Below are 57,671 nucleotides of genomic sequence, written 5' to 3'. Positions count from 1 at the left end.
GGATGCTGCCGGGCCGCCGGCCTGTACGCCCGAGTCGTTGCAGGAATGACGCCACGGTCGAGGGGGCGTCGATCTGAATGACGCGATCAAGGTCACCGACGTCGATTCCCAGTTCGAGTGTGCTGGTCGAAACGATGACGCAGTCACGCGCCTCGGCGAACGCCTCTTCCGAGCGTCTTCTCTCGTCGGCAGACAGCGAGGCGTGTGACAGGAAGGTGGTGATGCCGCGCTCCCGCAGGAGACTCCCGAGCTGTTCTACGGCCTGGCGGGACTCGCAGAAGACCAGCCGTTTCTCACCGGAGTGCAGCCCGGCGAGCACGGTGGCAGCATTTTGCAGGGAGCCGACGAAGTCAAGTTCGATCTCGCCCGGCGGAGGTGTCGCCGCAGTCGCTGTCGCGGCGACCTGCAGGTCAGGAGCGATGACACGTCCGGTCCGAACACCCGCGCCGGAGCCCTGCAGCCAGGTCAGCAGGCGATCCGGATTGCCCACGGTTGCCGAGAGCCCGATCCGCTGAACGGGCCGGCCGATCAGGTGGGTCAGACGTTCCAGGACAGCGAGGAGATGCCAGCCACGGTCGTCGCCGGCAAAGGCGTGCACCTCGTCGACGACAACGGTCTTAAGGCCGGCGAAGAACGCACGATGGTCGACGTTGCGGCTGACCAGCATCGACTCCAGGGATTCCGGTGTGGTCAGAAGTACGTCCGGGCGGGCGGCCAGGATGGCCCGCCGTCGCGACGCGGTGACGTCGCCATGCCAGAGCGCGGCTCGCCGCCCTAGCCAGTCGGCGTAGCGTTCCCAGCGCGGCAGCAGATTGTTGAGTAGGGCTTTGAGCGGGCAGAGGTAGAGCACTGAGGTTCCGGACCAGCCCTCGGCTGCCATCCGGGACAACAGCGGAAACGCTGCCGCTTCGGTTTTGCCCCCAGCGGTCGGGGCGAGGAGGAGCGTGTCCTCGCCAGCCAGAAGCGGCTCCACAGCAGCTTCCTGCAGGGGTCGCAGACCCGGCCATTGCAGGGAATTGACGATGTGGTGCAGCAGGACGGGATGGAGCAGGTCGGCGGCAGTCACACGTCTAGTGTGATGTCGTCGGCGCTTGCGGCGTTGCGTTCCACGTCGGTCATCTCCGCTGCCGACATGGTCGGCGCGTAGTGCTGCCTGGGGTCGAAGTCCGGGAACTGGTCGACGCGGTCGAGGACATCGCCCACCAGCTTCTTCAGGTACAGGCGCGGCACAATGCCGACCTTTCCACCCAGGCCCCCGGCAACGGCACGAGCCAGCTGGTCAAGATACGCGTCGTCGACCAGAGTCCGTATCCGGTCGGGAGCAGTTGATCCGTCGGCGTAGAGGTCCCGAACGCGGGCGCCTAGCTCGACCAGGGACTCGATAGTGAAGCCCGGCAGGCGAATCTGCACGGCCCTGGGGTTGTCGAATCTCGGGTCCGTGGCGAAGTCGACGGCAAGCCGTTGCGCCAGCGGCGCGAGCCGCTGCACACCCTGCTGCCCGTCGTAGAACGCCGGTGTGCCGGTGATGACGAGATGCAGCCCGGGGAAGCGGCCGGAGTGAACCTCGTCGATCAGCTGTCGCAGGGCGTTGAGTGCCTTGTCCCGGACGTCGCCACGGACCCGTTGCAGCGTCTCGACCTCATCGAGAACAAGGACCAATCCCGGATGACCGGCGTCCCGCAGGACGGTGAGTAGCCCCTGAAGGAAGGCCATGGCGCCGAAATGGTCGAGCTCGCCGCGGATCCCGGCGGCTCGTTTCGCCGACGCCGAGACCTGTGGCTGTCCGGCCATCCATGCGGCCAGACCATCGGCGACGACGGTGTCGCCCGAGCTCAACGCCGCCCGGTAACCGCGCAACGCCAGTGCGAAGAGCGAAGAGTGCTTGCTGACCTGGGCGAGCCGCTGTTCGAGGAGCCGATCAACCGCCGCGCCCACGTCTGCCTCCGCAGCGGGATCAGCTTCGAGCGCATCGGCTTCCAGCGTGAACAGCCAGGAGTCAAGAACAGCGCGGAACGCGCTGGGTGGTATCGACGCCGTCCGCATGGACTCGGTGATGCGCCGGTACACGGTCTCCAGCCGGTGCAACGGCGTCTGGGTCTCAGAGATCTGCACCTCGGCCGCAGCAAACCCGCGGCGAAGAGCCCGCTCGGCCAGATGTCGGGTGAAGAATGTCTTGCCGGCGCCGTATTCGCCCCGCACCGCCTTGAACACGGCGCCACCAGACCTGACCGTATCGAGTTCACCGTCAAGAGCGGCAGAGAATCGGTCGAGGCCGACCGCGAGCAGGTCGAGTCCGCTCTCCGGGACGGTCCCACGGCGAAGCGCGTCGATCACCTCGCGTCGGCGCCGCTGGGAGACGTCCAGCGTCACGAGGGCACCTCGAACTGCTCGGTGAGGAGCGTGACGTCGAGCGTGACCGTGCCGGTGGCTGGGTCGGCGGCCAGAACGGCGTACCCCTCGATGTTGAGCAGTTGCTGGACCTGCGTCAGCGCACCCCGAAGCCGGGTCTGTGCCACTCCTAGGGCTTGAGCTGCGAGGGTGGGTGCCAGCCGGTTGGCAGCCGCCCCCACCAAGGCGTCGATGATGCTCGCGATCTGATCGTCGGTGACGATGAGCCGGCCGGTGATCTTCCGCTGTGCCTTGTAGACGGAGCTGGTCACGATGGCACGGCCGAGTGTCACCGCCGGTTGCTCGGTGGCCTGTGGGCCCAGGTCGAACAGGGTCGGGCTGTCCTGTCGGACTCCGCGGCTCTTGGTGGTCGCGGCCTTCTGGGCAGGCGGCTCGGCAGGCCGCCGCGGAGCGGGGACGGAGGTTAGCCACCAGGCGGGTTCCTGCGGCAGCAGCAGTTCCAGGCCGGCCCGGTTACGGGTCTCATCAGGTACGAGGACGACGACCGGGACGACGACCTCTGCTGCGCTCGCTCCCCCGTGGTAGCCGGCTTTCAGGGGTCCGTACCTGAGAGTCTCGTCGACGGCCAGGACGGCTCGGTGGCCGTCGGTGAGGACGCGAGGGCCGCTGACCTCAATCTCGTCGTCCTGGACGGGAGCAGTCGCCGGGCGAGACCGGGCACTGGAAATATCCGGGTACGAACGTTGCGAGCCTTGACGGCGCTCGACAATGTGACCGTGGTCGGAGGTTACGACGACCGTCCGCCCTGCTGCGGCAGCCCGCGCTAGCAGCGGTTCAAGGTGTTTGACAGCGTCAGCGGTCCAAACCGTTCCCGCGGGGTCGCTGCGGTCAAGTGCGTCGTCGATCGTGTTCAGGACAACGGTCACCAGCGACAGCTCGATGTCATCGATGGCACCGCCGACATCCGGGCTGACCGACCAGCCCGCTGCCGTCGTATCCACTGCCTTTTTGTGGAAGAGCCGTGCCGTGATCTTTCCGCCTTTGGCGGTGATCTCGGCGTACCCGTGCTGTTCTTCGGACTGCTGCCCGCGGGTGAGGCGGCCGGTGAGCAACGAGGCACGGCTCACCTCGGTGATTGACGGCAGCGCCGCAAGCGCTGCGGACCTTCGGCGGTTGCCGGCTCCTGGCAGGGCAGCCTCGAGCCAGCCGAGGCGTGTGGTCGCGTCGGACAGGATCTCCGTTGCGACGGCGGTGCTCATGCCGTCGAGGACGAGCAGCAACACGGGGGTCTTCCGGGCGAGCGGAATGACGCAGCCTGGCAGCAGTTGCTCCAGGTACCAGATGGTGCCCGGGTCGGCGGGCACGCCGCGGCCGGCAGGGATTGGCGCTGAGGCGAGCGCCCGGGCGAAGCGACGTTCCTGTGCGCGGCGTCGCTTCTGCGCGGCCGTGACGACGGCGTGGAGTGCGCTTGACAAGCTCGGATCGTCAACGCCGCCGAATGCGTCGTTAATCGCCGCGTCAGCCCACGCCGCGCTGTCGAGGTACTGGCGCACGAGAGCGCCGAGCGCAGCGGCATCCGAGGCGGCGCCGGACGGTGGATCAACGTCCGCGAGCCAGCGGACGAGTCGTACCGCGGCCTCGAAGGGAGCGCGCAGTGGCGTTGTCGCTTCGAGCCGGTGCGTCTGAACTGCTGCCCAGGCGGTCTCGACGGTGTTTGTGTTGTCGACATGGCCGGGTGAAACGATTGCCCGGCGCAGTGCGTCGGCAAGCGCGACAAATCGCGCTCGCAATCCGCTGGCGAGAAGTTCTGAGTAGCGGGCCAGCGGCTCGGCTTGGAGCTGCGTGAGAATTACGTCGGCCCGGTCGAGGGAGCGCGCGACATCGTCGTCGGCGCGCCGATCGTGAATCAGGTCGGACAACAGTGTGTCCGCTGCTTGTCCGAGAGCGGCCAACGCGACCGGCGAAGGGCGGGGATCGCCCCACCGCGGTTCGAGCCGGACCAGAGCAAGTTGGGCCTGATGCGCTGCCGGCGCGTCATATCGGTCAGCGATCAGCAAGCGGAGGACCAGACCGAGCGGTACGACGTCGGCGAGTTCGCCGCGAGACAGTAGTGCACGGATCGGGCCTGCCGCCGAGCCCGCCCGTTGGGCGATCCAGTCAAGCGTGGTGTCGGCGAGCAGGTCTCCGACGCTTCGTCGCAAGGCGCCGAGGGAGGCGACGCTCTGTGCAGAGATCGACCAGCGGAGGACGCCGAGGACGTCGGCGGTATCCGTATCGAAGCCGAGGTGGGTTGCGGCCACGGCGCCGAGCGCGTGGGTGCGGGTGAGTACTCCGGCCGGGGCTGCAGGCCAGCCCGCCTGCGGGGTTGCAGCGACCAACGCGGTGGCCAGCTCTCGGTTGTCCGGTCGGCTGGTCAGGGCAGGGTCGATCCCGGTGGCAGCGAATCGAGTCCGCACTGCCTCCCACGGGTCAGGGCTGCGTAAGCGCTGCCAGATGAAGTGGGCGAGGATACCGGCGCCGAGGTCGCCATCGTCACGGTCGGTGACGACGACGAGCCAGTCGCCGTCTCGGTGGTCACCGAGCAGCTCCCGGGCTGCCAGCGCCGACTCGGCCGCTCGAACCCGCACGGTCTGGCCCTGATGTTGGAGATCGGCGGTGATAGCTCGGTCAGGGACGCCACGGATGCCGATGACGCCGCTGCCGTAGTTCTTGGCGCGGGCCTCGTCAACGATGGCGAGCACCATCGATGCGCTCACCCGCGTTGTGGCCACGGCGACGGTCACGGCAGCACTCGCCACGTCACCTCGACGGTGACGTCGGAGTTGTCGTTCAGGAAGGTTTGCAGCCGGTCCATGATTTCTGTGTTCTCCGCTCCGCCTGCCCGGCTGGAACTCCCGGCCTTGAGGCCCGGCACCACCGGCGGCTTCGGCTTGGGCTCAGGACCCGGCGGGGGCGCGGCGCTTCCCGCCAACCACCTGAAGATCCCGTCCTCGCAGGAGGCAAGCGCCCGTCCGATCGGGACTGGCAACTCGTCCTGCTCCAGAGCGGCGCGCAGGCCGTTGACGACGGCAGCAGCATCCGCGGCGCGGCTTCCCTCGCCGTCCATAGCTGCGCGAAGCGGGTCGAGCCGGTGCCAAGAAAACGCAATGAGCGCCTTTTCAACAGCGTCCGCCGAAGCCAGCGATTTACCCGCGGCAACTGGAGTCGCTCCGCCGAGATCCGCCTTCGCCAACACCTGGACGAGCTTGACGCCGTCCAGATGACGCAGTTGCTGCATCAGCGCGGAACAGGCTTTGGCGGTCCTCAGCCGGCTACCGTCTGAAATCTCCGCACGTCGATACGCCGTCTCGATCGCTCCCACCAACCCTGGCGCTGTCTTCGACAGTTCCGCTGCCTTGGTGACGACCTGCCCGACGAAATCGGCCACAGCGGGCGCGGTGAGATACGCCCCGGCCGTGATGCCGAGCATCGCGCCGGCCACGGTTCGCGCCGCCTCCCAATCACCGGCGGCCGGCAGTTCCTGGGTACGCAGCTCCATCACCGGGTTGAGCGAGCCAGGCTCCGGTGCAACCGGTAGCGCCATCTCTTGTTGGAACCAAGCCCGCTGCCGCAGCGCCGCCCAAGCGATGACAACCAGGTCGGCGACCTCGTCCCGCAGGCCATGGGCGGGCGAGACGTCCCGGATCCAGCGCCGCAGCTCCGCCACGGTCACCGGACCGTCGGCGGGCTTGCCCTGTTCCTGCGCCCGTCGGCCGAGTGCTCGTTCGATCTCCTGACCCCACGGAGTGAACCGATCGTCGCCGAAGAGGTAGTGCATCTCCGTGGCCTTGCCGACGCCGAGCGGCTCCGCGATCCGTCGTACCACGGCGGCATCGGCCTGAAGCTCGACGCGCTTCTCGCTGTCCGCCGCGGTCTGTGCCACGTACCGAGCGACGACTTTGAGGTCGCGGACTTTGACCTCCACATCACCGGGCTCGAACAACGGATGCGCGGGGTAGAGGGCCTTGAATGCCTGGTCGAGCAGGTTGTTGAAGGCCTGACCGAGCGTGGCACCGACCGGATTTGCCGGGGCGAAGCGCCGTTCGAAGGAGAACAGCGTCCGCTCGTGCGACGCGTCTTCGAGGAGGACGCCTGGGCGCGGTGATGCGGCGCCGTATGCCTGCTGCACCGCGTCCTCAAGGCTGCGCCGCAGCGTGTTGCGCTGGGACTCCAGGATCGACCGGGCCAAGGCACGGTCAGCCTCGTTGAGGTGGTCGGCATGGCCTTGCCAGCGTTCGATGCTGCCGTCGAGCAGCCAGTTGAGGATGACCAGACGCCGCAGCTCGCGAACTTTATCATTCGACAGGAATCGCGGCAGCCACACAAGGGTGCGCTCCTGCACGCCCCGCGCCACCATCTCGTCCAGCCGCTGCAGGTCTTCGACGGTGGAGTGGCCCGGGTCGTCGAACGGATGGTCGATGACAATCCGCCAGGTATCAGGCGCAGCGCGGAAATGGTCGTCGGACAGCCAACTGCGGTCGCGGACGTTGCCGAAGAGCACATCGACCTTGCGCTGCGAGCCACGCCAGACGAAGTCGTACGGGTAGGCGCCCTGCAGGTCCTGGGACGCCAGAGTGACGCCGAGACTGTCGCTGACAAGGTCCTTCAACAACTCACGGCGTCGGCCCTCGTTGTCCTCAGCCTTGGCCCGCTCCACAATCGACTCGTAGTCGACGTCGGACAGCTGCACCCGAATCGTCGGGTTGCGGTCATCGCCGTCGAGGTGAATCTCCGGGATATCCCGGGCCCAGGTACGCACCTTGGACAACACCACCGCCGCCTCACCGCCCGGCAGCGGCGACACGATCGACCCGTGGTTGAGCGACGCGAGCCGGGCCGCGGTCAACGCCATCAGGGCCGGCACCCTTGGGGCGACGGCCGACAGCAAGAGAGTCTTGGCCAGACGGTCATCGGTACGGAAGCCGGGCGGAACCTTCTCCGGCTCCTCCCGCAGCGTCCGCTCGTCGATGCTGTGGATACCGAGCAGCAGCGGTCGCAACTTGTCCGTGTACAGCTTGTTGGCCGACCGGAAAAGCGCGGCCGCCTCAGCGTCCAACGCCTGCCCGGTCTGCCCCTGAACGACGAGGTCGAACGAGTCGCCGACCGGAATGATCTGGTCGATGGTCAGGGTCTCGCGCCGGTCGACGAGCATCTGCTGCATCACCTTGAGCGCGGTCCGCTCGCGCTGCATGACGCTGGCCAGGCTACGCAGCGTGGACACCAGGGCCGGCGAGAACGGGTAGGTGAGGCGGAATGCTTTCTCGTCGGACCCGCGATGCCGCTCGTCGGTATTCACGCCATCGAGAAGCACATCCCAGACGGCAGGGCGGCGGTCAATTGTCCCGAAAGCGCCTTCGAGGACCGCGGCAGCCTCAGCGTTCCGGGGCTGCAGGAGACGCCGATTCGCGACGTACGGAAGGTTGTCGTCGCCCAGCGGGATGACTCCGAACCGGCCCTCCTGGTGACGGAAAGCGCGATCCAGCGCGTCCTGCTCTGCACCGCTGGCGCCGGAGTCGGCGAACCAGCGCCGCAGGTCCATCTGCCGGGCCACGAACGAGATGAGCGGGATGGGCCGCCCGCCGATGGACGACTCGACCAGCTTGGTGAGCTTCTGTGACTCCCGGCGGAAAAACTCGCGGTCCTGCACCGAGAACGCCAGCCACAGGACCAGCTCGTCGAGGAACAGCACCACGGCGTCGTAGTTGAGGCTCTTGGCGTGCACCGAGATTGCCGCCAACCCGGTGTCCAGGTCGACGTACTCCGCTTGCTGCGTATACGAGCGGAAGTACGTGTCGACCAGGGCCGACACCAACTTCTGTCGGCTGGGACTCGCAGCCGAAGCCGCGCGCGCCTCGGCGTAACGAACCGCATCCCACTGCCCCTTACCCAGGACAGCAGCCCAGGGGTCGGCCGCGCCGCCGCTCTCGCCGTTTGCATCACCGTTGAGGCCGGCGAAGAACTGCTGGTCACCGAGTTGGGCTCGGTAACGCTCGGCGTCTTCGAGAAGAGCGTCGGACTTGTGTACCGCGGGCAGCGGCGCACCGGGATGGCGTTCGGCGATCTGGCGTATGTACCCCTGAAAGAGGGCTTCCTCCATCGTCCGCGCGCCGAGCAGGTGGAAGGCGAGCGGCAGGATCTTCCGGTCGCCCAGAACCGGATCGTGGCGCGCCACTACGGGCTGAAGCTCAGACTTGGAGCGGGCGGCGGGCTCGTGTTGGAGAAGGGCATGCAGCACCGCCATGAAGTGCGACTTACCCGAACCGAACGAGCCGGTAAGGAAGGAACCACGGCTCGTACCGGAAGTGATGCCCTCGGCCACTAGCCCCATCGCCGTGTCGAATGCCTCGACCAGCGCATCGGTGACGACGTATTCATCGAGCGTGCGCTCGACCGCGCTGTGCCCTACCGAGTCGGTCAGACGCAGAACGTAGTCCTCCGCGCCAGCGCGCTCAGGAATGCTGATGACGTCGCGCAGCGGGGTGTTCACGCCTTCTCCTCAATCTGCATCGTCATGGCTTTCACGACCTCGGTCGGCGTCCTCGACTGGTGGCCGGCGGCCTCCAGGCACCAAGCTGCTCGACGGTCATGCCCACCTGGTGAGCGCGACCGCGCAGCTGCTCTTCCAGGTAGTCCGCCAGGTTGAGCTGGTAGGTGGGGTCGGTCTCGTCGTGCCACTGCCGCACCCAGGGCTGAAGCTCCGCGAGGCCCGCGACCAGGGGAACAAGCTTGTCGTCAGCCCAACCTTCGGCCTCCCGCTCGGCGATGACCGCGTTCAGGGCCAGGGCCTGCTGAGCGTGATCCCAGCCGGCCCAGCCGAGCAACTGGGTTGGGTCGGTCTCGCGACCGGCGTCCGGGTAAAGGATGAATCGTTCCTTGGGAACGTCGAGCTTGCCCCGGTGCTGCCACCACGGCTGCTTGCGGAAGTCCGCGGTCGTGTACTTCGGCGGCACCGGTATCTGGCCGACCTTCTCACCCTTGTCCGCGCGGCGCTGCAGATCCCAGGTATGTTCCCACGCTTCACGCTTGCGAAGTCCAGATTCCTTGAGCCGGTGCGCGGCCAGGAATGGCACGCTTTCCGTTTCCAGCAGCGTGGAGAGTTGCTGGGTGACCGATCGGTCCTTACGACCGTCCCAGAGCTGCAGGACGGGGACGAAGTCGGAGTCGCGGGTCACGGCATCGGCGAGCTGAGCGACCGATCGTACGGTTGGCCGACCTTGCCGGTCGAACCAGTACGATTGTGCCTCCAAGCGGTCGAGCAGCCACCGCCGTAAGGTCCGCTCAACCCGCTTCCCCCACGGCTCGCTGGTCCACCTCCGCTTGTACTCAGGACGCTCAAGCAGGTTGATAAACCTGTTTGACTCAATCAGGTCGAGTCGCCGCTGCACCAGCTCTCGATACTCTTGCGACCAATGTGCGGGTAGCTCAATTAGCGGCTCGGCGGCGTGCCGGGTGAACCATTCAGCAGACTCCCCATCTCGCATCACCCTTCGGGCGAGCGCAATCTCGAATGCGCGTTCTCCGAAGCGGATTCCTGGACTGAGGCCCTCCGGAGACGTCAAATCATCCGCGACAAGCCCATACGAAAGATATACTCGCCAGTCCAACTCCTCCTGGTCAGAGATCATTCGCATGCGCAGCTCGTCGAACTCAGTCTCGGCATCGGATATTGCATCGAGCGATGGTGTGGAATCTTCGGCCGTTAGGGATTCGAAGAGGGTGGCCGCCTTCTGCGCAGCTCCGTCGAGCAAACGAGCCTCCGCCAAGGGCAGACTCGACGGGAGTGGAAAGTCCTTCAGGGTCGTCCCGGTGAACTCGTAGAATCGCTCCCAGTCCGACGAGGTAAATCCTCCGCCCTCACCCCGGATTCCTTTATCGTGGCTGTTCTGCTTTAGCCAGAAGCAGGCCGTCGAGGAGTTCAGCACTCCGAGTAGCGCAAGGTGATCGTCCTCCGTCGCCCCCTCCGGCAACTTGATCACCGGCGCCGACTGCTTGAAGACCTTCCCGCCCCGATCCAGCACGAAATGGTTATGCGTCGCCACAAAGGCAAAGGTGATGGTCAACGGGGTTGAATAACGTGAGGCCACCAATCGGTACCAACTCCACCACGGTGCGCCTGAGTCAGACTTTGTCTCACCGCCAAATCCAATAGTTGAACTCAACGTTGCCCGGAACGGCCACAAGCGGCGTGCCCATCCCTCATTTGGCGTGAGATCCAACAGATGGAAGCTTGAGTCATAGGGGAAGAGTGCATGGACCCCCTCTCGCACATCCCAGTCTCTGACTACGTCTCCCGTGACCACCTTGCGGACCAAGTTGGGGCCGCACGAACGAGTCAGCTCGGCTCGAGTGCTGAAAAAGCAATCATCAGAGCCCGGAAAACTGGCAAATCCGATCTTGCCGGACAATCGCGAGTCAAGCCTTCGTTGCGCTCTCTCAATGTTGAGAAGCAACGCCGAAGCGGCACCTCCGCTAAGACTCCATGGATGGCGCGCCAGCACTTGTCGTGGAAGGCTAGCAATTGAGATGTAGTCGTCTTCGTCGTACTCAAGACGCTCTAGGTTGTTGATAATTGATGTCCAGACCAGGCCTTTGGCTGGATCAGCGGGTTGCCCGGGCTCGCCACGAACACCCAAGACCGCTTTTACAGCGTCTCCGGTGGGCGCCTGGGGTCGTCCGACTAGGATGACCGTTGGGGTGCCATGTCCGGGGATGTAAGCGCCAGATGTGTCGACAACGAGCCTCAGATCATGCTTGACGAGAAATTCCTCGACCAGACGGGATCCGAACTCGCGTTTCATGAAAGAGTTCGACGTGATCTGACCAACCCATCCTGCAGGATGGTCACCAGCGGCCTCCTTGGCCAGTTGGAAAAACCGCTCCATGAAAGGGATCGTCAGCGCGTACGTTCCTTTGCAAGTCGGGTACCGCTCGCGATACGCTGCGCTGAGCTTCTTATCCTTGACCGTAACGTATGGCGGATTTCCAACCACGACATCGTACTTGCCTGGGTCGAGAATTGACCGGAGGACTGCGAGGTCCTCCGTCGCGTAAGCAAACCCATTCAAGCCCGAGTCGTAGTCCTCCATTCCCGGAAGGTCCAGGGCCAGCTGCGGTCGCCCATGCAGCAACGAGTCGCCGGCCGCAAGGTGGAACTCGAATGCGGGTGCCTCTTCGAGGGATGTCAGGCTGGCTGCTTGGACCGCTCCGACCATGAGCCTGAAGCGCGCGATTCCGACGGCGAAGGGATTGAGGTCGACGCCGTGGAGGGCGTCGAGGGCCTTCTGTACCCGCGCCTGCACCTCTAGTCCCGGCGCGGCCGCCGCCCAGCGATCGTTGAGCCGGGCGAAGGCGCCGAGGAGGAAGTGACCCGACCCGCAGGTGGGGTCGATGAGCTTGAAGCCTTCGAGTGGCCGTTCGGCAAGTGCCGGCCCCATCGTCTGGTCGAGGATGAACTCCTCCACGAAGTCCGGCGTCTGGAGCAGCGCGAACGTCTTCTTGGCGTAGTCGGAAAGATCCTGGTAGAGGTCACCGAGGAACCGAGTCGACAGGTCGGAATCGGTGAGGTCCCAGACGAGGTCGCCTTCGGCGGTGCGCTCACGCCAGAAGGCAATGAGCCGCTTGGCGGCCTGACCCGACGGAGAGACCGTCCACAGCGGCGAGTGCGACTCGACCAGATCCCGAGTTGCCTTCGCGTTTCGCAGGTATTCGACCGCCTGGAGCACCCACTCCCGGTCGGTGTCTTCAGGGTGGGCGCGGAAGTAGGCAAGTTCTGCATCCAACGCTTCCTGCCGGCGGTCGGCGGGTCCGGCGATCCAAACCGGCTTGAGCAGGCGATTGTCCTCGCAGAACCGCACAAAGACTGTGGTCAGCACCCAGGCTACGGCTGCCTGCGTCACTCGGTCATCGCGCCACTCCTGCCACGACATGGCCGTCCGCTCGCGGCCTACGGCGATACGCCATTCGGTGTCCCACGCCTTGAACACTTCCGGCTGCGAGGCGACGCGGTCGCGAAGGTCGTCCTCTAGATCGAGGACCACCTTCTTGAGCGCTGCCGTCAACCCCGTTGAGACCGCCATTGCTACTGCTCCTTCTCGGCGGCTGCGCTCAGAGCAGCCGCGCTGTCGATCCACTCGTTGTCGAGGTTGACGAACTGGTTGGGCGCGGCGAGCGGCACCGGCCGGCCGTCGACCACCGGGCCGTGGTTGCCGTTGAGCTGCGGTACCAGCAGCCAGACCGCGCGGCGGCGCGGCGCGGCCAGGTCGGTCCAGCGGGTCAGCAGCGCCATGTTGTCATAGCGCGCCAGCGGCGACGCGTCCGTGAGCAGCACCGGCGAGTCCTCGCGTCCCGCCGTGAGCGCCCGCTCGACGGCGGCCTCGACCTCGGGCCAGGATCTGCGAACCAGCTCTTCCAAACCGCGGCGGGGGCGACTCGACTCCCGTTCGGCGTCGGCGGCACGCACCAGGTCCCAAGGCATGTTGGCGGCCTCGGACACCGAGCGCAGCGCGTCCAGCAACGCTCCGGTCAGGTCGACCGTCGTCGCCCCGTATCGGGTCTGGGCGGCATCGATCAGCCGACCGAGACGATCGGCGCGGGCGCCGAGCGCGAGGAACGAGCGGCTGCCGATCGAGGTTTCCAGCCTGGCACCCAGCGCGCCCGTGGTGCCTACTGGGGATGTGGTCGTCGCGAGACTGGTCGCCGACCGGGAATCCAGCCCGGTTGTTGCGGCGCCGGTGTGGAGGGCCCGGTAGACCCGGAGCCGATCGTCGAACGTCAAGCCGAGCCCTGCGTCTGCGATCAGGCTGTCGAGCGCTGGCCTTCGCGGCAGTTCCGGCGCTGCGGGGAACCGGACCCGTACTCGTTCGCGGATCTCGTCCGGGGTGAGCTGCTGTCCGCCGAAGTCCGCGAATGTTTGGGCCAGGGCCGCGACGGCGGTGAGATCGCGGTGGTGTAGGTCGCCAGCGCCTGAGGCAGCTGCGTGGGTCGATGCGGCGGCGGCCAGAATCATCCGACGCAACGGGTCGGCGAGGGCCGTCGGCCATCCGCTCTCAGTGGGGACGGCTGCTTCGAGGCGTGCTTGCGCGCGTTGGGCCGGAATGACGGCGTTCGCGGGGTCGCCGGTTGCTTTGACCAGTTGGTCCGCTTCCGCTGCGAGTGACTCGGCGACATCGCACAGCGCCTGATCCTCGGCCAGCAGCGTGACCACTCCCCCGCGCCGGCGTACCCAGAGGGGCGGCTGCGAGCCGTCGGCCTTGTTCATCGCCTTGCGACGTTCCAACGCGAAGCGGAGCAGGCCACGAGCCAACCGCTCGTCCGGATGCGTTCCGGGCCGCAGCGTGTCGACCACCGTACGAGTCAGCTCGGCGACCGTTGCGACCGAGCCGAGTTCGGTGAGGCGGACCGAGACGGCCTCAGCCAAGCGGTCGAGCAGCGCCCGCGCATCACGGTCCCCGGCCCACCGCTCTTGCAGGGTTCCGAGCAGCGTCGTGATGCGCGACTGTTGCACCGGCTCGTCGAGGTTCGCTCCAAGCTGAGCGTGCGTCGCAAAGGCATCGAGCGCCGTGTCGAATCCCAAGATCAAGCGGACGACTCCGCCGCGTGACGGCGAGCGAGGTGTGGCGACAACGCGGAGCAACAGATCGGCGGCATCTGTGGGAGTCAGCTCCGGACCGCTACGTTCGGTCGTGCGGATCTCAGCCCCGAGCCGAGCGCGCCACTCCTTGATACGCGAGGTGATCTGCAAACGAGTTGCGTTCGCGACGCCCTGTAGGCGAGACAGCTGCACCGGGTCGACGGTCAGCAACTCGCCGACTGTCTGAACGGCATAGGGTTCCAGTGCCGACAAGGCGCGAGCCGTCAGCCCGGACTCACGAAGCGGCGTGGTCAGTGCCGCTTGAGCTGCCAGCTCGTCGTAGGACTCGTCCGGCTCGGTCGTGGCATCATGAGCAAAGATCGTCAGCCACGCGGCCCGCATCCCTTCCGCGGTGTGGTGCCGGGCGCTGGCATCGCTGGCCAGCGCCTTGCGGAAGAAGTCGACCAGGTCGCCAGCCAGCGTGGTGTCGAACATCTCCGGCCGGATCGTCGCCTCGTCCTGGATGCTCCCCGGGTCGCCTTCGCCGTCCCCGTACACAGGCGTGCTGCCGGTCGCCATCTCGAAGAGAACCACGGCCGCGGCATACCGTTCCGCGGCGGAGTCGTACCGGTCCCGCTTGCCGGTGAGGAACGGGTCGAGGTACGGCGGGGTGCCGGCCTGGAGAGCGGAGGCCGCGGCCCGGGTCAGCGAGAAGTCGAAGAGGATCAAATGCTTGGTGCGATCGCTGCGGCTTTCCCGTACACCCAGGTTGGAAGGCTTGATGTCTCGGTGGTCGATCCCGGCCTTGTCCAGCGTAACGAGGCTGTCGAGCAGGTCAATTCCGTATCGTTCAAGTAGGTCGATTGACAGACGGGTACGCGCCCGCAGCGCGGTCGTAAGAGTCTCCGGACCGGCACTTTCGAGTAGAAGGGCACGCCGGCCGCCGACGACGATCGGTCCTTCGAGGACTTTCACGATGCGGGGGGCGTCGAGGCGACGCAGCACCTCCGCCTCATCGTCGAGCCGGGTTGCGGCAGTGTCGTCGAGGGCCACTTTCAGGACACACTCGCCGTTTCCGTCGATGTGCAGATCCTGCACGAGCAGACCCACAGCCGTCGAGCCCTGCCCGAGGCGCCGGATCAGCCGGAAGCGTCCATCAAGGACCGCACCTGGTGTCGCCTCGAGCGGATCGGTCTCATCGCTTGAGGTCGCGGAGTCACGCTCGGCCGCGGCGAGCTGCGACAGGAAAGTCGCGACGTCGGCCGTCCGCCGGCTGGGCGCCGGATCAGTTGCTTTGAGGACGAGCGAACGCAACGTCGACGGGACCTGAGGCAGCTCGATCGCCAGGTCAAGGCCGTGCTGGTCACGCAGTCGTTGCTTGAGAGCGCTCCGGGTGGGTGCCGGCGCTCTCCCGGTGATCAGGTAGAAGGCGAGTGTCCCCAGGCCGAAAACATCGAGCCGGATACGATCGGCGTCCGCGCTCCACGCCCCTTCAGGGGCGCTGAACACCTCGGCCGCTCCCGGTCCGTGATTCGCGAGGGCCGCGTCGACCAGCGAGGTCACCCCGTGAAGCGAAGAATTGCCGACCGAGGCGTTCCGGACGCTTCCGGCGCCCTGCCAGTCACCGACCCGCACCTTGACATCGCTCTGGGTGCCGGTAACCGGACGCACCCACACCGCAGGCGGAATCAGCCCGCGGTGTACGACTCGGTTGTTGTGGGCGTACTGCAGTGCCTCGCCGATCTGGCGAATCATCGACAACTGCGTTGCCAGCGGCACACCCTGATCCTGGCCGGCCAGCCATAGGTCGAGGCGCTGCCACTGCTGGTCATAGGGGTAGACGAGCCCAATGCCGAGTTCGGATTCGACCAAGTCACGCGGGCGCAGCAGCCCGTCGTGCTGCAACCGAGACATGATGCGGAACTCATGCTCCGCGATCTGCCGGGCCGACGCCCGCTCCTGCTGGCCGGCGGCCGGTGGGAGGACTCGGAACCGGATCCGGGCACGGTCCTGCTGGACCACCCGGTGGTAGGCGAGCCAGTCCTGCCAGCCCTCGTCAGAGTCGATGGCCTGGTCCTCAATGACCCAGGACCCCGCCTCACGCTCCCGGCGTTGTACGAGGCCGATGCGTTCAAGCAGCTTAACCAGGATGTGTTCCTGGTTCGGGCCGATCGCCCGCCGCCCCGCGGGTTCGAGCACCAGTTCAGATATGCCGGCTAGGTTGCTTCGGGAGCTGTGGTCATCCAGGCCGTAGAGGTTGATAGCGCTGGATGAACTGAGGACGCAGCGCAGGTCGGGGTGGTGCAGGAACACCGCCTCCTGCACGAACGGGATGACGTCTCGCTCGTCGGGAATCTGAACGTTCTGCTCCTGCGCCCACAGACGCAACTCGTCCTTCAGCTTGCTCGCAAAAAACTGCGCTTTGCGCCGGGTCAGCTTGAGCGGAGAATCTTCGGGGCGCCGACCGTCGCGGGCCCAACGCTGATCATCGCCGCGGAGGGTGCCAGAGTAGTACTTGAGCTCGATGAGGTGGAGTTGTTTGCGACCGAGCAGAAGTAGGTCCACCTCGTGCCATCGACCCCGCGAATCGCGGAACTCGAAGTTCGACCAGGCGCGAAACGGCGTCTCGTTGGGCATGATCGCGCGGACCAGTGCCAACCCTTCGGCTTCGTGCGGAAACTGCGAGGGCGAGACCTCGATCCACCGGTCTTGCCCAGCCTCTGCCACCGTTCACCCTCCGCACCGCGCCTGGTTCGTCCCCGAACCTACTGCCCCGGGCCGCAGGAGCATACCCGGTCAGTAGCGGGTGGCCATCGTCTCCGCTCCGCAAGTTGGCGCCCTACGAGGGAGATGTACATCCGCGGGAATCGTGTTGGCTGATTGGTCAGAGGCTTTAAGACGGATGGGGTGTTGACGGCCGAGCTAGCCGGCTCAAGCCGCTCCTAAAGACGTAGAGCCTGCTCGGGTGGCGGAGCCGGGTGCTCGAATTCGAACGGTGTCGGCGCGTACGGGCGATTTACGGATATCGCCGCCGAGCGGGGCCTGTCCGAATCCAGTGCCGAGCGCCTCAGCACATCCGCGAAGGGCCCACCACGCGAGCGCGGCTGGACCGGCATCGCCCAGCGGCTCGCGGGCGACTCAGGCTGCGGATTCGAAATCTCAGGACCGGTCGGGCGAGGAGGTGAGGAACGCCGCTATCGCCAGCAGGAGGAGCACGGTGCCGGTGAAGCCGGCGGCCCCGGTGAAGATCCCGGCGACCGGATCTCGCGAGCTCATCCCCGTCAGCAGTCCGGCGGCCGCGCCCACCATGAGGCTGAAGACGATGATCACCGCGAGCCAGAGGGGGCGCGTCGGAGGAGTCATTGCCGATCCGTCCTTTCGTGGCCTCCGGCTGTTCCCGGATGCTTGTCGGGCACCGGTGCACGTCCGTGCCTGTCGAAGGCGAATGGCGTGCGACGGAGGGGAAGCTGTGGGGGTAGAGTAGCCAGTGTTCTAACACGAGTCAAAAATTTAGGAGGCGAGTCTCAGCGTGTCGACCGCGGAGCTATCCACCCCACTGCGCCGGCTCGTACGGCTTGTCCAAGAGGACCTACGCACGTCCCGGGCCAGCGACGTCTCGGACGCGCAGGTCGACCAAGCAGCGGTCGGGTGGGTGCTGGGCACCCTGTTCGTGCGGTTCGCGGAAGACAACCGCCTGATCGATCGACAGTCGGCACCTGCGGCTCCGGACCAGCAGCTGCCCTGGCTCCTCTCCCGGTTCGAGTCCTTCGCGGCCGTCGATCCGGGGACCGGGCTGTTCGACCGCAGTCAGAACATAATCTTCGACCTGCCGGTCTCGGACCAGATGGCCGGCGACCTGGTCGCCTTCTGGAACCACCCCGACACGAACGGCGGAGTGGCACACGACCTCGCCACCGCGGAGTTGGACACCCGCTTCCTAGGCGACCTCTACCAGGTCATCGACGAGAGCGCCAGAAAGCAGTACGCCCTACTGCAGACGCCTGGCTTCGTCACCGAGTTCATCTTGGATCTCACGCTTGAACCTGCCCTTCAGGAGCGTGCGCATCAGGCCCTTCGCCTGATGGATCCGGTCTGCGGGTCGGGGCATTTTGTCCTGGCGGCATTCACGCGGCTGTTTTCCGCCTGGCAGCGGGCCGCTCCCACGGTTGCTGTCGAGGATCTGGTCGGTCGTGCGCTGCACTCTGTTCACGGGGTAGATCTCAACCCTTTCGCCGTGGCTATCACCCGGTTCCGCCTGCTCATGGCTGCAGTGCGCGCGTCTGGTGCCACGAAGCTCAGCGAGGTTGCCCAACTCGACTGGCGATTCTCGGTAGCCGTCGCCGATTCGCTGGTCGAGGACCCCTTCGGTGGCGATTACGACGTGGTGGTAGGCAATCCGCCCTACACCACGGTGCGGGACAAGGTCCTCGACGAGGTCTACCGTGCCCGGTACGACGCATGCGTCGGCAGGTACGCCCTCACGATCCCCTTCTCACAGAGGCTCTTCCAGTTGGCGCGGCCCGGCGGCTATGTCGGTCAGCTGACGTCCAGCTCGTTCATGAAGCGCGAGTTCGGTCGAAGGCTCGTCGAGGAGTTCTTCGGGCACCGGGTCGCGCTCACCCACATCATCGACACTTCGGGCGCGTTCATCCCAGGCCACGGCACGCCCACAGTGATACTGATCGGCCGCAATGAGCCGCCTCGTGATGCGGTGCCGGTGCTCACCGTGGCCGGTCTGCGCGGTGAGCCGGCCGTCCCGTCCGATCCCGCTCGGGCGCCGGTCTGGCGATCGTTGCTGCGACAGACGGCGCATCCGGGTCGGGCCGACACGTGGTCGAAATCTCGCTACGTCAGCCGAGAGCAACTCCGCTCGTTTCCGCTGACGATTGCGACAAGCGAGGCAGCCGAGGTCCTCGCGCGGATTGCCGCTACGCCACGTCGCCTGAACGACTATGTAGTGCGAATTGGATACTTCGCTAACACGGGATCGGATGACATCTTCACCGCACCACGTCACACGTTCGCGACGCTCGGAATTCCTGCTGACGACGCCCTCGTGGGCGTTATCTCCGGCTCCGAGGTCCGGGACTGGAACGCCCAGGCCGACCGCTACGCTTTCTGCCCGTACGATTCATCGGGCGACATCATCTCGATCGAACAGCATCCCGCGCATCTACGACGGCTGTGGCCCTACGGTCTGGTGCTGCGGAGCCGACCATCTGGTTTCGCTGGATCTTCCGACAAGGGCGGAAGTCCTTGGTACGACTGGCATCAGTTCGTCGGTCGGAGGGGCACCCACGACCGACTGATCACGTACTCCTGGGTTGCCACCCACAACCACTTCGCTGCCCTGCACAGGGATGAGGTGCCACTGCACTCCGCGCCGATCATCGAGCTCCCTCCCGACACGGCGCAGCGCCGCACCGACCTGACCGCATGGCTCAACAGTTCCTCGGTCTGCTTCTGGCTCAAGCAGGGCAGCAACAGCAAGGGCAGGCCGGGCCTCGACCAGACGGGCACCGGCGAACACTGGGACGCCTTCTACGAGTTCGCCGCAACCCGGCTGCGCGAGCTCCCATTGCCCGAAAATCTGCGCACCACGTACGCCGATGAGCTGGACCGGCTCGCCCGGGAGCTGTATGAGGCCACTCCCGCAGCGGTCCTCAGCCACCAGTCCCCGAGCCGCGAAGGCTTTTCCACGGCTCGTTCCCGCTGGGAAGATATCCGCGCCCGCATGGTGGCCCTGCAGGAGGAACTGGACTGGGAGGTCTATCTCCGGTACGGCGTGACCGAGGAAGAGGGCCTGGTGGCCCCTGCCTCCGCCGTTCCGCCGCTGGCCTTCGGCGAGCGAGCATTCGAGATCGTCATGGCCCGACAGATGGTCGCCGGCGAGCTGGACACCGCTTGGTTTGTGCGGCACAGCGCTCTTCCGACCACCGATCTCCCCGCCCACTGGCCGGCGTCCTACCGTGAGGTGGTCGAGCGGCGCATCGACGCGATGCAACGGGACAGTCGGCTGCGGACTCTGGAACGGCCGGAGTTCAAACGACGATGGGCCTCCCCCGGCTGGGACGCCATGGCGGCCGGAGCGGTGCGCACCTGGTTGCTCGACAGGTGTGAGACGGCCGAGCTCTGGTATGACAACGCAGACGGCGCAAGGCGTGCACGACCGCGAACAATCGTGGAGCTAGCCGAGCTGCTGGGCGAGGACCCGGCGTTCATCCAGGCCGCTGAACTGTACGCACCAGGCCAACCGCTGGTCGACGTCGTAAGAGACCTGTTCGCGGACGAGGTCGTGCCCCACCTCGCCGCCCTACGTTATCGAGATTCGGGCATCGCCAAGCGCGCTACATGGGAGGAGACGTGGCGGCTACAACGGGAACAGGACCTGGGTCTTGCCTGGTCGGCCCGGATACCACCGAAATACACCAGCGCCGATTTCCTGAAGGTGAGCTACTGGCGACACCGTGGCAAGTACGACGTGCCTGGCGAACGGTTCGTGTCCTATGCGCGCTCGGGAAGCGCCATCAAGGACGCCATGGTGGGGTGGGCCGGCTGGCCCGTCGAGGACCGGGCGGTGGTGCTATCCAACCTCGCGTCAGCTGCGCCGACCCGCGAGGACGGCGTTCCGCTGCTCGCCGGGCTGCTGGAGTTGCTGCCGTGGGTGAAGCAATGGTGTAGCGACCAGCAGTACGAGAGCCACCGCACACTGCTAGACGACTTGATGGTCCGGTGGGACGTCACTGAGGAGGATCTACGCGCTTGGCGTCCCGTGAAATCGAAGCGCGGGCGTCCCCGCAAGCACAGCTGATCGATAGCTCAGTCGGGCGGCCACTTGACCACCAGAACCATCCCCATAATGATCCTTCCGGCTCCGCCGGGCTCTTCACTGACGTACCGGCCCTCGGCACCGATCTGCCCGATCCTGCGGGGTGCAGCCGAGCGGGTCAGGTAGATCGTCGTTTCACGGTCGGATTGTCTGAAGGGGTCTACTGGTTCGGGATCTGAATCCCGCTCCGTTGCTCGTGGTCACCTCGGGGGCAATGCCCCGTGCGCGATCCACGAGCCGGTCGCCGAGGTGGCCGAGGGCATACCCGTGGCCTCTGCACTGCGCTGGTTCGACCACCCCTGTGACGGCGAAGCGAGGTAGCGGCAACTCGTCGGCGCTGTCGCACCGATGAGGATCACCCGAACTGGCCGGCTGCAGCATTATTGGCCGCGAGCCAGCCAGCGGGGTTGCCACAGTCGTGGTACTGGCCGCTAATGGGTTGGATCAGTACGTCGTGATCGCGTGCGAAGGCAGCGACGGCGTCGGTGGCCTGGTACTCGCCGTTAGAGGCCGGGGTCAGCTTCTGGAAATAGGCCACCGCGTGGGCGGGTAGCAGGGTGCGGCTGATGTTGATGTACGCGGTCGGTTTGCCGTAGCTGTCGGGCTTCTCCAGGAGCTCGTCGAGCAGGTGATGGCCGGCTGCGGCGGTGCGTGGGTGGAGGATGCCGTATCGGTGGGCCTCAGCGCCCGGCACCGTGGCGGCGGCGAGCGCAGCCGGTGTGCCGGCGGCAGCCCGGGCGGCCGCGAGGTCGGCGAGGTCGGATCCACCGTCGGCGCGGAGTAGAAGATCGTCCCCGGCGACAAGGAGGAAGTCTTCGTTGCCGATGAACTCGGCGGCGATGATGGCAGGCAGCGCGGTGCCGTACCGGTCGTCGCGGGGCTGCTCGAGGAACGTGAAGTCGGCCTGGCGGTGTAGATCGGCGAGAGGCGCGTACTTGTCCTGCCAGCCTCGTGCGCTGAAGTATGCCTTGAGGTCGTGGTCCTCGCTGAGGTAATGGCGCACCTGGCGGCCGGCTTCGCCGGGGGCGGTCACGATCGCGATCTCGCGGGCACCGGCTGCGATGCAGTCGGCGACCGCGTAGGCCAGGACCGGATGGTTGAGGATCGGCAGCATGGACTTGTTGATCGTCTTGCCGATCGGAAAGAACCTGCTGCCCATGCCGGCAACAGCGATGACGGCCTTCACTGACTCGCCTTTCGGTCGGAGGTGCACCGGCCGTCAGGGTGTTGCGACGGTGAGCCGGGACGCGTATGCCCAGTTTACGGTCTGTCGGTCCAGATTCATGGCACATGGAGCACGCGCAACGAGCGGGGACCGCCGGCGGTTCAGTGCCGGCGGTCCGCGGCATCGCATTAACGCGGGGTGGACGGCATGAGCAGGGTGGTGGGAGGACGCTCGGCGGCGGCTGCGGCAAGGGAGCCAGCGTGACGGATCCGGTCCCACGTCGGCGTACGGCGAAGGTCGGGATCGAGACCATGGTGCAGTGCCTGCCGGTGGACGGCGTTCAGCATGGCGTCGTAGTCCCGCGGGGTTCCCCGCGGGCCCTCGACGTACTGGTGGAGAGCGGCGATCCCGACCTCGGCCACCGTGTAATTGCTTCGCCGAATGGCGGCGAGCAGATCGCTGTCGAACGCCAGGCTCTGGTCCGTGACGAGAGGCAGTGCGGCGCGTAGGGCGGCGACAGGGAAGGCTTTGAAGCCGGCCTGCGGGTCGGTGGTGTCGAGTTGCAGGAGGTCCCGGACGGCTCGCTGGTAGAGCAGAGCGGTCGGGACCGGGCCAGCGGGCGGGTAGTAGCCGTGGGAGTCGGGTCGGCGGCGGGAGCCGACGACGGCGCCAACGGTGGGCTGGTCGAGGGCAGCGATGTGGAGACCGAGTTGGTCGAGCGGGTAGGTCAGGTCAAGGTCGGTGTAGGCCAAAATGGTGCGACCGGCACCGGCGAGTTCGGCAAGACCCCACAGCACGGCGCCACCCTTGGCGCTGCCGTCGTCGGGGCGAGCCGTGATGGTCACGCGGATCTGCGGGTGATCAGCCTGGATCGCCTCAGCGGCTGCGCGGGCGGATGCGCAGTCGGTGCTCTCGTCGACCAGCAAGAGATCGGCGCGGGCGTCGGGGTGCGCTGCCAGGAGCCAGCCCAGTTGGGCGACCTTGGCAGCAAGCGCGTTGTCTCCGTTGAGGACGCGCGTTAGGCGTTGCGTCTCGGCGCGCATCGGCACGACGATGCCGAGGTCGGCAGGAACGGCCCGGGCCAGGAGGGCGGCCTTGGACCGGGCGGCCTTGATGGCGGCGATCAGGCCGGTGACGTGCAGGTCCGCAGGGATGCTGTCGCGGCGGTTCTTGGCAAGGCCGTGCACGAAGGCGATGAGGAGTCGGTCGTCGTAGTGCGGGAGAGGGCTGTGTGTCTGGTGGCCGGTGAGGTGGTCCGCGACAATGTGCAGCAGCATGCGACCGGTCGGGTCGGCGGCCCAGCACTCGTCAGGGGTGGGTGGGACGTCAGCTCTCGGCCAGGTAGTACGGACGTGTTCGGCGAGCAGGTCGTAGCCGGTCACCAGGGCACGCTGGGTGTCGTCCCAGCGGGCACCGTCGTCGGTGGCTTCGGCTGCCTGCCACGCCTCTTCCCAGCCGCTCTGGTGGGTGCGGGTGGTGCGGGCGGCAGTGACCTGCTGCCAGTGGCTCCGTACGGCGGGCCAAGCGCAGGGGAGGTCTCCGCCGGAGGCGAGAGTATCGGCAGCATCCTCGGTCATGGCGAGGGCCTGACTAGCCTGGGCGGGGGTGTCGGCAGCCGTTGTCATCGCGTCGAACCAAAGCTCGGCGGCCAGCGTCAGTCCGGCGGTGTGGTGGGCCAGGTCGCGGACCGTCTGCTCGCGCCGCGCGATCAGCCCGGCGCGTACCCGGTGGCGGCGGGCACGGGTAAGAGCGGCGGTGGCAGCCAGGTCGACCTGGGCTGTCGGAGCGTGGCTGGCGCGGGCATCGAGCAACGCGATCAGCCCCGTCTCGGCCGGATCGCTGAGCGTGTCTGCGTCCAGCAGCGGGACCAGAAGCTCGCCAAGGACGGCTGGATCCGCAGCTGCGGCGGACTCGCGGAAGCGTTCGCCGCTCAGGTAGGCGTCGTCGACCGATGCGGGCTGGTAGGCCAGGGCGGCGACAGTACGAGCGAAGGTGTGACACGTGCCGGGCGCGGCTGCATCGGGGAAGAGCCTGCCTCGTAGGGTGCCCGTTGCCCGTTTGGCGTCGGGCCGGTGCGCGGCCAGCAACGCGAGCGAGGTGAGTGGCAGGTCTGCGCGGTCGTCGAGTGCTCGGGCGACCCGGTCCGCGACTGGCATTGCGGTGATCGACAGCAGCGCGCGTACGGTAGCCGGCTCCGGGTCGGCAGTCGTGGCCAGGAGCACGGCGAGGTCGGTGTGCTCGGCGTCGAGGCGGTTCAGCAACGGGGACTTGGCCAGGGGCGCGAAAACCCGGACTGGGGTGGGCCGGGCGGCGGTCATCGCGTGAGCCTTGCGGCGACGAGTTCGGCGGCTTGCCGGGCGGTGTGGACCGGGAAGAGCAGGTTCTGGCGCAGGAATGTCCGCTCGAACTGGCTCAGTGGGGCGTGGATGACGCTGGTAGTAGAGGTGATATCCACGCGGGCATCGGGGCGGCCGATGCGAGCGAGCAATTGTCGTACCGTCTCCTCCTCCGGCGGCTGCGCTGCGGCGCAAATCTGGTGCTGCGCAGTGGGACAGCGCAGGCGGCAGTTGGTGGTCGGCAGGTCGTAGTGGCCGTTGTAGTCGGGGATGTAACTGCCCCGTTCCACCGCACGACCACACGAGGACCTCTTCAGTACGGCGGGACGGCAGTCCGCGGGCACATCGGCGTACACCTCAGCGAAAGCGGCCATGATCCGCGCCTCAGTGTCGGCAGTGAGCAGCTTTTTGCCTGGCTTGAACGTGCCCGTGGGCAGGGGCAGGCCGTAGCTCATGAAGCTGTGGACGTGGTCGTCGGCGAACTTGAGCCCACCGAGGACCACGGTGCGGGCACCGGCGTCTTTGAAGGTCTGCCAGACGTGACGCAGGTGCGCGTCAGTGGTGTTGAGTCCTTCGGCGATCGGTCGGTAGTACGCCAGCACGTTGATCTTGTCGGATTGCAGGATGCGGCGCAGGAAACGCAGCCGGCGTTCGCGGTTGGGCGGCTCGATCGACTCGGGCATGGCGGCGTAGCAGACGTTGACGTCGAGATCGACGTGCACGAGGGACTCGAGACATTCGATCTGCTCATCGGACAGGGCGTACTTGGTGATGCACGAGACCCGGTTGGTCAGCCCGAGCTCGTCGAGTAGCTGCAGTGCGTGCCAGGTCCGGGGCCAGAGCTTCGGCAGGAACGCCTCGGACGTGGACATGTGCAGCCCGATGGGCGTGTGGTGCGGCGTGAACCACGGGTGGGAGAGCAGCCGCGCGACGACGTCCTCCGGTTCGAGGAAACCGGTCGGCTCCCAGGAGCCGAGGTAGCCGTCGACGGTGTCGCCTTCGCGCCGGTAGCAGTACGCGCACATCAGGGGGCAGCCGATGCCAAAGTCAGCCGACATGCCGCCCTTCATTTGCGAGATCATGTAGCTGGTGTTCAACCCGTCGGGACCGGCTGCTGCCTGGCTCACCGCGATCTCCTTCACGGTGGCGATCGGCGCGAACCCGGCCGGCAGCACCGACTTGAGCGCGTGCGGGGCGTCCGGGGTGCCGACAACACCGGGCCACGCAAAGGCGCAGCGCAACGCGAAACCCAAGGCGTCGCTCTGGTCGGCGTCGAGACCGTGGGTGCGGGTGAGGGGCGTCACCGTGCGGGTGGGTAGTTCCTGCAGTGGGACCCGGCGGCCGGTCGGCTCATGCAGCAACCGCCCGGTGAGGACCTCGGTCAGGGCGCGCTGGAGCGGCCCGTCGGCGAGCTGCCGCGCCGCGTCGACAACCGGATAGGGGTCGGCGATGTCGAGTATCGCTTGCAGGGCGCGGGCGACCTCTGAGCGGGCCTCGCCGCGAAGTAAGGATGGAGGGTCGGTGACGGTGAGTGCGCTGGATAAGCTGCTCACAACTACTCCTCTACTGATCCGATGATGGAGCGGGAAGGATCCGGCTGGATCCATCCGTGGGGAGCACGGACATGCGCGCGTCGGCCGGCGTCGATGAGCGCGGCGAGATCGTCGGGGTCGATGGGAATGCCGCTTTGGCGGGTCCGGTCGCGGTGAGACCAGGCGCGGTCCCCGGGCATCCGGGCGCCCTGATCGCGCACCTCGCGGGCAACGGTGGCAACTCCGGCGGCGAGCGAATCGCCGATGCCGAGGCGGCGAGGGTCAACAGCTACGACCAATAGGCCGCGACCGTCATCCCCGGCCGGCAACGGGGCGCTGCCCGTCAACGCGCCAACCAGCAGCTCTAAGACGATCGCTAGGGCCTGGCCGCGCTCACCCGGTGGCAGCAAGACCGCAGCGAGTCTCGGGTCGTGGGCCGCGAGTCCATCTGCGTCGAGGGCAAACCCGTCCGGCAACACCTGTCGATCGCGAGCCAGCTGCTGGACCCGGCCCCAGGAAGTCGCGGCTGCGGCCAGGTCCACCAAGACGGGGCGTTGCGGGTCCGTTCCGGGGACGGCAACCGCGATTGCGCTACTGCCGAGTACCGGCGTGCTGGTGCCGCCGTGCAGGGCCACGCTTTGCGCCGATGCCTGAGCGGCGGCCACGCCCACCAGTCCGCGCCGGGCCAACTGCGCAGCAGGGATGCCGAGCGCGCCGACATGACCGGTCCGGCGAACGGTCACGGCGGCGACGCCGCAGCGCCGCGCCCGCAGCATCACCGTGGTGACCGCCAAGCGGGCCGCTACCGGTCCCGGGGCCAGGTCTGCGTCCACCACCAGGATCGCCTCCCCGCCGGGTACGGTCCGGATCAAGGGACGCGGATTCAGGCGCCCGGTGCGGAGTTTGTCCAGGTAGTTAGGCGCCAGTCGGCTGCCGTGGCTGGGGATGCCGCGAAGGTCAGCCTCCACATGGGCGTCGGCCATCACCCTCGCCCCCGGTCGGTTCATTCCCGCTGCCTCGTACAGGCACTGCAGGAAACCGGCGAGCTGGCCCGCTGGCACCCGAGTCACCATGACGCACCGCAGACCGGTAAGGCACCGTGGGCCCGGCCGTTGCTGAACAAAACTCGGGCCACCGCCGTGACAGAGGGCCGGTGCGGGCTGAACGCGGCCACCAGCACAGGCGCGGGTGAGCCGGCCAGGTCGTCGACGTCGCCTAGCGCGACCTGAACCACCGCACGTCCGAGCTCCGTCAGCCGGGTGGCCGCCCGGGCAGCCGTACTCAGACCCGCCGTGGTGGTGCGGGTGTCGTAGCCGTAGACGATTACTGGGCCGGCTGTCGGCACCGGGGCGCCAACCGGGACCTGCAGAACACGGTGATGCGCGGCGAGCATCGCCGGCAGATAATCTGGCCCGTGGCGGGCACTGTCGGCCCGTCGCTGCCCGGCGTCGGGCACCCTCACCAGTGCCAGCACCTTGCCGGGCGGCACGTCCAGCGGAAGGAGATGGGTGCCGCGCACCACCGTTACCGACCGGTCGGCGACCCGGTCAGCCGCCCTCCAGGCTGACGCGTTCGCCTGCTGCCATGTCGGCCGGGCGGAGCCGGGCGTCAAGCCGTACCGGCGGTGCAGAGCCTGCACACGGGCCACAGCCTCGCCGACCCGTTGACGGTCGATCACGCCGTGCTCGACAGCGTCCATGAGCGCCTGCACGACCTCCGCCCGACGCCGGACTGCGGCGGCCCGCTCGGCCGGCTGCTTGCTCCCTCGGGAGACCTCCGAGTCCAGCATCACGATGTCAACGCCGGCCGCCACCGCCGCGACAGCCGCCCGGGTTAGGCCACCGAGCGGCCGGTGCACCGCCCGGATCGACAGGTTCTCGCTCACCGCCACACCGTCGAAACCCAGCTCGTCGCGTAGCAGGCCGAGCACGCGCGGCGATGCCAACGCCGCCCGATTATCTAGGGCAAGGACGGTTTGACTGCCGATCATCACGCACGCCACCTGCGCGTCTATCGCCGCGCGAAACGGCAGCAATGCCCCTGGGCCGAGCCGGTCAACGACCGGCGCGACGTGATGGGGATCTGCGCCGACTCCGCCCAGACCCGGGAAATGCTTCGCGGTCGCCGCCACGCCAGCGGCCTGCAGTCCGCGTACGAAGGCCGCAGCCAGCAGCCCTACCTGCGCAGGATCCGACCCGAAAGCGCGGGTACCGACCGCAGTAAGCGCTGGCCACGACGCGGTGTCACAGACCGGAGCCAAATTCCACGTCAGCCCGACCGCCCGCAACTGCTCACCGATCGCCACGCCCGCCGACTCGGCTAAGCCCTCGTCCCTCGCCGCACCGAGCGCCAGGTTCCCGGGCAACTGAGCGACGCCCGGCCAGTCCAACGCGTTCAACCGGCCGCCCTCCTGATTGACGCTCAGCAGCAGCGGAAGGGAACGTGCCGAGCTGCTGCTCGCCGACTGAGTGACCTGGCGCAACTGAGCTGGGCTGGTGACGATGTCCTTACTGATCCGGCCCGGCCCAGAAGCGGCCTCCTGGTGCGGCAATTGGGCGGGACTGTGGAGACCTAGCGACCTCCGCCCAGGACGGACCAGCAGGTCGATCTGAGCGGCAAGGGCGGAATCGGTTCCGTCCGATCGCCCTGGTGCACTGGGTGGCATAGCAGCTCTCCCTTGCGGCTGGGGTCGGCAAGCGGGCGTGGCCCAGACGCCCGGCACGGCGACCCAAGGTCCGGCGGTAGCCATTCACAGAAGCTGAGGCGATGCTGGCGTCCGTCCCCGTCGCGGCCGATGCCAACTGACGCAGCCCTCCAACGACCAGGGGTACGCCCGCTCCGCGCTCCACCACATGTTCATGGGGCGTACGAACAGGGTGGAGCTGACGGGAGGTCAGCGCCCCGTCTCAACGCTCCCCCTTGGAGTCGTAAGAGTGAATCCCCGGCATGCGGACGAAGCGGATGTCCGCATGCCCCGCGCTGACAATGCGGATCACTCACCGACGATGTTTGGCGTGCTTGGTTGCGTCCTGCCGGACCGTGAGTGACCCTATGTGCGCGATGTCCATGCCGCTCGATTCCATTGGGTATGGGAGTGGCCTGAGGAGGCGGTGTCATGGGTCAGACCCCGCGGGCGCTGCAGCCGTCCTTATCCGAGCGCCACTTCTTCGGTGCCGAATTACGCCGGATGCGGGAGCGGGCCGGCCTCTCCCAGGCGCGGCTGGGCGCCATGATCCGCTTCAGCGCTGATCTGGTTCGTCGGGTCGAGACAGCGGACCGATTTCCCTCCCGGGAGTTCGTCGAGGCATGCGACAGAGCGCTGGCGGCCGACGGTGCCTTGATTCGGCTGCTACCCCTGCTTGGGAAGAGGCCGAATAGCGAGGGCGAGCAGTCGGTGTCCTCGCCGGCCGGCCACGCCGGCGTCGCCAACCTGCTGCGTACCTACTCGGCGCGGCCGTCGGGGGCGTCTGAGATGGTCATCCGGGTTCCGTTTCAACCAGGGGTCCTTGATCGTGCCGCCCTGGACTGGCTGAATGCCTCAGTCGGTCCCCTGCTCTCCGTGACCCGGCGGCCTGGCTCGCCTGATCAGGTTCGCGAAGCGGACATCTTCTCCGCTGAGACGGCCCTTGAAATGTTCCGGCAGTTGGACCACACGCACGGTGCTGGACGAGTCCACGCTCAGGTGCAGCGATACATCGAGGATGAGCTGAACCGGTTGCTGGCGAACCCTCCCGCCTCGGAAGCAATCGGTCGGCGCTTGTACACGCTGGCGGCTGGCTTCTTCGAGCTGTGTGGCTACCAGGCGGTCGATACCGGTGCCCATGGTCTCGCGCAGCGCCGCTACCTACGCGCGTTGCGGCTGACGCAGGCCGCCGACGACCGCCTCTACGGCAGCTACCTGCTGGCTGTAAACATCGGCCATCTCGCGCTGCATTGCGGTCACCCCGAGCCGGCCCTGCGGATGGCGCTTACGGCGGTGCGAGGCGGTGAGGGTCTGGCGACGCCAGCCGTCAAGGCAGGGCTGCACGCCGTGGTGGCACGCTCGCACGCCCGACTCGGACGTGAGGGCGAGTGCCTCAGGCACCTCGACATCGCGGAGGGACATCTGGCCCGCAGCCGGCCTGAGGACGAGCCGACGTGGATCCGGTACTTCACGACGGCCTATCTGGCGGACGAGATGGCCCATTGCTTCCATGACCTGGGCAGACCGCAGCAGACTCAGCAGCACCTGGCTGTCGCGCTTGCCGCGTTGAGTCCCACGCACGTCCGTCGTCTTGCCATCGACACCGCGCTACTCGCCTCGTCGTTGGCAGCCGCCGGCCGCATTGATGAAGCGTGCGTTGCCGGCCGAGAGGCGGTAGATCATGCGGCGAAGACCGCCTCGCACCGTTGCTTGCAGCGCGTCGTCGAGGTCCAAGCGGACCTTGAGCCCTACCGGTGCGAGCTAGAGGTTCGTGAGTTCGGCGAATACGTTCGCCATCAGCTGCCGCTCGCGGCAGTGTGACCGCCTCGACTGGCCGCGGCAGCTGCGATCGCTTCCCGGTAGTGGGCCAGTTCCGCCTCCAGTGCCGCACCCGCCCTCTTGGATGTTGCCACGTAGTGGCCGATGTCGGAGAGGAGTAGAAGCTCGTGAGGGATACCGCGAGCCTCCAGTTGATCGGCAAGCTCCCGTACGTCCTCGGCCACGGCCACTTCATCGGCAGTGCCGTGAATGAACAGCACAGGTCGCTGAACGGCAGCGGCATCGACTCGCCCGGCGCCGCCGCGAAGCCGCATGGCGTGCGCACGCTGGAATCGGGGCACAGTCTTGGTCCACCGGTCAGGATCCACGATCGCTGAAACGGCGGTGGCAGCAGCGAACGGACCGTCCTGCGCCACCGCGTGCAGCGCGGTGTATCCGCCGGCGCTGGCACCGCGGATGAAGACCTGTCCGGGAATGGCTTGTCCTGCCGTCAGGATCTGGTTCGCCACTGCTGCGCAGTCGTCGACGTCGTCCAGGCCCCACCGGCCGTACAGAGATTCCCGGAAGGCTCGGCCGTACCCCGTGCTGCCGAGGTAGTCCACGTCTACGACAGCGAATCCACGACTGGTGAAGAACTGCGCCTGCCAGTCCAGGCGCAGCAGGCAGGATGCGGTTGGCCCAGGGTGTGCCCGAACGATCACGGGAGCCCGCCACGACGCCGGTGCGCCCGTCGGTGGATACACCAGCGCCAAGATCTCACGACCGTCTGTGACGCGGACCCGCAGCTCTGTCGGCGTCGACACCTGCACCCGGGCAAGCCCGGCATGCTCCGATCGGGCAAGCACCTCCACCTGCGGGTCGTCATCGGCTAGGTCAACGAGCGCGATCTGGGGCGCCGCCGTTGGTGACGAACCGATCAACGCCACCGCTGTACCCAGCGCGGCCAGATAGGGCTTGATCGACGTGTACGGCAGATTCACCTGTCGGACGGCGCCGCAAGTGTCGATGACAACGAGTCGGTGTCGCGGCCCCTCCTGCACCGCCACGACGATTCGCCCGTCGTCGAGGAAGTCGTATGACGCGTAACCCAGCTCCCACGGCTCTGCGGCGCACTCGCCGGCGATGGATGCCACCGCCTCGACCTTGTCTCCACTCCAGCGGAACAGATTCCACCAGCCGCTGCGGTCTGACATGAAGTACAACGCGCCATCGGGCCCCCACCGAGGCTCGATCGCTGACTCGTCGGCACCGCCGGCGACCTTGACCGGTGCCTCAACGTGCCCATGTGATGAATAGGGCGCCACCCATACCTCGCAGGCATCCCATGGCATGTCGCGCTCGCTCCACGCACACCAGGCCAGGGAACTCGGACCTGGCCTTGGTGCGCTCAGGAAACCGCTGCTCGCGACGAGGGTTCGCAGCTGTCGTGCACCCGTGAGTGGAAACGCGATCAGCTCGTCGCCGTGGTCCGACTCTCGCACCGCCAGCAACTCGCCGTCGCCGAGCGTCAGATCTCCCAAGGACGCCTGGCTGACCAGGTCGAGCTCACCGCCATGACGACCCTCGTACAGGCCACCTTCGCCGACACACCACAACGACTCCCCGGCGACGGCGAAAGACCCACCACCGTACGCGTGAACGGTGTTGATGACGTTGAATCCCCCCGGGCTGGCATCGAGCTTGCCCTCGCCGGCCCGCCAGCGCGTCAATGTCGTGACCCCACCAGCGTCCGGACGGGTTTCCAACCAATAGAGCATGCCGTCAGAGACACGAAGCTGGTCGTAGCTGACAGACGCGCTGACAGCGTCTGCCAACGAGACGGCGGCGTCAGAATCCGCCACTTGCACGGCCCTCCTCGAACAACTCTGGCATGTCCCCGCCCGTCGCTGGACCGGCCGGGGCGAGTGTCCCTCGGACATCGGCGACTCTACGCCGGGCTTACCTGCCCCGGCCGGACATCTCCTGCCGAGCTGGCCGCTGGCCGGCTCGCGGGCAGAGCCCTCTCCATGCGGACAACTCCTCTGTCCGCATTTCCGGTATCGACCCGGCCAACCATTCCGAGCGACCCTCTCGAGGTGGAAAGGCCCCGCAGGTCTGACCCGCAGCGGCTGTCCTGCCCGAACAAATACGAGATGATCGGAATGACTTCGATGCAATTGCAAGAGGAATTGATGCGTTACGGCTACCGCCAGGAATTGAGCCGCCGTTTGCGTTTCCGGGACCTGCTTGCCTACGGCCTGGTGTACATGGTGCCGATCGCGCCGATGGCGATCTTCGGCAGCGTGTACGCCGGCTCCGGCGGGATGGTGGCACTCGCATACGCGGTCGGTGTCGTGGCGTTGGTGTTCACGGCGTTCTCGTACGCGCAGATGGTGAAGGCGTTCCCGATGTCGGGCAGCGTCTACAACTACGCCGGCCGGGGCATCAGCGCACCGGTGGGTTTCCTCGCCGGCTGGGTGATCCTCCTCGACTACGTCCTCGTGCCGGGGCTGTTGTACCTGGTGGCATCGGTGGCGATGCACGCCACGGTTCCGTCGGTGCCGGTGTGGTTGTGGTTGCTCGGGTTCGTCGCGGTCAACACGGTCGTCAACTCGGTAGGGATCCGGATGACCGCGGTGGTTACCCGGGTGATGCTCGTCGGTGAGCTGATCGTCTTGGCGGTCTTCTTGGCCGTCGCCGGCTGGGCTCTCGCGACCGGCAAGGGTCGGTTCAGTTGGGCGGCGTTCTACAGCGCCGACACGTTCACCTGGTCGGTGGTGGCGGGGGCGGTGTCGATCGCGGTCCTGTCCTTCCTCGGCTTCGACGGGATCAGCATGCTGGCTGAGGAGACCAAGGGCGGCTCCCGTCAGATTGGCCGCGCGATGGCGGCCGTCCTGATTTTGGCCGGGGTGCTGTTCATTGCGCAGACGTGGCTGGCCGCGATGCTCGTCCCTGACCCGGCCTCGCTGCTGGCCGATGGTGACCCGAACGGGACTGCCTTCTACGACGCCGCCGCCGTAGCTGGCGGTGGGTGGCTGGCGACCCTGTGCGCAGTCGCGACAGCCATTGCGTGGGGGTTGCCGAACTCGATGGTCGCGCAGGTCGCCACGTCTCGGCTGTTGTACGCGATGGCCCGGGACCGGCAGCTGCCGGCGTTTCTGGCGAAGGTGTCGATCCGGCGCAACGTGCCGATCAACGCGACGCTGCTCACCGGCGCGGTGTCCCTGGCATTGGGCCTGTACATGGCGACCCGTGCGGATGGGATCACACTGCTGTCGTCGCTGATCAACTTCGGGGCGATGGTCGCGTTCCTGGTCCTGCACGTCTCGGTCGTGGTGCATCACCTCGTCCGGGAGCGCAGCGGGAACTGGTGGGTGCACCTGGTCATGCCCGGCATTGGCTTCGCCATCTTGGTGTGGGTGGTGGTCAACGCCAACATTGCCGCCCAGCGCCTCGGTTTGGCCTGGCTCGCCCTCGGCGTCATCGTCCTGGCTGGCTTGTACCTGTCCGGCCACCGGCCTGCCCTCTCGGGGTTGGCGCCCGCGCAGCCGCAGGCGCGTCACGTGGAGCGGGTGTGACCGGCATGGACACGTTTACCTACCGGCCCGCGCGAGACGAGTTGGCGTACACCTTCGGCGGTCGGATGCCGGTGGCGCATGTGCGCGGCGGTGACGTGTTCACCGTCGTGACGGAGGACTGCTTCGGTGGTCTCGTGCGAGGGCCGGCGGACCTGCCGTCGCAGGTGTGCCGCATGCCGTACCTCAATCCGGTGTCCGGGCCGTTCTTCGTCGAGGACGCCGAGCCCGGCGACACCCTCGCCGTGCACCTCGCCGCCATCACCCCGGCCCGGGAATGGGGCGTGTCCTCGACGTTCCCGCACTTCGGGGCACTGACGTCCACCTCCCACACCGCCACCCTGCAGCCTCCGCTGGAGGAGCGGGTGTGGGTGTACGGCATCGACCGCCAGGCCGGGACCGTCCGGTTCGAGGCCACCCGCAGCGACCACAGCGTGGACCTGCCGCTGGACCCGATGATCGGCACGATCGGTGTCGCCCCCGGCGCGTTCGAGGCCCGATCCACCATCGTGCCCGACACCCACGGCGGGAACCTCGACACCCCGCACCTGCGCGCCGGCACCACCCTCTACCTCGGGGTGAACGTTCACGGGGCGATGCTCGCGCTCGGCGATGGGCACGCCCGCCAGGGCGAGGGCGAGGCCTGCGGCGTCGGCGTGGAAATCACCACGACCACCACCCTCGCCATCGACGTCATCAAAGGCGTCACCACACGCTGGCCGCGGTTGGAAACCGACCGGGACATCCTGACCATCGGGTGCGCGAGGCCCCTGGAGGACGCCTACCGCATCGCCCAGCACGACCTCGTCGGCTGGGCCAGCGCCCTGACCGGCCTGGAAACCCTGGACGCCTACCAACTCGTGTCGCAGGCAGGACGGGCGCCGATCGGCAACGTGTGCGACCCCAACTACACCGTCCTCGCCGCCATCGACAAAACCCTGCTCCCCGCCCCCGGACCCGCATACGGCGGGGCACACGAGCGGCTGCGGCGGCTCACCGCCGGACTGCGGTAGGAGCCGCGCCGATGACCGCGTCGATCCCGCGCCTGCCGCTGCGCGATGACCTGTTCCTCCTCAGCCACGACGACGACACCGGACACCCCCACGTGCACCGGCAAACCCTCGCCCTCGGCCTCGCGGGCGCGGTCCTGATCGACCTGTACCTGGCCGGGCGGGTGACCCTCGACCAAAACGACGACACCCGCCCGGCCAGCCACCAACGGATCCACCCACACAACGACCGACCGGTCGGGGACCTGATCGCCGACGCCGCGACCGCCACCATCCGCCACACCCACCCACCCCTACGCGGGTGGCTGCGCGGGTTCTCCGACGACCTCTACGACCGCACCCGCGCCGGCCTCGTCGCCAGCGGAATCCTGCGCCACCACACCCGACGGCGCCTCGGCGGCCTCATACGCGCCGACACCTACCTGCCGACCGACACCAGATGGGCGGTCGTCGCTCGCTCCCGCCTGCGCTACCTCGCCACCGGCCGCGAACAGCCCACCAACCACAGCGCCGCCCTCGCAGGCCTCGTCGCCGACCTCGGCCTCACCCACCACCTTTACCTCGACGACACCGCCACCCTGACCGCTCGTCTAAAGGCCATCGCCGGGCAGCACTACCAGCCGGTACGCGACATCACCGCCGCCGTAGACGCCGCCATCGGTGACCTCGCCACTGCCGCCTACCGCTGACTCTGCCTCCGTCACCTACCGGAATCACCGTGAGCAACTGCCTCAGGTGAGACCCATAGCAACCTGCGCATCACAGGAGTAAGCATGACGAGCATCAGTACCAACGTGACCGCACGTCGGGCCATGCCCGACGACGCGGGCAGACTTATCGGCGTCCTCGCCGAGGCGTTCTTCCAAGACCCGGTCGCCCAGTGGCTGATCTCCGACAATGACGATCGCCGCTTCGTCTCCTACCGCTACTTCACCCACGTTGTGGGGCACAGCCTGCAATACGGCCACGTGGACACAACTTCCGACGGATCCGCCGCCGCAATCTGGTACGCCCGCCCGGCACCGTCTCCCAGCATCGCCGCCGACCGCCACGTGGGCGTGCAGGAAGCGACCGGCGCGTACGCGCCGAAGTTCCTCCTACTCGAGACGATGTTCGAAGCGCACCACCCACCCGAGGCGCACCACTACCTGGCCTACGCCGCCGTCAGCCCCGAACATCAAGGCCAAGGAACTGGCACCGCGCTGTTGACTAACCACCACCAACAAATCGACCCGCTTTGCTTGCCCGCCTACGTGGAGGCCACCAGCCCACGCAACCGCGACCTCTATCTGCGGCTCGGATACCTACCCGGCCCGTCGATGGTCCTGCCCAACGGAGGGCCCAAGATCTGGCGGATGTGGCGCGCGCCGCTGGGCAGCACGATCCCAACCCGGTTCTTCACCCCGCATCTACCCCAAACATCCGGCGAGCCCAACGAACGCGGAAGGGACCATGCTGGTTCGGCCGGCTACCCCTGCTGACGTCGCAGCCATCGCGGCCATGCTGGCTACCGAGTTGCAGGGTGATCCGCTCGCCGAATGGCTCGTGCCAGGAGCAGAGCAGTGAACTTACGTCCTCCGCAGGTTGCTTGCCTTGTAGGACGACCACGCCGCCGTGTGCCGCTGATGTGTCGCCTCGGCGGGTCGTCGGTAGCCGCCCTGGCCCGTTCTCGTACGTACTCATCGTCCAACGTGGCTACACCTGCGGCACAGCAGCGCGGGCCGGCGGGCGATCGAGCCAGGAACGTCAGACGGACGACGCGTAAGATCAGTTTCGTTCGACATTGATGTGGCCTTCTTCGAGGGCCTTCTCGATCATTGCCAGCATCTCGGCCCTCTCATGCGCCTCAGCTGTCAGTGTCCAGGTCAGGTACCCGCGTCCGTCGTCGACCTGGTCGACGAGCCCAGCCTGGCGCATCTGCCTGAGCGCCTTGGACAGGTGGCCGTCGCCGGGTCTCGCTCCCCAACGCTCAACGAGGGCGGCAGCGAGCTCGGTGTATCGCAGTTGTCGGTCAGCGAGCGTAAGCAAAATCGAAGCCCACCAGCTGTGTCCGAAAACCTGCTCCAAGATCCGAAAGTGGATCAATGCCACAGTTCACCGTCTCCCCCGCACAGGTGCCCAACGCCTGACCCGAGACGTCAGCTGTCGTGAATCTGACATTGCGCGAAGGACTCACTTCACCGAGTAGTCGCGGCGGTGTCAAGGCCCCTCGCTTATCGACCTGACGGAGAGTTGCCGGTTAGAGCCGCTTTGGGTGAAAACGAAATCCAGCTGTAACGAGCAGTGGTTGTCGATGGCTCCGCTCTGTTCAGCCCCTGCGCGGCGCTGAACAGTCCGTCGCGGTGGCGCGCGGCGGCCCTACCAGCGGTGCGCACGATCTGGACGCACGATTGGCGCGCGCGGTTGTAGCGCACTCACGTGCCGTAGCGGCAGGCTCTGATCCTGAGATAGGACAGAACATGTTGACGGTGATGGAGGCAACTGGTGGCACACCGTAGGGGGAGGGTGGTAACCGTGCTCGCGCTCATCGGCCTGGTGGGAATCGGGGCAGGTTGCACACGTGGTGACGGTGACAATGAAGGCTCACCAACGCCGACGCCCGGCAATCAATCCACCTCGCCCGCCGAACCGGTTACGCCCGAGGATCTCGCGCTGGCTGCGTACCGCAGCATGTGGGCCGCCTACGACGAAGCCGGGCTGACGTCGAACCCGGACCATCCGGAGCTGGCCAAATTTGCGGCCGGCGACGCGCTGAAGGTCTTGAAAAGCGGCCTGCAGTCCGATCGACGCGAAGGGCTGGTCGGGCAGGGCGAAGTCGTTGTGACCCCGTCGATCCAATCCCTCACGCCCGCGGCCGCGCCGACTCAGGCGAAAGTCCGAGACTGCGCGGATACCTCCGGCGCGGTCAGGGTGAGAGCGACTCCGAATGGCACTCCGTTCAACGACTCACCCGGCGGGCGCCGGCTGGTCAACGCCACCGTGAGCGTAGTCGGCGAGAGCTGGAAGGTGACGTCTTTTGGGGTACAGGGAGTCGGCTCGTGCTGAGGCTCCGGCTCCTGCCCGCTGTCAGTGTCATGCCCGCAGCCTGCTGCCTGGTTCTGCTGGTGGTTGCGTCTCCCGCGCAGGCTGACAAGTGGAAGCCGGTGGACTGCGGCCTTACTCCTGACGTGCCTGAGTGTTCCGTCGAGGTGGGTACACCGCCCTCTACCGGCGACGGGAACTCCGAGGACGAACAAAACGGCGGGTCGAACACCGGTGGTGGGCACGAGGGTGCGGACGGTTGCCGCTACGTCTTGATTGGCCGGGACGGTCCGCCATCGGGTGCCCCTCAGCCCGGAGCGTGGTATTCGCGCCACTGCGTCAGCGATGGCGGGGCTTCAGCGAGGCTGCCCGTGTGGATCGCGGATGTGCAGTCGCCGGATCCGGCGGTCTTGGCACGGTCTGCGATCTCCCGGCTGAATCTGCCTGTGCCGGCGATCCGGGCCAACCCCGCGCCGCCAGCGGCTCAGCTGCTGAACGTGCCGACGTGGCTGTGGCTGGACGGCCCTTCTTATCGGGCACGGTCAGCGACGGCTTCGGTCCCCGGCCTCAGCGTAACGGCGACCGCCTCACCGAAGCAGGTGCGGTGGTCGACTGGTGACGGGGCGTCTTTTACCTGCTCGGGTGCGGGAATGCCGTGGAGCGCGGGCATGGATCCGGCTGCACCGTCGAGTTGCAGCCACACCTACAAGGCACCGTCGAGCGGCCAACCGGGCGGGGTGTACGAGGTGCGGGCGACGGTGACCTGGGAGATCGGTTGGGTGGGCGGTGGCACGTCGGGTTCGGTCGATCCAGTGACGACGAGCGCCGTAGTGCCGCTTCGGGTGCAGCGCTCGTCCGCACTCAACGGGACGGGCTGACCGATGGCCGTGTCATTGACGAGAACACCAGCCACGGCGGCGAACGGGCGATCGTCGTCCACACCTGCGCCCGTTGGGGTGCGCCGACGTTCACCGCGCAACGTGGTGCTGGGGCTCGTTCTCGCAATCGCGTGCTCGCTGCTGTTCGCCGGCACCGCGCTGCGGACCGATCCGGCGACTCCGGTCCTGGCGCTGGCCCGCGACGTGGGGGCAGGCCAGACGATCCGGGACCCAGACTTGAAGGTCGTACAGATCGTGCCCGGCGACGCCGTGCAGGTGGTAGGCGAGTCGCAGCGCGAGACGGTTATCGGTCGGACGGCGGCGGTGCCGCTGGTCGCCGGGAGCCTGTTGTCGCCCGGCCAGATGGGCGGTTCGGCGTTTCCACCGGTGGGTCAGTCGGTCATCGCCGTCGGCGTCAAGGCGGGCAAGGCGCCGGCCGGCATGACGGTGGGCTCGCGGGTGACCGTCCTGGTAGTGCCCCCGACAGCCAACGGATCTCCAGCTGTGCAGCCGGTCCGGGCGTCCGCGTCGGTGTCCGCAATCGAGGTCCCCGACGCTGCTGGGCTGACCGCCGTGTCGCTCCTGCTGTCGTCAGACGCGGCACTGCAGGTCAGCGTCGCTTCGGGAGACGTATCGCTGATTCTGCAGGGCTCGGGCGGCTGACACCGTGTTGATCGGGGTGACGAGCGCGAAGGGCTCGCCAGGCGCGACGACGCTCGCCCTGGGGCTGGCACTGCGGTGGCCTGAGCCAGGCGCCATTGTCGTGGAGGCGGATCCGGCGGGCGGCGACCTAATGGCACGGTTCGGTCGTACCTACCACGGTGGCGGGCGGGAGCCAGGGCTGGCGTCGATGGCTGCCGATGCCCGCTCCGGGGCCGACGTCCGAATGGATCCGTCTCGGTGGGTGCAACCGTTGCCGTCCGGGGTGGACGTGGTCCTGGCGGAGCCTGGCGCCGCGGCGGCGAGCCTGCGGGCGTTAGCTGTTCGGGGACCTCGAATGCTGCGAGTGCTGGCCGCCGGCCGGCCAGCCTTGGTGCTCGACGTGGGCCGGTGGGAGCCAGCTTCGCCGGCGTCCGCGCTGCTATCGGCAGTGGACGTCCTGCTGGTGGTGCTGAGGCCCGTACAGGATGAGGTACGAGTTGCGGATGTGCGACTGAACGGCCCGACGGGCCGACCAATCCCATCAGCAAAAGGTAGAGACCTTACCCAGGGACACGAGCACGTCGAGCAGCTGACCGGATTGGTACGGGACGTACAGCTGGTGACCGTAGGTGGCGACGGGTGGCCGGCAGTGGAGGTGGCCGGCAGCCTTGGGCTGCCGCTGGCCGCGACCGTCCCGAACGACCGTCGAGGCGCCGGGATTCTGGCTGGACGGATGGTGCCGCGGCGGGGTTGGCAGTCGACGGGCTGGACGCGGTTGCCACTGCTGCGGGCCTGTCGTGGCCTTGCACTGGACCTCGATCGGCATGCCAGTACCGGGACGGCGGTCGCGTCGGTGACGGCGCACGCCGGGGTGAGCGGCCGATGAATGCTCGGCATTCCGCTCCGGGGAACAGCATGGGCGTGGGGGGCGCCCACGCGCTGACCAGTGGTGAGCGAGAGGTTCTCCATGCATTACGAGCCACGGTCGCCGTCCGGCTACAGGTGTCGGTCGTCGGTGGAGCAGACAACGCGGGCGACGTCGACCTATTGATATCCAACGCCCTCGACGAATATGCGCGCGAGGCGTTGCACCGCGGGCAACCTCCGCTGAGTGAGATGGCCGAGCATCGGATTCGGCAAGCGTTGCGCAATTCCTTCGTTGGCGCCGGCGGGCTGCAACCGCTCCTCGACGACGAGGCGATCGAGACCATCAACATCAACGGCTGCGACAACGTGCAGGTGCAGTACCGCGACGGCCGACGTGCCCGGGTGGCCGCGGTCGCACACTCCGACGCCGAACTGATCGAGCAGTTGCGCGACATGGGCGCCCGGCTCGGAGCCCATGAGCGCCGATTCGACCCGGACGCCCCCGAACTCGCCATGCAGTTGCCTGGCGGAGCGCGTCTGCACGCGATGCAGGTGATCAGCGATCGAGTCGCGGTGTCGATCCGCCGGCACCCCATGGTGAAGGTAAGCCTGGATGACCTGGTGGGGATGGGCGAGCTGACGCCGACAATGGCGGACCTGTTCACCGGCCTGGTGTTGGCCCGCCGGAACATCGTCATCAGCGGCGGCCCCGCCGCAGGAAAGACCACATTCCTGCGAGCCCTCGCCTCCGCGATTCCCGCGCAGGAACGCCTGATCGTGATCGAGGACTCTCGCGAGCTGTCGCTGGACCCGCAGGTCCACCCGGACATGGTCTCGATGCAGGCACGGCAGGCAAACATCGAGGGCGTGGGCGAGTTCAGCCTGGATCAGTGCGTCCGTGCCGCGCTGCGGTTGACGCCGGATCGGGTCATCCTCGGCGAGGTTCGCGGGGCTGAGGTCGTGCAGATGGCCAAGGCGATGTCGATCGGGGTGGACGGGTCGATGGCGACGGTGCATGCCTCGTCGAGTTCGCAGGCACTGCTGCGGATGACCACCTATGCGATGGAGCCGCCGGCATCCTATCCACGAAGTGCCGCGACGTCACTGCTGGGCGAAGCCGTGCACATCGTCGTGCACTTGGACCGCACTCCCAATGGCCTTCGAGTGGTCTCCTCCGTTCGCGAGATCGTCGGCACCGACGGGGACCAGATCATGTCCAACGAGGTATACCGGCCTGGTCCGGGTCGCCAGGCAGTGCCGGCGACCCGGCTGCGGGACGAGACCATGGACCGGCTCGTCGATGTTGGCCTGGATCCTGCTGCCCTCGACCGTGACGGGTGGTGACACGGATGGCCATGCCGGTCGTGCTGCTTGTCGGACTACTCAGCGGCCTTGGCCTGTGGCTGGTCGTTGACGGATTCCGGCGGCGCGACCGTGACAGCCCTGCACGAGTGGACGGCTTGCTACGACGAGCTCGTGCGGCCGTAACTCCCGTGCGGACCGTAACGGTGATCATCGCGGCGGTGGTCTCGGGGCTGGTAACCGGCTGGCTGGTCGGCGCGATCTTGGCTGGCCTGGCAGCGTGGAGCCTACCCACCGTGCTGATCGGGAACCGGACTCAGCAGCGTGAGCAGGAGCAGTTGGAGGCGATCGCGGGCTGGACGGAGAGCTTGCGCGACACGCTGGCCGCGGCAGCTGGGCTGGAGGAGGCGATCGCCGCGACGGCCGGCACGGCGCCAGCGGCGATCCGACCGCAGGTCATCGCGCTGGCGGAGGCGATCGACGCTGGGGTCCGCCTGCCGGTCGCGCTGCGCGCGTTCGCCGCTGATCTCAATCATCCGACCGGGGACATGGTCGTGGCGTCGTTGCTGCTGGCGGCCACCAGGCAGGCTCGCAACCTCGCCGAGCAGCTCGGTGCGCTCGCGGCAACCGCACGGGAGCAGGCCGCAGCCCGGATGCGGATCCAGACCGAGTGGGCGACCACCCGCACGTCGGTGCGGATCATCATCGCGATCACCCTGGCCATGGCCGTCGGACAGGTGCTGCTCAACCGCACGTTCCTCGCTCCCTACGACACTCTGGCCGGGCAGGTCGTACTCGCCATCGTGGGTGCGATGTTCGCCGTCGGGTTCATCTGGCTCAGCCGGATGTCCCGGATAGCCCGTGAGGAGCGGGTGCTGACCGGCGCCAACTCCCAACCCCAGGTGGTGACACGGTGATCCGGGAGGCGCTGCTGCTGGGGGCCGGTACCGGAACCGGCCTTACGCTGGTCCTGCTGGGATTGCGTCCCAACCGACCTGCCCTGGTCGACGTGCTCGACGGCCTACGTCGTCCGGCGCCGCCCCCGATGACCGCCCGACAACGCCGCTATCAGGTGCTGGGGGCACCCCTCGTACGCCTGGGCCTGCCTACCGCTCGCACCCGCAGCGACCTGGCAGTGCTGCAGAAGGACGTTCCCACGTTCCTTGCCGAGCAGGCCGCAGCCATCGGCCTGGGGGTACTGGCGATGCCCGTCCTGGCCGCACTGTGGGGCGTCGGTGGGCTGGTGCCGCTGTGGCTCGCCGGCCTGGGCGGACTGATCGGCTACCGATGGGCGGTCACCCGGGCCCGCGCTCAGGCGGAGAGGCGGCGTGCCCATCTGCGTCACACCCTGTCGGTGATGCTCGACCTGGTCACCATCAGCCTGGCCGGCGGCGCCGGCGTCGAACAGGCCCTCGACGATGCGGCAAGCGTCTGCACCGGCTGGGCCGCCGACCAACTGCGTGCCGCGCTACGCACCGCCCGGCTGACTCGGCAGCCCCCGTGGCAGCCCCTTGGCCAACTGGGCCTCGATACGGGAGTGAACGAGTTGGCCGAGTTGGCCGCCACGATGCAGTTGGCCGGCGCGGAAGGCGCCCGGGTCCGTGCTTCCCTCGCTGCCCGGACCTCGGGGATGCGCGCTCGCACAACCGCGGCAATGGAATCCGCCGCCCGCTCGGCCGGCGTCCGGATGTCCCTACCCGTCATGCTCATCGCCGTCGGCTACGGCCTGTTCCTGCTGTACCCGGCCATCGCGGCCATCCGCACCGGCCTCTAAACCGAATCCGTACGGAGCTCGAAGGAGTTGATCACCATGATCCGCCGTCTACGCGCCAACCTTGCCTATGGGCTCAGGGCCATCCGTGAGAATCCCGAGCACGGAGCAGAGACCGTCGACACAATCATGTGGATCGCCATCTTCATCGTTGTCGTCGGCGGAATCGGCATGCTCTTCCGGGACACCGTGACGCAGTACTGGAACTCCCTGGTCATCACCATCGGCTTCTGACCGTCACGATCATGGGGAGTCCGAGCAGGACCAGGCAGCACCTCCGCAGCAGACTCCACGGCGACCGCGGCTCAGTCACGACCGAGACCGTCGGCTACACCGTCATCTTCCTGCTCGCGCTGACCGTGATCGTGCAAGCCGCCGTCTGGTCGCTGGCTGATCAGTCGGCTCGGCACGCCGCCAAGGAGGCACTTCAGGCGGCACGGGTCTACGGGGCGACGGCCGAGTCCGGCCGCAGCGAAGCCGCTGAAGTCCTGGCCGAGACCAACCCTGCCGGCATCGACGACATCCAGATCACCGTGGAGCGTGGGCCGGTCACCACAACCGTCACGATCACCGGCACGGCGAACCGTGTCGTTCCCGTGCCAGGGCTCACCGTGCCCATCGAGGTCCAGGTCCAGGCACCCACCGAAGATGTTCCACCCGTGAGCTGAGACCAGGCGGAAGGAGCGAGGCGTCGATGACGAAGGGCAGTAGAGCACCACTGCCTCGGCGGTGTCCGTCCGGCGATTGCGGCTCGGTGTCGGTCGAGGTAGTCGGGCTCGTCCTGCCGGTCATGGTGATCGTGGCGATGCTGATCGTCGGCGCATGGCGGTTGTCGGCCACTCGCCTCGACGTACACGCCGCCGCCGCGTCCGCCGCGCGCGCCGCATCCCAACAGCGAACCGCCGCTGCCGCGCAGTCCGCCGCCGAGGAAGCCGCCCGCGGCGACCTCGCCGGCCGGGCCCGCGGATGCACCCCGTTGACCGTTGTCACGGACCTACATGACTTCGGCCGTGGCGGCTCGGTCACCGTCACCATCACGTGCCACGTCTCCACCGATGACCTGATCGGCGTCAGCGCCCCGGGCGGCGCCGACACGACCGCGACCGCCAGGGCCCCACTGGATACATATTCGGAGATCGTTCCGTGAGCCGCCCCTGGTTGGAGACGGTCCGCCGCCAACTGCGCGAAGACCGCGGCTCGGGCACCGGCTGGGCAGCCGGAATGTTCCTCGTCGGCATGCTCGCAGCCGCACTGATCATCGACGGCGGTGCCGCCATGACGATGCGCGTCGACGCCCGCCACGTCGCCCAACAGGCCGCACGGGCCGGAGCAGACCGGATCGATCTACTCCTGCTCCGCACCGCCGGCACCGTACAACTCGACCCGGTTCTGGCCGAAGCCGCGGCGACCGAATACCTCGCCCAGGTCGGAGCCACCGGCACCGTCTCCGCCACCACGACGTTGGTCACGGTCACCGTCACCAAGACCGGGCCCACCCCACTACTCGCCGCCATCGGGATCACCACCGTCACCGTCTCGACCACCGAGCGCGCCGAACCCGTGACCAGCTAGACCACCGTGAAGGGGGTGCCATGAACGTCACTGCGGCGCTCGGCCGGCTCCTCACCCGCCTCGCCAGCGCCACCGCGCTGCTGTCCATCACCGTCGGCATCCCCTACGGTCTCGCCGCTTACATCGGTTGGCCCCTCCCCCGCACCGTCCCGCAGGACGCCGCCGGCTGGCAGGCATGGCTCACCGCCGGCTTCACCGACACGATGGCGGTCAACCTGCTGGCCATCGCCCTCTGGCTGCTCTGGGCCGTGTTCACCGCCAGCCTCCTCGCCGAGGCGTTCGCCGGGATTCGCGGCCTACCCATGCCGAGACTGCGCGGCTTGACGTCCGTACAGACCCTGGCAGGATGGCTGCTCTCCGGACTCACTGCCGGCGTCGTCGCCACCGCCACCGTCGCGCCGGCAACGGCGACTCCCCCACCCTTGTCCGCGGTCGTGCCGGCAGCCGCGGCGCACGCCACCCCGGTGGTGCTTCTCGGCAACCAAGCGACCGGCCCAGCCAAGGTCGGTATCGAGCAGCAGCCGCCGATCCTCTGCGCTGGCGAACACCACGTTCTCATCAAAGGCAACAGCTACGTGTACGTCGTCCAACGCAACGAAAGCCTCTGGGTCATCGCCGAGAAGTGCCTCGACGACGGCAACCGATGGCCCGAGATCTGGCAGCTCAACCGCGGCCGACATTTCGAGGTCGGCGGCACGTTGCGAGCCCCCCGCCTGATCCAACCCGGCTGGGATCTACGGATGCCAGCCGACGCTGTCCCACCACCAGCCACCGATCCGGCACCCGCGAAACCCGCCCGACCGCCGGGTGCCGGCCCGGTACCCGCATCACCGGGCCCGGCCACGTCGACAGCCCCACCCATGTCGACACCGTCCTCCTCAACCGCTGAGGACCCGGACGGTGTGGTCGAGCAGGCACCGGGCATGCCGGCGTCGTCGGGGCCGGTCTCGACCCCAACAAGCGCCAGCCCGGCGACGCCTGACCAAAGCGATGCCGTTCGGCCGCCCGGTGAGGATCGCGGCGTGGGCGTACCCGGCGGATGGGTGAGCATCGGACTGGCCGCTGCACTGGCCGCCGCCTCGTCGATCGTGTGGCTACGCCGACGCACCCGCTACAACCCCATCGCCGACATCGACCCGGCCACCGATCCCACCCTGCAGCCCTTGCCGGCCGTGGTCAGCCGGCTACGTCGGGCCGTCCGTGCGCAGGCACCCGAACTACTGGCACCCCCGCCGCTACAACCCACAGTCCGTGACCTCGCGGGCGCCGACCGGCCGCCGCTGGCACCGATCGGGCCGTCCGGACCGCAACTGGCCGGCCTACCCGACCACCCACGAGGAGGCCTCGGCCTCACCGGACCAGGCGGAGCCGACGCCGTCCGCGCGATGCTCGTGGCGACGCTCTCCTCGGGCAGCGTCCACGACCCGGACGCCCGCGGGCAGGTGGTGATCCCCGCGACCGTTCTCGCCGACCTGCTCGGCGGCACCGCGATCACCGACCTGGTCGGTGCCGTACCTCGGCTGCGAGTCACCGCCGGACTCGACCACGCGCTGACCTACGTCGAAGAACAGATCATCCACCGCACGCGTGCCGTCACCGACGCCGACGTCACCGATGTTGCCGCGCTCCACGACGCCGACCCACACCACGATCCCCTTCCACCGATCACACTGATCGCCGACATCCCCGACACCGCGATCCGGGCTCGGCTATCCACCGCGCTACACCTGGGCCACCCCCTGGCCATCAGCGCGGTCATCGCCGGCCACTGGCCGCGCGGCACCACCCTCACTGTTGCAACCGACGGCACCACCACCAGCAACGAGCCGGGACAGACCCCCAAGCTGTCGGTCCTTGACGCCGACACCACTCTGCAACTGCTCACCGTCATTCGCGAAGCGCACACCGGAGAGCCGCCATCTCCCCCTCCCAACGACCCGACGCCCGAAGGGCCGGGTTCCACGAGCGGTGGCGACAACACATCCACGGCAGAGACCACCGCGAGCCCAGCACCGTCAGTCAGGCCAACCCCACCCGCCGAACTTCCCCGAGCGAGCGGGAAGCGGCAGTCACGGGTACGCGTCCAGGTGCTCGGCCGGCCGATCATCTTCGGCGCCGACGGCAACCCCGTCCCCGGCGTCCGCCGAGCAAGTTATGAACTCCTCACCTACCTCGCCGTCCACCGCCAAGGTGCGGATATCGCCGACATCGAGGTAGCGATGACACCGGATGCCACCCCACGCCGCGCCCGCGACCGCCTGTCCACCAACGTCGCCAACCTCCGCAATCGGCTGACCCACGCCACCGGACTCGACCCCAGCGCGGTCAGCGGAACCTTCAAACCGGTCGCCAACCCTGGCGGGCGCTACTACCTCGACCCGGCCCTGCTCGACGTCGACTGGTGGCGCGTCCTCGACGCTGTCAGCCGGGCCGGCGCGACAACCGACCGAGACGCCCAGCGCGCGGCGCTCGATGACGCAGTCAGCAACTGGAACGGCCTGCTCTACGACGACAGCTTCGAATGGATGGACGGGCCACAGCACAGGTGCAGGCAGGTCGGCGTCAACATCCACGCTCGACTCGCGGTTCTGCTCGCCGACACCGACCCCGGTCGAGCCCGGACCCTTCTCGACGCTGCCTGCGAAATCGACCCGATCAACGAGGAGGTCGCTCGCCTCGCCATGAACGCCCATTCCGCCACTGATGACACCGCAGCCATCAACGCGCGGCTGGCAGCACTTACCTCAGCCCTTCAGGGGATCGACGAGGACGTCTCCGACGAAACTCATCGACTCGCACGTCGACTGCTCCACAAGTCCCTACCGCATAACGACGGACCGTCAGACTGAGAGTGCGTTTCATGGCCTGCAGGGGGAGCTGATGCTCGAGTGCCAGTGCAGGTGGCGCAACCAGTGCCAGATCGCCTGGACGCCGGCCAGTGGGATTTGATCATCACGAGTTCCCGGGTTCCCGAGACGGCCCGGCTCGCACGAATCAACGCCTCATCTCGGCCAGTTGGCCAAGCATCGAGTCAACCCGTATGGCCCGTGGCCATGGCGGTCGGAGGCAGCACGCGGATCGCGGCGGAAGAGCACTCCGCTAAAGGTCCACGATTTGCGTAGGTTCGTTACCAACGGGTCTGCTTGCGGGAGGAGCATGTCGGCTTAGCCGGCGTACGGCGGGGTGACATACTCGGTCGCGTGATTGACCTCAAAGCTACGCTAGGTCAGGACCATCTCGACGCGTTCATGCGTGGACTGGTGCGGCGTCGTTATCACGCCTTGCTTGGCGCCGGCGCGAGCTTCGGCGGAACTAGCTCAGATGGAAGATATCTCCCGGGAGCTGAGGGACTCGCGACCGAATTGCAAGACGCGTTTGCACTCCCCCCGATCGGGGCTGCGGGCCTTCGCCGCCTTTATGCAGGCGCTAAGGGCAAGACGACAACATCTGGCGTCAGCCTCGATGCTTACCTGAAAGCGCGGTTCTCGAATACAACCCCGCCCGACTGGATGGAGTGCTTTGCCCAAGTCCCATGGGAACAGATCTGGACGTTAAACATCGATGACTGCGTTGAGGTTGCCTACACAAAGTGGAGCCAGATAGCGCGACAAAGCGCCGTCAGCATCTCATGGACTGAGCAGCATCGAACTCCGCGAGCAACCCTCGACGAGACTCTCGTGATCCACCTGCACGGGAAAGCAAGCAAGGCGCACAGGGACCCCGAAATCGTCTTTGACATCGCCGGATACGTAAACGCCACGCTAGCCCAGCATCGCTGGCACAGAATTTTCGGTGATGTGTATCCGGCTAAACCATTTATAATCATTGGGGCGTCCCTCGATAGCGAATTTGACCTTCAGGTAGTGCTGGAGCAGGGCCGCTACAGTACGCCCGACGGCCACCCGTCAGTTATCGTGTCGAAAGACATCGACGCATTCCAGGCGGACGAGTATCGGCGCTATGGACTTATTCCAATTGCAAGCGCGGCGGACGAGTTCTTCTCGTCCGTTCTAGAAATCCTTCCTCAGTATCTGGCGGAACTCACTCATGAAGAGGCTTCAGCGGCGACCGACCATCCACGAGAAATCTTTACTTTCCTTAACCAGTGGCAAAGGCTAGAAAGTGCTCCTCCGGGGCCAAATCGAGACCGTCGCCACGATTTTTATGCAGGGCATTCGCCAGAATGGCGTGACATTCTGCTATCGCTACCTAGCGAACGCGATCGGCACACGGCCACGGTCGACAGATCTCTGGAGGATCTTAAGCACGGCGAACATATGATACTGCTCATCTCAGGTGACCCATTTACCGGAAAGAGCACGTTCTTACTAAGCATCGCAAGTGAAATCAATTCACGTGGTTATGAGCCATACCTTTATGCAGGCGAGGAGGCGATCGATATTCACAGTGCGGCATGGTGGCTGCAGAGGTACCCGCGCTCCGTGCTGCTGATAGATGACGCATCTGATTTTGCGCATGACATTGAGAAGCTTAACGTGCGTCTTGACGGCACTCCAATTGCGCTCCGAGCAATATTGACGGAACGCGCAAGTCGCGCTAGGCACATCGATAATGTTCTGGCTGCCATACCGCACGATAATCTCGAATTGAACAGGAGGCTATCGGTCGGCGAAGTCTCGAGGCTCATCGACAAGCTGACAGAAAAGAAGCGTCTAGGGTCCCTGACTGGGAAGGCAAAGACAGAGCAGAGGCGATACTTCGAAGGGCACAAGCGTGAGCTCTTTTCATCGATGGCCGAGCTCGAGCATGGTCGAGGATTCGTTTCGAGGATCAAAGATGAGTACGCAGCTATTGCGGACGCAGGCGCACAGCGCCTGCTGGGGGTAATCGCTATCGTTGGCAATCTGGGCTACGAGCTCCCCGCGCCCCTGGTAAAGGCGATTTCTGGACGCACCCCGTTGGAAGCAGAGGCGATGGTGAGCGTCGGAGAGCTAGCTGACCTTGTTGCCATCCGAAACCGCAGAGGCTTCCATTTGCGGCATCGGATACTTGGAACACTCCTTGTGGAGCACTGTTTGGATCCGGAGGAAAGGTTTGAGCTAGCGAAATCCTTAGCAATAGCGCTCGCTCCACACGTCTCACGCTCCGCCATCACGGCAAATACAGTTCACTATCGAATTACGCGTGCCCTGATGACCGCTCAAAACCTAAAGAGGTTTCTCGGCAGTAACATTGATGTCGTACTCGATTGGTACGATGCGGTAGAAGCCGGTTTCGAATGGAACGCCCGATTTTGGGAACAGCGCGCACTTGCGGCGGCGGATGCCGGATATTTCGAGCCTGCGTACAGTTGGGCCAGGGAAGCCGTAGCACGACACGAAGACTCTTTTACCCTGAATACCGTTGGCACTGTGCTGATGCAGCGGGCAGCCAGTGAAGCACTTGGAGGCCAGTGGCCGACGGATTCCTTCGAACTGGCTGAGAGTGCACTGGCTCAAGCTCGCGACCTGGAGGGCGCGGTTTCAGAATATCCTTACGAGACCTTCTTCCGATACTTCGAACGCTTAGTTACGTTGGTCGAGGAGCGTGATCGGGCACTCAATGAGCAACTGAGGAATGTATGGATGAACTGGCATTCGAGGGTACTGTCGCTCGAACCGTCTTACCGAACGCGCCTGAATAGTTCACTAAAATCTGCCTGGGACGCCTGGGAGAGAACTACGCAAATGCCGACGCGGCTCACGGACTCTTAGGTCAGTCAGAAATTTGCGGAAGGACCGGTCGTGCCCGCACTCGTATTTCCGGATCTGCGTGGGCGCACGTAGCAATGCAGTTCTCGCCGCCCGTCGATACGTGATAACACTATCAGCGTGCGGCAAACGGCGACACGTCAGTCCAACGACCACGGTCGCTACCCGGACGACGGTTCGGATCGTGGAGAAACTGTCAGCCTTGTCGGGATGGGCGGGTTCCTCGCAGATTTGGGTAAGCACCCACCGGTCTACCAACTCCATGATAGGACCGAGCATTGATAAGAATCGGTATGGCGGCCGGCTACCCCAACGGTGCGCCTTCGTTGATCATGAATGAAACCGGATCTATGGCCGCTTCCGCACTGGCATCACCGTTGACGTGCACCTCGAAGTGGAGGTGCGGCCCAGACGAATGACCGGTCGAGCCGACGACACCGATGGGCTGGCCGACCGCGACGCGGTCGCCGACCTCGACCCGCGGTGGTTCGTTCATATGGCAGTACCGGGTGATGATCCCGCCGTCGTGATCGATGTCTACGTACCAGCCGCAGCCGCTGGTGAGATTCGGGTCCCCGTCGCGATCGCAGCCCCAGTTGCTGCCGTCGCGGTTGTCGATGGCGTTGCAGCGGACCCGGCTGACGATGCCGGCGGATGCGGCTCGGATCACGGTGCCGCGTGGGGCGCTGAGGTCTACCCCGTCATGACCGGGCCGGCTTGCGGTGCGGAAGCCTGAGCCGACAGGCGCAAGGACTGGCTGGGTCCAAGGCCCACTGGCACCGCCGCAGCTGGCCAGCCGCCCAGTTGGCAGTGAACTCTCACCGCTGGTGATCGTGCCGACGAGTTGAGTGGCTTCCGGCTCCCACTTGGCGTACGCGTCGGGATAGGCGCTGACTTGCACACGTTGGGCTGCCTCCGTAAGCGGCATGGTCTGCCAGCCGAGGATCGTCAACAACTTGGCGTAGAACCTAGCGGCGGCGTAGGTCGGGTCGAGAAGTTGCGCGACGGTTCCCCATCCTTGGCTGGGTCGTTGCTGGAACAGTCCGACGGAATCCCGGTCGCCGCGGGGAAGGTTGCGTAGCGTCGATTCCTGCATCGCGGTGGCGACGGCGATCACCCACCCCCGAGTGGGCACTTTCCTGCTGGCTCCGGTGGCGGCGATGATGGCAGCGTTGGCTACCTGATTGCGATCCCACCGGCCGACAGCGGGCCACCCACCCGGCGGCGCTGGGGCAAGCGATCGACCGAGTGTCGCACCAGAGCCGCAGCCGGCAGCGGAGCCTCCCAGCAGAAGGCCGGCGCCCGCGAGACAGACGAATACCACCGTGACGACGGCAGCGAGCAGGGTGGCGAGCATTCGACGACTCACCGCCGGCTCCAGCAATCAGGTCGACTGGTGGTACTGAGGCGTGGCTTGATGGTCATGTTTCCTCCACTGGTGAACACTCCCCAGCGGCGCCAAGGAGCTGATCCCGCCGCGTCCGGCGAGTCGAAGGGGGTCTGGCGCTGCGACGAGCAGGTCTACAAACGCAAAAAGGGCCGCATTTGCGGCACCAGGAGGTGCAAATCGAGTTCCGGTGGGCGGCTATCGACAGCGAGAGGACAGGCCGGACGCGGATCGCGGGGCAGGCTGAGCAGGATTGAATCGGCGGATCAGGCTCCGGCGGGATTCCATGGGCACGAGGACCAGACGGGTCCCCCTTCGACCTCGAGAAATGAGTCCGTCCAAGGTGTGGTCTCGTGCCGGCCCCCTCTGCCCTCTACAGAAGTGAGGCAGAAGACCCACCACCGGGACAGAGGGGTACCTGCCGGGACCGTCATGCGGAGCCAGCGCTCATTGAGACTCAGGGCCCAGGAGTCGAGGGTGCCGCCGGCACTTCGGTCAAGTTGTCGTGGCTTCCGTTGTGGGGGGCCAGTTCGGCCAGCCGGCGGGCGATCGGGACGGGGTGGTCGAGCATGCCGACCTGGCCGGCGCGCCGGATCGCCTGGACGGAGCGCACATCGAAGTTGTGTCGCTGCGCGAGGGCACGAAGGTCGGTCTCGCCGTCCTTCATGTCCGCCCAGACGGCCTGCCAGCGACGGTAGCGGTCGGCATTCACGGGGATGCGGCGGATCAGGTCGACCGGCCACGGCTGTTCGAGGTCTTCGCCGGGCGCGAGGTCATCGCCGTCGTGCCGCGACGTATCAGGGTCATCCCGCGACACGTCGGGATCGTGTCGCGAAACGTCGTCCGGCCGGTTGTCGTCGTCCGGCGCTCGCCCGGCGATCTCCGGCTCGGTGTGGTATCGCTGGCCGCTCGCCTGCGGCTCAGGTTTCTCATCACGCTGCACCGGGTTGGCGGTGGGGTGTTCGAGCATCCGCGACAGCATTTTGATCGCGGCGATGAGCGCGACCGCGGGCCAGCCGGCGATGATCCGGGCGATGACGTCGTCCTCTGCGATGAGGATGTTCGCACCGAGGCTGACGACACCGCCGGCGGTAAGGGCGATCCACGGGAACGCGCCCGAGGGGCGGCCGGCCCGTCGATCGGCGAGGATCGCCAAGGTGGCGACGACCTCGATGCCATCGACTGTCAGCGGGAAGGCGTGTGCCTTCCAGCCCTGCTCACCGCGCGATTCGGCAAGTTCGCGGAGGTGGTCGTAACTGACCGCACCGGCGACACCAGCCAGTCCGAGGGTGGTCAGGGTGGCTGCAGTGGTGATGACGAGGTCAGTCAGGGACCGTCCCGGTCCGACCGGGCGGGCGGTTCGCCGAAGTACTACGTCGATTGCCGTAACGGCGATGGCGACGGCGATGCCCACGAGGACGAGTCGGATGTCCATCAGCGACCCGCCCGTCGTCGCGACGGCGTGACCCCGATGTCACGGGTCGGTCGGGCGAGGCTGCGTGCAGTGTCGGGTGTCGTGACATACGCCTGCCGGGCAGTCGTCCAAGCGACGACGTCCACCGTGGGGCCGCTGTCCTCCTGGCGGTCCGCGGCTGGGCCGGTGGCGTGTCGATCCGGGGTCGCGGAGGTAAGCAGGTAGGGCGCGATGGTGACGAGCTGGCCATGCGTTCGGGTGTTCAATCGCATCAGGTTTGCGCCTTCCAGAAGGGCGGTGCCGGCGCCCTGAAGGCGCCGGCACCGCACATCGGTGTGTTCCGGCGCCCAGGGGCGCACCTGGTGGTGCGTCACCCAGGGTGCGGGCGTGGAGAACGCGGTCGTCAGTCGGCGCCGAAGTCGTACTCGCGGTTGTGGACGGGCACCACGTCGACCGCGCGGATCTTGTCGGTGTGGGCGCGTGCGACCTTGAGGCGGTCCAGGTCGTTCGCTACTACGTCTACCGCGACGGAGATAGCGCCCCGTGGGTCGAGGACCTTGACCTCGACGACGAGTGGCACCACGAAGACGATCCGATAGCGGGAACCTCGCTCGCCGCCGGCGTTGCTGGTCGGTGGTGAGTCGTCGAGCGCGCGCAGCCGCAGCTGCCACTGTTTGGTCGGGTGGACGGATGCGTGCCGTAGGCAGCGAAGTTCGACGCGGAGGAGGCGTTCTGCAGCGGCCACGGCCTCGTCGCTGTTGTCCGCGTCGGTCTCGATGGCGAGCGGGGTGTGAACAGTGGCTTCGAAGTGGGTCCGCAGTGGCGGGGGCATGGTCAGGTAGCGCAGGGCTTCGTTTGCGTCCGGAACGGTAAGTGCTCCGGTGTTGACCGCGAACATGATCCAGCGCCGCACCAGGTCGACAAACTGCCGGTAGCGTTCCTCGATGGCCGCGCTGCTGTCGCGGATCTCGTGATCAGCCAGGGTGAGTGCGCCGCGAAGCGCGGCGATCAGATCGGTGTCGGCTTGCCGGACGAGGGCCATCTGTTGGGCGACGAGGTCGGCGGCGGCGCGGACTGCGTCCACGTCGGGGGCAACGGTGCGGGAGTGCTGGAAGCCGGCATACAGCAGGTCGAGGATCTCCTCGGCGCCCCAACGGTTCTGCTGCATGACGGTGGCGGCGGCCGAGTCAGTCGGTGGGTTGATCACGGTGCTGCTCCCCTCCTGATCGCGCGATCATGGGTGGTCCGTGTGCTGGGCAGCCCAGGTCTGCCAGTCCTCGAGGACGGACGGGGGGATGCCCGCGCGGAGACCGTCGAGGACGAGCAGTGCCATCCCGTAGCTCGGATCCGCCGTCAGAGCGCGATGCGCCGCAATGTCGGCCAGCGCACCATTCCCCTGCAGCCAGGCGGTGAAGGCCAGCAGACTGGCTGGCGCCGCAACCAGGTCCGGGTCGGCCCGCCGGGTGAGGTCCCGCCACAGTTCGAGGTGCCACTCCTCGCGGCTGGCAGTCAGCCAGGCATGGTCCCGAACGGCGATGGTGCTGAGTAGCGTGGTGAGCCAGGCGACCTCGTCATCAGTGCACCGCAGACCGCTCCGGTACCGGTTGGCCGCCTCCGTCAACGCTGCCTGTCCTTCGGCCTCGACGGCGCTGAGACTGGCCGGTAGGTCCGCCAGCCGCCGGCGGGCACGGTCGGTTGCTTCGGTCATGGCGGCACGGAGGGCACCGCCTGCGGGTGCGATGGAGGCCGCGAGGCTTGCGCGGTCCGCGAACGGGCTGGATCCGGATACCACAGCCTGTACCGACAGTGGGCTGGCGACCGCGTCGAACGGCGTGCCCTCGGGTGAGCAGCACGTCGGGTTGTCGCACAGGTAGGACCAGTACCGGTCATCGGTAACGCGTAGCGCGTCGTACACCTGCAGGCCGGCGACGGTGAGTACCGCACGGGCAGCATAGACCGCCGGCGTCGCGAGATCTTCCGGCCCGTAGGCGGCAATCACCACATGGGTCGCGTGAACCTGGTCGAGGGCCGGCAACGCCTGGGCGATGTCGTCCAGTCCAGCGGGCAGATCTCCCCGGGTGACAAGGGCGACCTTCGTCCCAGCGATCGCGATCAGGACGATGCTGTTTGTCGGGTGGAACCCGACCAGGTGCGGCACGGCAGCGAGCATCTCAGCGGCCGAACGCACCGGCAGGATGGAGTTGTCGGGGCTGGTCATCGTGTTTCCCTCCGATTCGGATCCACCGGCACGAGCGGGTGGATTGGTGTGGGATTGCGCGGCCCGGTCAAGTTCGGCCAGGTGTTGGCGGGCGCGTATGGCTCCGCCGGGAGCGCGCCCGAGCGCGGGCGTGTGTTTAGGTCCGGGTACGCACGAAGGTGCGGGTCGACGGCTGCCCGCAAATGGTTGTCTTCTCGCCGGACGAAGCCAGGTACGCATGCCCCCGACGCACTGCCGTCGGCGCGAGCGGAATCACGGCCGGGGCGGGGTGATCTCCACGTGCAGGTCCCCGGTGAACCCGGTGGCGAAGGTCATCCGGAGTCGGTTCATGTCCAGGCGCTGAATTTCTCGAAGTCCGTTGCGGTCGGTCATCCAGCGTGAGCAGCGCATCGCATTGCCGATCTCCGCGACGACCAGATCGAGGTCGGGCGCGATCGGCGGAATCGGGTCCAGACCCAGGTGGCGACGGCTGTCGGCGGACCAGATTTCGTCGGTGGTGATCCAGTGACCGTCGCGGTGTCGGAACTCCACAGCGTCGGCGGGCGCGTTCTGTGCCCGGGCCAGGTCGAGCAGGTAGGCCAGGTAGTCGGGGGCAGAGCCGCGCATGCGGCCCCAGGCACGGATGTACGGGTAGTCCTCGTTACCGCCAGAGGCTTCGTCAGTCATCGAGGTTGGTCCTTTCAGAGCGAGCGGCCCGGGACCGCGAGCGGCGATCCCGGGCTGCGAGGTCGGCTAGTTGTGCTGGCCAGCACCGCCCCTGGCCGGGTGGCAGCGCCTGGTAGTGCGATGGCGCAACCGGGGCGGCATTCGGTTGAGCCAGTGGGGGGTTCGCGAGGTGCTCAGTAGGTCTTGGGTGTTCGGCTCGCGGTGCCTGCTGCGGGTGTTTCAGGCCGTCAGCGACGCCTGACTTCCTTGGCGCTCTCTAGGCGGAGCGCTTCCACGGCGGCGGTGACTGCCGCCTCGAGCGTGTCGAACGATGCAGCGCGCGCCCCGCCGTCGATGTAGAGCGGGAAGTCGACCCCGGTGATGCGGTTGTGGACGCGTACGTACCAGCCGAATTTGCCGTTGGGTGGGGACAGGTAGCTGGTGGCGTTGACAGCCGGTGCATCGATGGCGACGACGCACCGGGCACTGTTGGTCTGATGGCGGCGGGCGGCCCACCCTTCGGGAACGAGCCGTTGCGCCTCTGGCAGATGCTCGTTGACGAGGTCGACGGACTGGGCAATGTCCCGCTCGTTCTCCGCCGCGCGCCGACGATGTTCGTGATCGGCGAGGCTGACCCACGTGCCCGACTCTGCATCGATGACGAGGTACGTCTCGCAGGCTTCGCACCACGGCAGGCCGTGGCGCCGCAGTCTGCTGAGGGTCTGGCACCGCGAGCAGACGATGTCAGTCATGAAGGTGACCCTGCCCTTCGGCGACCTGCTCGATGACCGCGACCATCAGGGCAGCGACCTCCGCCGGGCTGGTGTGGTCCGGCACCGCGATGGTCCAGACGCCGTCGTACGGGCCAATATGGAACTCGCTCGTGTCGGCGACCGGCTCCCGGTGGTCGGGCCTTGCGAACCAGCCTGGTCCGGCGGTGACCGCCCAGCGGGCATCCCCGTGTTGGTCGGTGTGTTGGCTTCCGGCGTAGATGGTGGCGGTATTGCCGCCCGAGTGGTCGATGTGTGCGTGATGGCCGTGCCTTGCGATTTCGACGACCACGGCCTGCATGTCGAAGCGGGTGGGCTGCTGCCCGTCGTTGAAGGCGTCGCGTAGTTCGGCGAGCAGGCCGTTGTCGATCTGCTCCGGCAGCACGACCCTCTGGCTACGTCGGGCGGCCGCCCACAGTTCGTCGTCGGTAGGCAGCGGGGCGCCGTTCCTGGCGTTGGTTACGCCCGCTGCCCTGACGAACTCGAGCAGGTCGAGCCAGTCCGGAAAGGCGTTCATGTCGTCGTTCGCTCGGGTGAGCGTCGCTCGGCCAGGTGTCCGACGACGTCGGTGACGTCACGGACCAGACGCACCCGAGGCGTCTCGCGCAGCGCCTCGTGACAGCCGACG

At 67.0% G+C, this 57,671-nt stretch carries 40 protein-coding genes (2 of these 40 running past the window's edge); 18 read left to right on the top strand and 22 right to left on the bottom strand.

The features are described from left to right. The 7 genes from O7631_RS17580 to O7631_RS17550 form a co-directional block, all read right to left on the bottom strand. Positions 1-1,066, bottom strand: the 5' portion of a protein-coding gene (locus tag O7631_RS17580) for a DEAD/DEAH box helicase (RefSeq protein ID WP_278145173.1). It extends 1,055 nt beyond the left edge of the window; the window shows 1,066 of its 2,121 coding nt (coding positions 1-1,066); the start codon lies at positions 1,064-1,066; its stop codon lies off the left edge, out of view. Further along, positions 1,063-2,370, bottom strand: a complete 1,308-nt coding sequence (gene brxD / locus O7631_RS17575) for a BREX system ATP-binding protein BrxD (protein WP_278145172.1) — start codon at positions 2,368-2,370, stop codon at positions 1,063-1,065. The genes O7631_RS17580 and brxD overlap by 4 nt, the downstream gene beginning before the upstream one ends. After that, on the bottom strand, positions 2,367-5,132 hold the full coding sequence (pglZ, locus tag O7631_RS17570) for a BREX-2 system phosphatase PglZ (RefSeq protein WP_278145171.1): 2,766 nt from the start codon (positions 5,130-5,132) through the stop codon (positions 2,367-2,369). Before pglZ ends, brxD begins: the two co-directional genes overlap by 4 nt. Next, positions 5,129-8,875 (bottom strand): hypothetical protein, encoded by a 3,747-nt coding sequence (locus tag O7631_RS17565; RefSeq protein WP_278145170.1) that lies wholly within the window; start codon positions 8,873-8,875, stop codon positions 5,129-5,131. The genes pglZ and O7631_RS17565 overlap by 4 nt, the downstream gene beginning before the upstream one ends. A gap of 31 nt (positions 8,876-8,906) precedes the next feature. Continuing rightward, positions 8,907-12,464 carry a BREX-2 system adenine-specific DNA-methyltransferase PglX gene (gene pglX / locus O7631_RS17560; RefSeq protein WP_278145169.1) on the bottom strand — a complete coding sequence of 1,186 codons (3,558 nt, stop codon included), beginning with the start codon at positions 12,462-12,464 and terminating at the stop codon, positions 8,907-8,909. Between the two features lie 2 nt (positions 12,465-12,466). Continuing rightward, on the bottom strand, positions 12,467-16,684 hold the full coding sequence (pglW, locus tag O7631_RS17555) for a BREX system serine/threonine kinase PglW (RefSeq protein WP_278145168.1): 4,218 nt from the start codon (positions 16,682-16,684) through the stop codon (positions 12,467-12,469). A 432-nt stretch (positions 16,685-17,116) separates the two neighbouring features. Then, complete coding sequence (locus O7631_RS17550) at positions 17,117-17,320, bottom strand: hypothetical protein (RefSeq protein WP_204000645.1); 204 nt, start codon at positions 17,318-17,320, stop codon at positions 17,117-17,119. A 289-nt stretch (positions 17,321-17,609) separates the two neighbouring features. Here O7631_RS17550 and pglX (O7631_RS17545) point away from each other — a divergent pair, with 289 nt between their 5' ends. Then, a complete protein-coding gene (gene pglX, locus O7631_RS17545; protein ID WP_278145167.1) occupies positions 17,610-20,768 on the top strand; it encodes a BREX-2 system adenine-specific DNA-methyltransferase PglX in 3,159 nt (1,052 codons plus the stop codon). Positions 20,769-21,141: 373 nt separating this feature from the next. Here the strand turns inward: pglX (O7631_RS17545) and O7631_RS17540 are convergent, their stop codons facing one another. The 5 genes from O7631_RS17540 to O7631_RS17520 all read right to left on the bottom strand — a co-directional run bounded on the left by O7631_RS17540 (position 21,142) and on the right by O7631_RS17520 (position 28,484). Continuing rightward, the gene (locus O7631_RS17540; RefSeq protein WP_278145166.1) at positions 21,142-21,972 is read right to left on the bottom strand and encodes a sugar phosphate nucleotidyltransferase; all 831 of its coding nucleotides are present in this window, start codon (positions 21,970-21,972) and stop codon (positions 21,142-21,144) included. 167 nt (positions 21,973-22,139) lie between these two features. After that, positions 22,140-24,269, bottom strand: coding sequence for a hypothetical protein (locus tag O7631_RS17535; protein WP_278145165.1), 2,130 nt, complete (start codon positions 24,267-24,269; stop codon positions 22,140-22,142). Further along, the gene (locus O7631_RS17530; RefSeq protein ID WP_278145164.1) at positions 24,266-25,840 is read right to left on the bottom strand and encodes a hypothetical protein; all 1,575 of its coding nucleotides are present in this window, start codon (positions 25,838-25,840) and stop codon (positions 24,266-24,268) included. The genes O7631_RS17535 and O7631_RS17530 overlap by 4 nt, the downstream gene beginning before the upstream one ends. Before the next feature lie 2 nt (positions 25,841-25,842). Continuing rightward, a complete protein-coding gene (locus O7631_RS17525; RefSeq protein ID WP_278145163.1) occupies positions 25,843-26,892 on the bottom strand; it encodes an Ldh family oxidoreductase in 1,050 nt (349 codons plus the stop codon). Beyond that, positions 26,886-28,484: a glycoside hydrolase family 3 N-terminal domain-containing protein gene (locus O7631_RS17520; RefSeq protein WP_278145162.1), complete on the bottom strand. Its 1,599-nt coding sequence runs from the start codon at positions 28,482-28,484 to the stop codon at positions 26,886-26,888. The genes O7631_RS17525 and O7631_RS17520 overlap by 7 nt, the downstream gene beginning before the upstream one ends. 450 nt (positions 28,485-28,934) lie before the next feature. Here O7631_RS17520 and O7631_RS17515 point away from each other — a divergent pair, with 450 nt between their 5' ends. Continuing rightward, a complete protein-coding gene (locus O7631_RS17515; RefSeq protein ID WP_278145161.1) occupies positions 28,935-30,323 on the top strand; it encodes a helix-turn-helix transcriptional regulator in 1,389 nt (462 codons plus the stop codon). Here O7631_RS17515 and O7631_RS17510 read toward each other — a convergent pair. Then, positions 30,299-32,122, bottom strand: a complete 1,824-nt coding sequence (locus tag O7631_RS17510; protein WP_278145160.1) for a prolyl oligopeptidase family serine peptidase — start codon at positions 32,120-32,122, stop codon at positions 30,299-30,301. The genes O7631_RS17515 and O7631_RS17510 overlap by 25 nt on opposite strands. 309 nt (positions 32,123-32,431) lie before the next feature. Here O7631_RS17510 and O7631_RS17505 point away from each other — a divergent pair, with 309 nt between their 5' ends. From O7631_RS17505 to O7631_RS17490, 4 genes are all read left to right on the top strand, one after another. Further along, positions 32,432-33,838 carry an APC family permease gene (locus tag O7631_RS17505; RefSeq protein ID WP_278147965.1) on the top strand — a complete coding sequence of 469 codons (1,407 nt, stop codon included), beginning with the start codon at positions 32,432-32,434 and terminating at the stop codon, positions 33,836-33,838. Continuing rightward, the gene (locus tag O7631_RS17500; RefSeq protein ID WP_278145159.1) at positions 33,835-34,848 is read left to right on the top strand and encodes an acetamidase/formamidase family protein; all 1,014 of its coding nucleotides are present in this window, start codon (positions 33,835-33,837) and stop codon (positions 34,846-34,848) included. The genes O7631_RS17505 and O7631_RS17500 overlap by 4 nt, the downstream gene beginning before the upstream one ends. An 11-nt stretch (positions 34,849-34,859) precedes the next feature. Beyond that, the gene (locus tag O7631_RS17495; protein ID WP_278145158.1) at positions 34,860-35,534 is read left to right on the top strand and encodes a GPP34 family phosphoprotein; all 675 of its coding nucleotides are present in this window, start codon (positions 34,860-34,862) and stop codon (positions 35,532-35,534) included. A gap of 84 nt (positions 35,535-35,618) precedes the next feature. After that, complete coding sequence (locus tag O7631_RS17490; RefSeq protein WP_278145157.1) at positions 35,619-36,326, top strand: GNAT family N-acetyltransferase; 708 nt, start codon at positions 35,619-35,621, stop codon at positions 36,324-36,326. Positions 36,327-36,612: 286 nt separating this feature from the next. Here O7631_RS17490 and O7631_RS17485 read toward each other — a convergent pair whose 3' ends face one another. After that, a complete protein-coding gene (locus O7631_RS17485; protein ID WP_278145156.1) occupies positions 36,613-36,936 on the bottom strand; it encodes a hypothetical protein in 324 nt (107 codons plus the stop codon). A 423-nt stretch (positions 36,937-37,359) separates the two neighbouring features. Here O7631_RS17485 and O7631_RS17480 point away from each other — a divergent pair, with 423 nt between their 5' ends. From O7631_RS17480 to O7631_RS17425, 12 genes are all read left to right on the top strand, one after another. Next, positions 37,360-37,890: a hypothetical protein gene (locus tag O7631_RS17480; protein WP_278145155.1), complete on the top strand. Its 531-nt coding sequence runs from the start codon at positions 37,360-37,362 to the stop codon at positions 37,888-37,890. A gap of 644 nt (positions 37,891-38,534) precedes the next feature. Continuing rightward, a complete protein-coding gene (locus O7631_RS17475) occupies positions 38,535-38,744 on the top strand; it encodes a hypothetical protein (RefSeq protein ID WP_278145154.1) in 210 nt (69 codons plus the stop codon). 102 nt (positions 38,745-38,846) lie between these two features. Beyond that, positions 38,847-39,407 carry an SAF domain-containing protein gene (locus tag O7631_RS17470; RefSeq protein ID WP_278145153.1) on the top strand — a complete coding sequence of 187 codons (561 nt, stop codon included), beginning with the start codon at positions 38,847-38,849 and terminating at the stop codon, positions 39,405-39,407. A gap of 861 nt (positions 39,408-40,268) precedes the next feature. Beyond that, positions 40,269-41,597 (top strand): ATPase, T2SS/T4P/T4SS family, encoded by a 1,329-nt coding sequence (locus O7631_RS17465; RefSeq protein WP_278145152.1) that lies wholly within the window; start codon positions 40,269-40,271, stop codon positions 41,595-41,597. Positions 41,598-41,746: 149 nt separating this feature from the next. Further along, a complete protein-coding gene (locus O7631_RS17460) occupies positions 41,747-42,472 on the top strand; it encodes a type II secretion system F family protein (protein WP_278145151.1) in 726 nt (241 codons plus the stop codon). Continuing rightward, positions 42,469-43,329, top strand: a complete 861-nt coding sequence (locus O7631_RS17455) for a type II secretion system F family protein (RefSeq protein ID WP_278145150.1) — start codon at positions 42,469-42,471, stop codon at positions 43,327-43,329. Before O7631_RS17460 ends, O7631_RS17455 begins: the two co-directional genes overlap by 4 nt. 36 nt (positions 43,330-43,365) lie before the next feature. Beyond that, complete coding sequence (locus O7631_RS17450; protein ID WP_007458652.1) at positions 43,366-43,560, top strand: hypothetical protein; 195 nt, start codon at positions 43,366-43,368, stop codon at positions 43,558-43,560. A gap of 11 nt (positions 43,561-43,571) precedes the next feature. Continuing rightward, a complete protein-coding gene (locus O7631_RS17445; protein ID WP_278145149.1) occupies positions 43,572-43,994 on the top strand; it encodes a TadE family protein in 423 nt (140 codons plus the stop codon). Positions 43,995-44,080: 86 nt separating this feature from the next. Further along, positions 44,081-44,473 carry a TadE family protein gene (locus tag O7631_RS17440; RefSeq protein WP_278145148.1) on the top strand — a complete coding sequence of 131 codons (393 nt, stop codon included), beginning with the start codon at positions 44,081-44,083 and terminating at the stop codon, positions 44,471-44,473. After that, a complete protein-coding gene (locus tag O7631_RS17435; protein WP_278145147.1) occupies positions 44,470-44,898 on the top strand; it encodes a pilus assembly protein TadG-related protein in 429 nt (142 codons plus the stop codon). Before O7631_RS17440 ends, O7631_RS17435 begins: the two co-directional genes overlap by 4 nt. A 20-nt stretch (positions 44,899-44,918) precedes the next feature. After that, positions 44,919-47,747: a BTAD domain-containing putative transcriptional regulator gene (locus O7631_RS17430; protein WP_278145146.1), complete on the top strand. Its 2,829-nt coding sequence runs from the start codon at positions 44,919-44,921 to the stop codon at positions 47,745-47,747. A gap of 351 nt (positions 47,748-48,098) precedes the next feature. Further along, complete coding sequence (locus tag O7631_RS17425; RefSeq protein ID WP_278145145.1) at positions 48,099-50,612, top strand: SIR2 family protein; 2,514 nt, start codon at positions 48,099-48,101, stop codon at positions 50,610-50,612. 301 nt (positions 50,613-50,913) lie between these two features. On the opposite strand, the gene O7631_RS17420 is transcribed toward O7631_RS17425, so the two are convergent. The 8 genes from O7631_RS17420 to O7631_RS17385 form a co-directional block, all read right to left on the bottom strand. Continuing rightward, on the bottom strand, positions 50,914-51,978 hold the full coding sequence (locus O7631_RS17420) for a M23 family metallopeptidase (protein ID WP_278145144.1): 1,065 nt from the start codon (positions 51,976-51,978) through the stop codon (positions 50,914-50,916). 475 nt (positions 51,979-52,453) lie between these two features. Beyond that, positions 52,454-53,431, bottom strand: a complete 978-nt coding sequence (locus tag O7631_RS17415; RefSeq protein ID WP_278145143.1) for a DUF2637 domain-containing protein — start codon at positions 53,429-53,431, stop codon at positions 52,454-52,456. A 382-nt stretch (positions 53,432-53,813) separates the two neighbouring features. Then, positions 53,814-54,617: a hypothetical protein gene (locus O7631_RS17410; RefSeq protein WP_278145142.1), complete on the bottom strand. Its 804-nt coding sequence runs from the start codon at positions 54,615-54,617 to the stop codon at positions 53,814-53,816. 27 nt (positions 54,618-54,644) lie between these two features. After that, complete coding sequence (locus O7631_RS17405) at positions 54,645-55,580, bottom strand: DUF4192 domain-containing protein (protein ID WP_278147964.1); 936 nt, start codon at positions 55,578-55,580, stop codon at positions 54,645-54,647. Between the two features lie 300 nt (positions 55,581-55,880). Further along, positions 55,881-56,294, bottom strand: coding sequence for a hypothetical protein (locus tag O7631_RS17400; protein WP_278145141.1), 414 nt, complete (start codon positions 56,292-56,294; stop codon positions 55,881-55,883). Between the two features lie 227 nt (positions 56,295-56,521). Continuing rightward, positions 56,522-57,025 (bottom strand): hypothetical protein, encoded by a 504-nt coding sequence (locus O7631_RS17395; RefSeq protein ID WP_278145140.1) that lies wholly within the window; start codon positions 57,023-57,025, stop codon positions 56,522-56,524. After that, a complete protein-coding gene (locus O7631_RS17390) occupies positions 57,018-57,560 on the bottom strand; it encodes a hypothetical protein (protein ID WP_278145139.1) in 543 nt (180 codons plus the stop codon). Before O7631_RS17390 ends, O7631_RS17395 begins: the two co-directional genes overlap by 8 nt. Continuing rightward, on the bottom strand, positions 57,557-57,671 hold the end of the coding sequence (locus O7631_RS17385) for a DNA-processing protein DprA (RefSeq protein ID WP_278145138.1). The gene runs 1,001 nt beyond the window's last position; the window shows 115 of its 1,116 coding nt (coding positions 1,002-1,116); the start codon falls outside the window, past its right edge; its stop codon occupies positions 57,557-57,559. Before O7631_RS17385 ends, O7631_RS17390 begins: the two co-directional genes overlap by 4 nt.

Origin of the sequence: Micromonospora sp. WMMD967, assembly GCF_029626165.1 — a bacterium.
Classification (GTDB): Bacteria; Actinomycetota; Actinomycetes; order Mycobacteriales; family Micromonosporaceae; genus Micromonospora; species Micromonospora taraxaci.
Note: the sequence above shows the minus strand (reverse complement) of the source record. Positions and strands in the feature narration are given on the sequence as shown.

Excerpts from the sequence above, each read along its gene's own strand:
- pglX (WP_278145169.1), bottom strand. The coding sequence starts at position 12,464 with ATGGCGGTCTCAACGGGGTTGACGGCAGCGCTCAAGAAGGTGGTCCTC.
- O7631_RS17550 (WP_204000645.1), bottom strand. The coding sequence starts at position 17,320 with ATGACTCCTCCGACGCGCCCCCTCTGGCTCGCGGTGATCATCGTCTTC.
- O7631_RS17535 (WP_278145165.1), bottom strand. The coding sequence starts at position 24,269 with ATGACCGCCGCCCGGCCCACCCCAGTCCGGGTTTTCGCGCCCCTGGCC.
- O7631_RS17525 (WP_278145163.1), bottom strand. The coding sequence starts at position 26,892 with ATGGTGACTCGGGTGCCAGCGGGCCAGCTCGCCGGTTTCCTGCAGTGC.
- O7631_RS17520 (WP_278145162.1), bottom strand. The coding sequence starts at position 28,484 with ATGCCACCCAGTGCACCAGGGCGATCGGACGGAACCGATTCCGCCCTT.
- O7631_RS17515 (WP_278145161.1), top strand. The coding sequence starts at position 28,935 with ATGGGTCAGACCCCGCGGGCGCTGCAGCCGTCCTTATCCGAGCGCCAC.
- O7631_RS17505 (WP_278147965.1), top strand. The coding sequence starts at position 32,432 with ATGCAATTGCAAGAGGAATTGATGCGTTACGGCTACCGCCAGGAATTG.
- O7631_RS17495 (WP_278145158.1), top strand. The coding sequence starts at position 34,860 with ATGACCGCGTCGATCCCGCGCCTGCCGCTGCGCGATGACCTGTTCCTC.
- O7631_RS17490 (WP_278145157.1), top strand. The coding sequence starts at position 35,619 with ATGACGAGCATCAGTACCAACGTGACCGCACGTCGGGCCATGCCCGAC.
- O7631_RS17475 (WP_278145154.1), top strand. The coding sequence starts at position 38,535 with ATGGATCCGGCTGCACCGTCGAGTTGCAGCCACACCTACAAGGCACCG.
- O7631_RS17465 (WP_278145152.1), top strand. The coding sequence starts at position 40,269 with ATGAATGCTCGGCATTCCGCTCCGGGGAACAGCATGGGCGTGGGGGGC.
- O7631_RS17450 (WP_007458652.1), top strand. The coding sequence starts at position 43,366 with ATGATCCGCCGTCTACGCGCCAACCTTGCCTATGGGCTCAGGGCCATC.
- O7631_RS17445 (WP_278145149.1), top strand. The coding sequence starts at position 43,572 with ATGGGGAGTCCGAGCAGGACCAGGCAGCACCTCCGCAGCAGACTCCAC.
- O7631_RS17430 (WP_278145146.1), top strand. The coding sequence starts at position 44,919 with ATGAACGTCACTGCGGCGCTCGGCCGGCTCCTCACCCGCCTCGCCAGC.
- O7631_RS17415 (WP_278145143.1), bottom strand. The coding sequence starts at position 53,431 with ATGGACATCCGACTCGTCCTCGTGGGCATCGCCGTCGCCATCGCCGTT.
- O7631_RS17405 (WP_278147964.1), bottom strand. The coding sequence starts at position 55,580 with ATGCTCGCTGCCGTGCCGCACCTGGTCGGGTTCCACCCGACAAACAGC.
- O7631_RS17400 (WP_278145141.1), bottom strand. The coding sequence starts at position 56,294 with ATGACTGACGAAGCCTCTGGCGGTAACGAGGACTACCCGTACATCCGT.
- O7631_RS17395 (WP_278145140.1), bottom strand. The coding sequence starts at position 57,025 with ATGACTGACATCGTCTGCTCGCGGTGCCAGACCCTCAGCAGACTGCGG.
- O7631_RS17390 (WP_278145139.1), bottom strand. The coding sequence starts at position 57,560 with ATGAACGCCTTTCCGGACTGGCTCGACCTGCTCGAGTTCGTCAGGGCA.